51 protein-coding genes, 1 tRNA gene and 1 pseudogene (1 of these 53 cut by a window edge) are annotated in these 57,259 nt (G+C 62.5%); 29 read left to right on the top strand and 24 right to left on the bottom strand.

The genetic code is table 11. The annotated features are described in order from the left end of the window. The 9 genes from BG57_RS15545 to kdpE form a co-directional block, all read left to right on the top strand. On the top strand, positions 1 to 143 hold the final stretch of the coding sequence (locus tag BG57_RS15545; protein ID WP_229753851.1) for a response regulator transcription factor. 244 nt of this gene lie to the left of the window's left edge; the window shows 143 of its 387 coding nt (coding positions 245-387); the start codon falls outside the window, past its left edge; the stop codon is at positions 141 to 143. 99 nt (positions 144 to 242) lie between these two features. Beyond that, on the top strand, positions 243 to 1,721 hold the full coding sequence (locus BG57_RS15540; protein WP_479389481.1) for a sensor histidine kinase: 1,479 nt from the start codon (positions 243 to 245) through the stop codon (positions 1,719 to 1,721). Beyond that, positions 1,702 to 2,346: a response regulator transcription factor gene (locus BG57_RS15535; RefSeq protein ID WP_035965957.1), complete on the top strand. Its 645-nt coding sequence runs from the start codon at positions 1,702 to 1,704 to the stop codon at positions 2,344 to 2,346. The genes BG57_RS15540 and BG57_RS15535 overlap by 20 nt, the downstream gene beginning before the upstream one ends. Before the next feature lie 537 nt (positions 2,347 to 2,883). Next, complete coding sequence (gene kdpF / locus BG57_RS15530) at positions 2,884 to 2,979, top strand: K(+)-transporting ATPase subunit F (protein WP_035965954.1); 96 nt, start codon at positions 2,884 to 2,886, stop codon at positions 2,977 to 2,979. Further along, positions 2,976 to 4,784, top strand: a complete 1,809-nt coding sequence (gene kdpA / locus BG57_RS15525; RefSeq protein ID WP_035965949.1) for a potassium-transporting ATPase subunit KdpA — start codon at positions 2,976 to 2,978, stop codon at positions 4,782 to 4,784. Before kdpF ends, kdpA begins: the two co-directional genes overlap by 4 nt. An 85-nt stretch (positions 4,785 to 4,869) precedes the next feature. After that, on the top strand, positions 4,870 to 6,954 hold the full coding sequence (gene kdpB / locus BG57_RS15520) for a potassium-transporting ATPase subunit KdpB (RefSeq protein ID WP_035966098.1): 2,085 nt from the start codon (positions 4,870 to 4,872) through the stop codon (positions 6,952 to 6,954). A gap of 31 nt (positions 6,955 to 6,985) precedes the next feature. Continuing rightward, positions 6,986 to 7,561, top strand: coding sequence for a potassium-transporting ATPase subunit KdpC (gene kdpC, locus BG57_RS15515; RefSeq protein ID WP_035965947.1), 576 nt, complete (start codon positions 6,986 to 6,988; stop codon positions 7,559 to 7,561). Between the two features lie 29 nt (positions 7,562 to 7,590). Then, the gene (locus BG57_RS15510) at positions 7,591 to 10,383 is read left to right on the top strand and encodes a sensor histidine kinase (protein ID WP_035966097.1); all 2,793 of its coding nucleotides are present in this window, start codon (positions 7,591 to 7,593) and stop codon (positions 10,381 to 10,383) included. 82 nt (positions 10,384 to 10,465) lie between these two features. Then, a complete protein-coding gene (gene kdpE, locus BG57_RS15505) occupies positions 10,466 to 11,164 on the top strand; it encodes a two-component system response regulator KdpE (RefSeq protein WP_035965944.1) in 699 nt (232 codons plus the stop codon). 70 nt (positions 11,165 to 11,234) lie between these two features. Here kdpE and BG57_RS15500 read toward each other — a convergent pair whose 3' ends face one another. Continuing rightward, positions 11,235 to 12,515: an MFS transporter gene (locus tag BG57_RS15500; RefSeq protein WP_035965942.1), complete on the bottom strand. Its 1,281-nt coding sequence runs from the start codon at positions 12,513 to 12,515 to the stop codon at positions 11,235 to 11,237. 291 nt (positions 12,516 to 12,806) lie between these two features. Here BG57_RS15500 and BG57_RS15495 point away from each other — a divergent pair, with 291 nt between their 5' ends. After that, positions 12,807 to 13,484 (top strand): HAD family hydrolase, encoded by a 678-nt coding sequence (locus BG57_RS15495; RefSeq protein WP_052005844.1) that lies wholly within the window; start codon positions 12,807 to 12,809, stop codon positions 13,482 to 13,484. A gap of 233 nt (positions 13,485 to 13,717) precedes the next feature. Here BG57_RS15495 and BG57_RS15485 read toward each other — a convergent pair whose 3' ends face one another. The 6 genes from BG57_RS15485 to catA form a co-directional block, all read right to left on the bottom strand. Continuing rightward, the gene (locus BG57_RS15485; protein WP_035965936.1) at positions 13,718 to 14,116 is read right to left on the bottom strand and encodes a RidA family protein; all 399 of its coding nucleotides are present in this window, start codon (positions 14,114 to 14,116) and stop codon (positions 13,718 to 13,720) included. Positions 14,117 to 14,149: 33 nt separating this feature from the next. Continuing rightward, positions 14,150 to 14,926 (bottom strand): benzoate diol dehydrogenase BenD, encoded by a 777-nt coding sequence (gene benD, locus BG57_RS15480; RefSeq protein WP_035965935.1) that lies wholly within the window; start codon positions 14,924 to 14,926, stop codon positions 14,150 to 14,152. Then, the gene (gene benC / locus BG57_RS15475; protein WP_035965932.1) at positions 14,913 to 15,944 is read right to left on the bottom strand and encodes a benzoate 1,2-dioxygenase electron transfer component BenC; all 1,032 of its coding nucleotides are present in this window, start codon (positions 15,942 to 15,944) and stop codon (positions 14,913 to 14,915) included. Before benC ends, benD begins: the two co-directional genes overlap by 14 nt. A 39-nt stretch (positions 15,945 to 15,983) precedes the next feature. Next, entirely contained in the window at positions 15,984 to 16,472 is a 489-nt protein-coding gene (gene benB / locus BG57_RS15470; protein WP_035965920.1) for a benzoate 1,2-dioxygenase small subunit, read from the bottom strand. Then, entirely contained in the window at positions 16,469 to 17,827 is a 1,359-nt protein-coding gene (locus tag BG57_RS15465; protein WP_035965918.1) for a Rieske 2Fe-2S domain-containing protein, read from the bottom strand. The genes benB and BG57_RS15465 overlap by 4 nt, the downstream gene beginning before the upstream one ends. A 91-nt stretch (positions 17,828 to 17,918) precedes the next feature. After that, complete coding sequence (gene catA / locus BG57_RS15460; RefSeq protein WP_035965915.1) at positions 17,919 to 18,854, bottom strand: catechol 1,2-dioxygenase; 936 nt, start codon at positions 18,852 to 18,854, stop codon at positions 17,919 to 17,921. Between the two features lie 173 nt (positions 18,855 to 19,027). Between catA and BG57_RS15455 the strand changes: the two genes are divergently transcribed. The 4 genes from BG57_RS15455 to BG57_RS15440 all read left to right on the top strand — a co-directional run bounded on the left by BG57_RS15455 (position 19,028) and on the right by BG57_RS15440 (position 22,737). Then, a complete protein-coding gene (locus BG57_RS15455) occupies positions 19,028 to 19,951 on the top strand; it encodes a LysR family transcriptional regulator (RefSeq protein ID WP_035965912.1) in 924 nt (307 codons plus the stop codon). A gap of 105 nt (positions 19,952 to 20,056) precedes the next feature. After that, positions 20,057 to 21,184 carry a muconate/chloromuconate family cycloisomerase gene (locus BG57_RS15450; RefSeq protein ID WP_035965911.1) on the top strand — a complete coding sequence of 376 codons (1,128 nt, stop codon included), beginning with the start codon at positions 20,057 to 20,059 and terminating at the stop codon, positions 21,182 to 21,184. 51 nt (positions 21,185 to 21,235) lie between these two features. Continuing rightward, positions 21,236 to 21,514 (top strand): muconolactone Delta-isomerase, encoded by a 279-nt coding sequence (gene catC / locus BG57_RS15445; protein ID WP_035965908.1) that lies wholly within the window; start codon positions 21,236 to 21,238, stop codon positions 21,512 to 21,514. Between the two features lie 17 nt (positions 21,515 to 21,531). Beyond that, entirely contained in the window at positions 21,532 to 22,737 is a 1,206-nt protein-coding gene (locus tag BG57_RS15440) for a benzoate/H(+) symporter BenE family transporter (protein ID WP_035965906.1), read from the top strand. A 21-nt stretch (positions 22,738 to 22,758) separates the two neighbouring features. On the opposite strand, the gene BG57_RS15435 is transcribed toward BG57_RS15440, so the two are convergent. Continuing rightward, positions 22,759 to 23,934, bottom strand: coding sequence for an acyl-CoA dehydrogenase family protein (locus tag BG57_RS15435; RefSeq protein ID WP_035965904.1), 1,176 nt, complete (start codon positions 23,932 to 23,934; stop codon positions 22,759 to 22,761). Positions 23,935 to 24,513: 579 nt separating this feature from the next. On the opposite strand from BG57_RS15435, the gene BG57_RS15430 reads away from it, so the two are divergent. Continuing rightward, positions 24,514 to 25,572, top strand: coding sequence for an LLM class flavin-dependent oxidoreductase (locus BG57_RS15430; RefSeq protein WP_035965902.1), 1,059 nt, complete (start codon positions 24,514 to 24,516; stop codon positions 25,570 to 25,572). Positions 25,573 to 25,617: 45 nt separating this feature from the next. Here BG57_RS15430 and BG57_RS15425 read toward each other — a convergent pair whose 3' ends face one another. The 4 genes from BG57_RS15425 to BG57_RS15410 are packed head-to-tail and all read right to left on the bottom strand — an operon-like array spanning position 25,618 to position 29,482. Further along, positions 25,618 to 26,853, bottom strand: coding sequence for an acyl-CoA dehydrogenase family protein (locus BG57_RS15425; RefSeq protein WP_035965900.1), 1,236 nt, complete (start codon positions 26,851 to 26,853; stop codon positions 25,618 to 25,620). A 19-nt stretch (positions 26,854 to 26,872) separates the two neighbouring features. Then, positions 26,873 to 27,877, bottom strand: coding sequence for an NrtA/SsuA/CpmA family ABC transporter substrate-binding protein (locus tag BG57_RS15420; RefSeq protein WP_035965898.1), 1,005 nt, complete (start codon positions 27,875 to 27,877; stop codon positions 26,873 to 26,875). Between the two features lie 34 nt (positions 27,878 to 27,911). Beyond that, positions 27,912 to 28,634: an ABC transporter ATP-binding protein gene (locus tag BG57_RS15415; RefSeq protein ID WP_035966094.1), complete on the bottom strand. Its 723-nt coding sequence runs from the start codon at positions 28,632 to 28,634 to the stop codon at positions 27,912 to 27,914. A gap of 8 nt (positions 28,635 to 28,642) precedes the next feature. Next, on the bottom strand, positions 28,643 to 29,482 hold the full coding sequence (locus BG57_RS15410; protein ID WP_035965896.1) for an ABC transporter permease subunit: 840 nt from the start codon (positions 29,480 to 29,482) through the stop codon (positions 28,643 to 28,645). 356 nt (positions 29,483 to 29,838) lie between these two features. On the opposite strand from BG57_RS15410, the gene BG57_RS15405 reads away from it, so the two are divergent. Next, entirely contained in the window at positions 29,839 to 30,327 is a 489-nt protein-coding gene (locus BG57_RS15405; RefSeq protein WP_035965893.1) for a response regulator, read from the top strand. Here BG57_RS15405 and BG57_RS15400 read toward each other — a convergent pair. Beyond that, the gene (locus tag BG57_RS15400) at positions 30,324 to 31,952 is read right to left on the bottom strand and encodes a PAS domain-containing sensor histidine kinase (protein WP_035965890.1); all 1,629 of its coding nucleotides are present in this window, start codon (positions 31,950 to 31,952) and stop codon (positions 30,324 to 30,326) included. The genes BG57_RS15405 and BG57_RS15400 overlap by 4 nt on opposite strands. A 511-nt stretch (positions 31,953 to 32,463) precedes the next feature. Here BG57_RS15400 and BG57_RS32255 point away from each other — a divergent pair. Continuing rightward, positions 32,464 to 33,822, top strand: coding sequence for a PAS domain-containing protein (locus tag BG57_RS32255; RefSeq protein ID WP_052005836.1), 1,359 nt, complete (start codon positions 32,464 to 32,466; stop codon positions 33,820 to 33,822). A 9-nt stretch (positions 33,823 to 33,831) separates the two neighbouring features. Then, entirely contained in the window at positions 33,832 to 35,208 is a 1,377-nt protein-coding gene (locus BG57_RS15390) for a hybrid sensor histidine kinase/response regulator (protein ID WP_052005835.1), read from the top strand. A gap of 953 nt (positions 35,209 to 36,161) precedes the next feature. Here BG57_RS15390 and BG57_RS15385 read toward each other — a convergent pair. Next, entirely contained in the window at positions 36,162 to 36,923 is a 762-nt protein-coding gene (locus BG57_RS15385) for an SDR family NAD(P)-dependent oxidoreductase (RefSeq protein WP_035965887.1), read from the bottom strand. A 118-nt stretch (positions 36,924 to 37,041) separates the two neighbouring features. Between BG57_RS15385 and BG57_RS15380 the strand changes: the two genes are divergently transcribed. Further along, positions 37,042 to 37,959, top strand: a complete 918-nt coding sequence (locus tag BG57_RS15380; protein ID WP_035965885.1) for a LysR family transcriptional regulator — start codon at positions 37,042 to 37,044, stop codon at positions 37,957 to 37,959. A gap of 22 nt (positions 37,960 to 37,981) precedes the next feature. Here the strand turns inward: BG57_RS15380 and BG57_RS15375 are convergent, their stop codons facing one another. Together BG57_RS15375 and BG57_RS15370 are read right to left on the bottom strand one after the other, a co-directional pair. Then, the gene (locus BG57_RS15375; protein WP_035965883.1) at positions 37,982 to 39,052 is read right to left on the bottom strand and encodes an extracellular catalytic domain type 1 short-chain-length polyhydroxyalkanoate depolymerase; all 1,071 of its coding nucleotides are present in this window, start codon (positions 39,050 to 39,052) and stop codon (positions 37,982 to 37,984) included. Positions 39,053 to 39,088: 36 nt separating this feature from the next. Continuing rightward, positions 39,089 to 39,514 carry a CopG family transcriptional regulator gene (locus BG57_RS15370; protein ID WP_035966093.1) on the bottom strand — a complete coding sequence of 142 codons (426 nt, stop codon included), beginning with the start codon at positions 39,512 to 39,514 and terminating at the stop codon, positions 39,089 to 39,091. Between the two features lie 242 nt (positions 39,515 to 39,756). On the opposite strand from BG57_RS15370, the gene BG57_RS15365 reads away from it, so the two are divergent. From BG57_RS15365 to BG57_RS15355, 3 genes are all read left to right on the top strand, one after another. Continuing rightward, positions 39,757 to 40,842 carry an alpha/beta fold hydrolase gene (locus tag BG57_RS15365; RefSeq protein ID WP_035965880.1) on the top strand — a complete coding sequence of 362 codons (1,086 nt, stop codon included), beginning with the start codon at positions 39,757 to 39,759 and terminating at the stop codon, positions 40,840 to 40,842. 195 nt (positions 40,843 to 41,037) lie between these two features. Further along, complete coding sequence (locus BG57_RS15360; RefSeq protein WP_035966092.1) at positions 41,038 to 42,012, top strand: hypothetical protein; 975 nt, start codon at positions 41,038 to 41,040, stop codon at positions 42,010 to 42,012. Continuing rightward, on the top strand, positions 42,012 to 42,197 hold the full coding sequence (locus BG57_RS15355) for a DUF3563 family protein (RefSeq protein WP_035965877.1): 186 nt from the start codon (positions 42,012 to 42,014) through the stop codon (positions 42,195 to 42,197). The genes BG57_RS15360 and BG57_RS15355 overlap by 1 nt, the downstream gene beginning before the upstream one ends. A 90-nt stretch (positions 42,198 to 42,287) precedes the next feature. On the opposite strand, the gene BG57_RS15350 is transcribed toward BG57_RS15355, so the two are convergent. After that, positions 42,288 to 45,194 carry a putative bifunctional diguanylate cyclase/phosphodiesterase gene (locus BG57_RS15350; protein WP_052005834.1) on the bottom strand — a complete coding sequence of 969 codons (2,907 nt, stop codon included), beginning with the start codon at positions 45,192 to 45,194 and terminating at the stop codon, positions 42,288 to 42,290. Positions 45,195 to 45,330: 136 nt separating this feature from the next. Then, positions 45,331 to 45,981, bottom strand: a complete 651-nt coding sequence (locus BG57_RS15345) for an N-acyl amino acid synthase FeeM domain-containing protein (protein ID WP_229753852.1) — start codon at positions 45,979 to 45,981, stop codon at positions 45,331 to 45,333. 474 nt (positions 45,982 to 46,455) lie between these two features. Here BG57_RS15345 and BG57_RS15340 point away from each other — a divergent pair, with 474 nt between their 5' ends. Then, on the top strand, positions 46,456 to 47,574 hold the full coding sequence (locus BG57_RS15340) for a porin (protein WP_229753853.1): 1,119 nt from the start codon (positions 46,456 to 46,458) through the stop codon (positions 47,572 to 47,574). Positions 47,575 to 47,584: 10 nt separating this feature from the next. After that, positions 47,585 to 47,863 carry a DUF3253 domain-containing protein gene (locus BG57_RS15335; RefSeq protein ID WP_035965873.1) on the top strand — a complete coding sequence of 93 codons (279 nt, stop codon included), beginning with the start codon at positions 47,585 to 47,587 and terminating at the stop codon, positions 47,861 to 47,863. A gap of 8 nt (positions 47,864 to 47,871) precedes the next feature. Here BG57_RS15335 and BG57_RS15330 read toward each other — a convergent pair whose 3' ends face one another. Further along, positions 47,872 to 48,381 carry a hypothetical protein gene (locus tag BG57_RS15330; protein WP_052005843.1) on the bottom strand — a complete coding sequence of 170 codons (510 nt, stop codon included), beginning with the start codon at positions 48,379 to 48,381 and terminating at the stop codon, positions 47,872 to 47,874. A gap of 249 nt (positions 48,382 to 48,630) precedes the next feature. Beyond that, positions 48,631 to 49,521, bottom strand: coding sequence for a sterol desaturase family protein (locus BG57_RS15325; protein ID WP_035965871.1), 891 nt, complete (start codon positions 49,519 to 49,521; stop codon positions 48,631 to 48,633). A gap of 231 nt (positions 49,522 to 49,752) precedes the next feature. Between BG57_RS15325 and BG57_RS15320 the strand changes: the two genes are divergently transcribed. The 3 genes and pseudogenes from BG57_RS15320 to BG57_RS15310 all read left to right on the top strand — a co-directional run bounded on the left by BG57_RS15320 (position 49,753) and on the right by BG57_RS15310 (position 51,807). Further along, positions 49,753 to 50,976 carry a PepSY-associated TM helix domain-containing protein gene (locus BG57_RS15320; protein ID WP_035965868.1) on the top strand — a complete coding sequence of 408 codons (1,224 nt, stop codon included), beginning with the start codon at positions 49,753 to 49,755 and terminating at the stop codon, positions 50,974 to 50,976. A 27-nt stretch (positions 50,977 to 51,003) separates the two neighbouring features. Next, positions 51,004 to 51,474: pseudogene (locus BG57_RS15315) on the top strand (TonB-dependent siderophore receptor); the annotation flags it as partial. A 114-nt stretch (positions 51,475 to 51,588) separates the two neighbouring features. Continuing rightward, complete coding sequence (locus BG57_RS15310; protein ID WP_035965866.1) at positions 51,589 to 51,807, top strand: hypothetical protein; 219 nt, start codon at positions 51,589 to 51,591, stop codon at positions 51,805 to 51,807. A gap of 73 nt (positions 51,808 to 51,880) precedes the next feature. Here the strand turns inward: BG57_RS15310 and BG57_RS15305 are convergent. From BG57_RS15305 to BG57_RS15290, 4 genes are all read right to left on the bottom strand, one after another. Then, positions 51,881 to 51,957: transfer RNA gene (locus BG57_RS15305), tRNA-Val, on the bottom strand. Between the two features lie 77 nt (positions 51,958 to 52,034). Then, positions 52,035 to 53,360, bottom strand: coding sequence for an SUMF1/EgtB/PvdO family nonheme iron enzyme (locus tag BG57_RS15300; RefSeq protein ID WP_035965864.1), 1,326 nt, complete (start codon positions 53,358 to 53,360; stop codon positions 52,035 to 52,037). A 171-nt stretch (positions 53,361 to 53,531) separates the two neighbouring features. Next, a complete protein-coding gene (locus tag BG57_RS15295; protein ID WP_063934938.1) occupies positions 53,532 to 54,254 on the bottom strand; it encodes a helix-turn-helix domain-containing protein in 723 nt (240 codons plus the stop codon). Positions 54,255 to 54,358: 104 nt separating this feature from the next. After that, entirely contained in the window at positions 54,359 to 54,832 is a 474-nt protein-coding gene (locus BG57_RS15290; protein ID WP_035966087.1) for a universal stress protein, read from the bottom strand. 268 nt (positions 54,833 to 55,100) lie between these two features. Between BG57_RS15290 and BG57_RS15285 the strand changes: the two genes are divergently transcribed. Together BG57_RS15285 and BG57_RS15280 are read left to right on the top strand one after the other, a co-directional pair. Next, positions 55,101 to 56,618, top strand: coding sequence for an MFS transporter (locus BG57_RS15285; protein WP_035966086.1), 1,518 nt, complete (start codon positions 55,101 to 55,103; stop codon positions 56,616 to 56,618). A 151-nt stretch (positions 56,619 to 56,769) separates the two neighbouring features. Then, positions 56,770 to 57,259: aldehyde dehydrogenase family protein (locus tag BG57_RS15280; RefSeq protein ID WP_035965861.1), on the top strand; the 490-nt coding region annotated here is incomplete at its 3' end.

Genomic DNA, 57,259 nt, shown 5'->3' with positions numbered 1-57,259 from the left:
TCACCGCGTTCGCATCGGATGCGGTGCGCAGGCAGGCGCTCGACGGCGGCGCGCTATGCTTTCTCGGCAAGCCGGTGGACGGCGCCGTCGTGTCCGAATGCCTGAGTACGTTGCAGCGAACGTTCGATCCCGGCGCCCAGTGAGCGCACGCATCCGTCAAGCCAACGCCATTTCGACTGCCCATGCATAAACCGCTTAGTCCGGCCGATTCGCGCGGCCAACCAAACGAGTCTGTCAGTCCCTTGCGCCCCGAGGTGCGAATCGCATGGGCGCTCGCCGGCGCTCTTGCTCTCACGGTTTTTCTGATCGACGCGCTCACGCCGCTCGACATCGCGATCGCCGTGTTTTACGTGGTCGTCGTGCTGCTCGTCGCGTCGTCGGGCGGGCGCACGGCAACGGTCTGCGCGGCATGGGGCTGCGTGCTCCTGACGCTCGCGGGCTTCGCCCTCTCTCACGACGACTCGGTGTCGACCGGCGCGATCGCCCGTTGCGCGGTGAGCCTGCTCGCGATCGCGACGACTTCCTATCTCGCGTTGAGGAACCAGACCGCGACGGCCGACCTGCGCGAGCAAGTCGAGGAGCGTAAGCAGGCGGAACGGGCGCTCGAACGCACCGAAGCGTTTCTGCTCGATGCGCAGCGCCTGAGCCGCACCGCGAGCATCGCCACGCGTTTGCCCGAAGGCACGATGTGGTGGTCCGACGAGGCCTATCGCATCTTCGATTACACGCGCGACGTGACGCCATCCATCGACGCGATTCTCGCGCGCACGCATCCCGACGATCTCGCGCTCGTGCGCAACGCATACGAAAACGAGAAGGGCGGTGCGCCGGTGATCGACGTCGAACATCGGCTGCGGATGCCCGACGGCGCCATCAAGCACGTGCACTACGTCGCACATGTGGTGCAGCGAAGCGGCGAGCTGGAGTATGCCGGCGCGCTGATGGATATCACCGAGACGACGCTTGCGCAGGAAGCGCTCGCGCGCTCGACGGCGGAGCTCGCGCACGTAACGCGCATCTCGATGCTCGGCGAACTGGCGGCGTCGATCGCGCATGAAACGACGCAGCCGATCGCGGCCATCGTCACATGCGGCGATGCGGCGTTGCGCTGGCTGAACCGGCCGCAGCCGGATCTCGCGGAAGCGAAGCAGTCGATCACGCAGATGATCCGCGATGCGAAACGCGCGAGCGACGTGATCCAGCGCATCCGCGCGATGGCGAAGAAACACGAGGGGCCCGCCGCGAGGTTCGCGCTGAACGGAACCGTCGAAGAGGCGCTCGAACTGGTGCGCGGCGAACTCGACCGTCACAGCGTGGCGGTGCGTGTGCAGCTTGCGGAGCCATCGCCTGCGGTATGCGGCGATCGGGTCCAGTTGCAGCAGGTGCTCATCAACGTCATCATGAACGGCACGCAGGCGATGGCTGGCCAGAACGCGCCGCGGCGCCTGCACATTGCCACGCGAATGTTCGACGATAATCATGCGCATGTGATCGTCGAGGATTCGGGTCCGGGCATCGGCGAGGAAAGCGCGGGGCGCATATTCAACGCCTTCTTCACGACCAAGGCGGATGGCATGGGCATGGGGCTTTCGATCTGCCGGTCGATCGTCGAGGCGCATGGCGGCCGCATCTGGGCGGAAGGCGCCGCGCAAGGCGGTGCGTCGTTGCAGTTCATTCTGCCCGTCGATAGGGAGACATGTGATGAGCAGCCGGCTGGATAACGCCGCGAGCAACGCGATGGTCTACGTCGTCGACGATGACGACTCCATGCGCGATGCCGTCGGCATGTTATTGCGTTCCGTGGGACTCGACGTGCGGACCTTCGCATCGGCGCAAGAGTTTCTCGCGTGCGAGATGCCGGACGTGCCGAGCTGTCTGATCCTCGACGTGCGCCTGAGAGGGCAAAGCGGGCTGGCGGTGCAGGAGCAGATCGCGGCGAGCGAACTGGGCGTGCCGATTGTTTTCATGACCGCGCACGGCGATATCGCGATGACGGTCAAGGCGATGAAGGCCGGCGCGCAGGACTTTCTCGCCAAGCCGTTTCGCGACCAGGACATGCTCGATGCCGTCGCCAACGCGCTCGCCCGCGACGAAGAACGGCGCAAGTCGCGGCGCTCCGTCGCCGATCTGCGGGTGTGCTACGGATCGCTGACGCCGCGCGAACGCGAAGTGATGGCGTTCGTCGTGGCGGGAATGATGAACAAGCAGATCGCGTCCGAAATGAACCTCAGTGAGATCACGGTCAAGATTCATCGCGGACAGGCGATGAAGAAAATGCAGGCCCGGTCGCTTGCGGATCTGGTTCGCAAGGCGGAGGCGTTGGGCGTCGGGCCGAATCAGGGTTGACGGGATGCGGGGCGTCATTGCGGGATGCAGCCCGCTGCTGTCGTCGATCAATCGCCCGGTACGCCGCGTGCTACTGTTCGCCGCCAGCGCGAAGCAGATGCACTGGCGCGTGCTCGCAATCTATGCCCTAAGACTCAGCGCAATACGTAGGCGTAAGGCGGCGCGAATAGGCCAGCAGCGGCCGCTCATAGCGCGCGAGCATAACCAATCGCCAACGCGCACGTTGCATTGACGCGCTCGCGTCACGTGCGACTTGCTGCATCGCCAGCAGATCTCAGTCCGACTCCAAACGCACCAAACATATCGCTTCCACAACGGCCATCGAGTCCGTTTACACGATTTTTATATCTCCGCTTCATCTCTTCTCAAGTCCTTTACGCCCCTTCTCGTACGCTCCAGCCTGTCTTGAACTGCTTCGAAGGAGAACACGGCAATGGACTTGCTCTACCTCGCCGGCATCGTCCTCGTCTGGGGACTGTGCGCGGCACTCACGAGCGGCTGCGAGCGATTGAGCCGCCGCACGACAGGAGGCCATCCATGAACGCGTGGATGATCTGGCTGGCAAGCGCCTCCGCGCTGCTGCTTTTCGCGTACCTCGTGTACGCGCTGCTTCGTGCGGAGGACCTCGAATGAGCACCAATGCGATAGTGCAGATGACCGTGTTCATCGTCGCGCTGATCGGCCTGGCGATTCCTCTTGGACGCTACATGGCCAGCGTGCTCGACGGATCATCGGTCGTCGTGCGCAAGTTCAGCCGCCCCTTGGAGTCGCTGTTGTATCGGCTTGCCGGCGTCGATCCCGGCGTCGAAATGTCGTGGAAACACTATGCGCTCGCCGTGATGCTGTTCAATGTGCTCGGCGCGCTGGTGCTCTACGGCATCCTGCGTCTGCAAGGCATGCTGCCGGCGAATCCGCAGGGAATGGCCGGCATGACGCCCGATGCGGCGTTCAATACCGCCGTGAGCTTCGTTACCAACACGAACTGGCAGGACTACGGCGGCGAAAGCACGCTCGGCTATCTGGCGCAGATGCTCGGGCTGACCGTGCAGAACTTCGTCTCGGCGGCCACCGGCATCGCGGTCGTGACTGCGCTGATACGCGGCTTCAAGCGTCACGGCATGCAGACCATCGGCAACTTCTGGGTCGATCTCACACGCACCACGCTCTTTATCCTCGCGCCGCTTGCGGTGATCTTCGCGCTCGTTTTCGTGAGCCAGGGGGCGATTCAGAACTTCAGGGCCTATCAGGACGTGCCGACGCTGCAAGTCACCACGTATCAGGCGCCGCAGACGGACGCCGAGGGTCACGCGATGAAGGACGCGGCGGGCAGCCCGGTGATGCAGGACATCAAGGTCGACAAGCAGACCTTGCCGATGGGCCCGGTCGCATCGCAGGAAGCCATCAAGATGCTCGGCACCAACGGCGGCGGCTTCTTCAATGCGAACTCGGCGCATCCGTTCGAGAACCCGACGCCGCTCTCCAACTTCCTGCAGATGCTCGCCATGCTGATCATCCCGGCTGCGCTATGCGTCGTGTTCGGGCGCACGGTCGGCGACGCGCGGCAAGGCTACGCGGTGCTCGCGGCGATGACCATCGCGTTCGCCGTGGCTTGCGGAAGCGAGATCGCGTCGGAGCAGGCCGGCAATCCCGTCTATGCATCGCTCAAGGTCGATACCCAGGCGTCCGCGCTGCAGGCGGGCGGCAACATGGAAGGCAAGGAGACGCGCTTCGGCATCGCGCAGTCGGGCATCTTCACGGTGGCGACGACGGCCGCTTCGTGCGGCGCGGTCAACGGCATGCACGATTCGCTCACGCCGCTCGGCGGCCTCGTGCCGATGCTGCTGATCCAGCTCGGCGAGGTGATTTTCGGCGGCGTCGGCTCGGGTCTTTACGGCATGCTCGCATTCGCCCTGCTCGCGGTGTTCGTCGCCGGACTGATGATCGGCCGCACGCCCGAGTACGTCGGCAAGAAGGTCGAGTCGTTCGAGATGAAGATGGTGTCCATCGTGATTCTGCTGACGCCGCTGCTGGTGCTGGCGGGGACGTCCATCGCCGTGCTGACGGCGGCGGGGAAGGCCGGCATCGCCAATCCCGGCGCACACGGTTTCTCCGAAGTGCTGTATGCGTTCAGCTCCGCGGCCAACAACAACGGCAGCGCGTTTGCCGGTCTCTCGGTGAACACGCCTTTCTACAACGTGCTGCTCGGCATCGCGATGTGGTTCGGACGCTTCGGCACGCTCATTCCGATTCTCGCCATCGCAGGGTCGCTCGCGGCCAAGAAGCGCCTCGCGGTCACAGCGGGCACGCTGCCCACGCATGGACCGCTGTTCGTGGTGCTGCTGCTCGGCACGCTGCTTCTGGTCGGCGCGCTGACCTACATTCCCGCGCTCGCGCTCGGACCGATCGTCGAGCACATCACGATGGTCCACGGCCACTGATTTCGAGGACAGCATGACTCAACAGACGCAAACGCCGCTGCACGCTCCCGGCCAATCGGGGCGCGTGCGGACGGCCGCTCTTTCGATGTTCGATCCGGCGCTGCTGAAGCCGGCGATCGTCGATTCGTTCCGGAAGCTCGCCCCGCGCACGCAGTTGCGCAACCCCGTCATGTTCTGCGTGTACGTGGGCAGCATCCTGACCACCGTGTTGTGGATCGCCGCGCTCGCCGGCCAGGCGGAGTCGTCCGCCGGTTTCATCCTGGCGATCGCGCTGTGGCTCTGGTTCACGGTGCTTTTCGCCAACTTCGCCGAGGCGCTCGCGGAAGGGCGCTCGAAGGCGCAGGCCGCGTCGCTGCGCAGCGCCAAGCACAACGTCATGGCGAAGAAGCTGAACGAGCCGCATCCGAAGTCGCCCATCCGCATTACGACATCGACCGACCTGGTCAAGGGCGATGTCGTGCTGGTCGAATCGGGCGACGTGATTCCCGCCGATGGCGATGTCATCGAGGGTGTCGCTTCCGTCGACGAATCCGCGATTACCGGCGAGTCTGCGCCGGTCATCCGCGAGTCGGGCGGCGACTTCTCCTCGGTGACGGGCGGCACGCGCGTGCTGTCCGACTGGATCGTCGTGCGCGTCACGGTGAATCCCGGCGAAGCGTTTCTCGACCGCATGATCGCGATGGTCGAAGGCGCGAAGCGGCAAAAGACGCCCAACGAGATCGCGCTGACGATCCTGCTGGTCGCGCTGACCCTCGTGCTGCTACTCGCGACGGCCACGCTGCTGCCGTTCTCGATGTTCTCGGTTGAGGCGGCGGGGCAAGGGCATGTCGTGACGATCACGGCGCTGGTCGCGCTGCTCGTCTGCCTCATCCCGACGACGATCGGCGGGCTGCTGTCGGCGATCGGCGTCGCGGGCATGAGCCGCATGATGCAGGCGAACGTGATCGCCACCTCGGGCCGCGCGGTGGAAGCCGCGGGCGACGTCGATGTGCTGCTGCTCGACAAGACCGGCACGATCACGCTGGGCAATCGCCAGGCGTCGGCGTTCACCGCCGCGCCGGGCGTGGACGAACGCGATCTCGCGGACGCGGCCCAGCTTGCGTCGCTCGCGGACGAAACGCCGGAAGGCCGCAGCATCGTCGTGCTGGCGAAGCAGAAGTTCGGCATTCGCGAGCGCGACATGGCGACGCTTCACGCGACGTTTCTCGCGTTCACCGCGCAGACGCGCATGAGCGGCGTCGATCTGTCGCCCGGCAAGGCGTTCTCCGGCGCGCCGGACCGCGAAATCCGCAAGGGCGCGGCCGATGCCGTGAAGAAATACGTCGAGCAGCATGGCGGGCGCTTCCCGCAGGAAGTGCAGCATGCGGTCGATGACGTGGCGCGTCGCGGCAGCACGCCGCTGGTGGTAGCCGAGCACAGCGAAGGCAAAGCGCGCGCGCTGGGTGTGATCGAACTGAAGGACATCGTGAAGGGCGGCATCCGCGAGCGTTTCGCCGAGCTGCGCAAGATGGGCATCAAGACGGTGATGGTCACCGGCGACAACGGCCTGACCGCAGCGGCCATCGCGGCGGAAGCGGGCGTGGACGGCTTTCTCGCGGAGGCCACGCCCGAGACCAAGCTCGCCACGATCCGCGCGCATCAGTCGGAAGGGCGGCTCGTCGCGATGACCGGCGACGGCACCAACGACGCCCCCGCGCTCGCACAGGCCGATGTCGCGGTGGCGATGAATACCGGCACACAGGCCGCGAAGGAAGCGGGCAACATGGTCGATCTGGATTCGAACCCGACGAAGCTGATAGAGATCGTCGAGATCGGCAAGCAGATGTTGATGACGCGCGGCGCGCTGACGACGTTCTCCATCGCCAACGACGTGGCCAAGTACTTCGCGATCATCCCGGCGGCGTTCGCGACGACCTATCCGCAATTGCGCATGCTCGACGTGATGCATCTCGCGTCGCCGTCGTCGGCGATTCTGTCGGCGGTGATCTTCAACGCGCTCATCATCGTGTTCCTGATTCCGCTTGCGCTAAAGGGCGTGAAGTATCGCGCGCTGGGGGCGGCGTCGCTGTTGCGCCGGAACCTGCTGGTCTACGGGCTGGGCGGGATCGTCCTGCCGTTCCCGTTCATCAAGCTGATCGACATGGCCATTTCGGCGCTCGGCTGGCATTGAGCCGGGCATCACTTCAAAGGATAGCGACATCATGAAAAGCCTTCTTCGTCCGGCGCTGGTACTGTTCCTCGCGCTGACAGTCGTGACCGGGCTGATTTATCCCGCAGTCGTCACCGCGATCAGCCAGGCCGCATTCGCGCATCAGGCCAACGGCAGCCTCATCGAGCGCGACGGCAAGACGGCCGGCTCGGAAATCATCGGACAGCAGTTCGACGCGCCGCGATACTTCTGGGGGCGGCTCTCGGCGACGACGCCGAATCCGTACAACGCGGGCAGTTCGGGCGGCTCCAACCTCGGCCCGACCAATCCGGCGCTCGCCAGCGAGATGAAGGCCCGCATCGATGCGCTGCGCGCCGCCGATCCCGACAACGCGACGCCGCCGCCCGTCGATCTCGTCACTTCGTCCGGCAGCGGCCTCGATCCCGACATCAGTCCGGCTGCGGCGGCGTATCAGGTGACGCGGGTGGCGAAGGCGCGCGGCATGACCGTGCCCGAGGTCGAGGCGCTCGTCGCGCAAGCCACGGCGGGACGCCAGTTCGGGATCATTGGCGAGCCACGGGTGAATGTGCTAAAGCTCAATCTTGCGCTGGATGCCGCCAGACCGTGAACGCACCTTGACCATCACAAGCCATGACGATGACCCGCCCCGATCCCGATGACTTGCTCGACAAGCTCCAGCGCGAAGAGCAAGAGCGCCGGCGCGGGCGCCTGAAACTGTTCTTCGGCGCATCGGCGGGCGTGGGCAAGACCTACGCGATGCTGCAGGCCGCGCGCCGGGCGCAGGCTGACGGGCGCGATGTCGTCGTCGGCGTGGTCGAAACGCATGGCCGCCAGGAAACGCTTGCGCTGCTCGACGGCCTCGAAACCTTGCCGCTTGCGCGCATCGACTATCGCGGAAAGGTGCTGACGGAGTTCGATCTCGACGCCGCCCTCGCGCGCAAACCGCAACTGCTGCTCGTCGACGAGCTCGCGCATACGAACGTCAAGGGCGCGCGTCACACGAAACGCTGGCAGGACGTGCAAGAACTGCTGGACGCGGGCATCGACGTGTATACGACCGTCAACGTGCAGCATCTGGAAAGCATGAACGACGTGGTCGGGCGCATCACCGGCATTCGCGTGTGGGAGACGGTGCCTGATCGCGTGTTCGATCGCGCTGACGAAGTGACGCTCGTCGATCTGCCGCCCGAGGAACTGCTGGACCGCCTGCGCAACGGCAAGGTGTATATGCCGACACAGGCCGAGAGCGCGGTGCGCAACTTCTTCCGCAAGGGCAATCTGATCGCGCTGCGCGAACTCGCCTTGCGCCGCACGGCGGACCGTGTCGATGGACAGATGCGTGAGTACCGCGCCGACCGGTCGATCGAACGAATCTGGCGCGCACGCGAACGGCTGATCGCCTGCGTGGGGCCGGGGCCGCAAAGCGCGGCGCTGGTCCGCACGGCGGCGCGTCTTGCAGCCGCGCTGAAGTCCGACTGGCTCGCGGTCTATGTCGAGACGCCCGCGCTTGAGCGGCTTTCCGACGATGCGCGCGCCCGCACGCTCGATGCCCTCAAGCTCGCCTCCGAACTCGGCGCGGAAACGGTCACGCTCGCGGGCGCCGATGCCGCCACCACGCTCATCGACTATGCGCGCATGCGCAACGTGTCGAAGCTGGTGGCGGGCGTGTCATCGACGCAAGGCTGGCGGCGCTATTTCACGCGATCCGTGAGCGAACGCATCGTCCGGCAGGCCGCGGATATCGACGTGACGCTGGTGCCGGCGGGCATCCGCGAAGGCCAGCCGCAGCCGTCGCGTTCGTTCGCCGCGCTTCAGAAGGACATGCGTTCGCCGCCGCGCGCCTATGGTTTCGCTCTCGCGATCGGTGCGGGCATTTCGCTCGTCGCAAGCGTGCTCGCCTCTCATCAGTTCGCGCTGACGAATCTGGTGATGCTCTATCTGCTGGGCGTGATATTCGCTGCGGTGCGGCTGGGGCGCGGGCCGGGCGTGTTGCTGTCGTTCGTGTCGGTCGCTGCTTTCGATTATTTCTTCGTCGCGCCGGTGATGTCGTTCACTGTGAGCGACACGCAGTACCTGCTGACCTTCGCGGTCATGCTGCTGACGTCGCTCACGATCAGCCATTTGACGTCGAGTCTGCGGCGCGAGGCGCGCGTCGCATCGCTGCGCGAACGGCGCACCGGCGCGATGTACGCGATGACCCGAGAGCTTGCCGCTGCGCTGATGACCGAGCAGATCATCGAGATCGCCATGCGGCACATCGCGGACGTCTTTCACGCGAAGACGCTCATTCTTCTTCCCGACAGCGCCGAGAAGGTCCAGCAGAAAGTAATCGACCCGGACAAAGACGTCATGCTCGATGCATCGAGCGTCGATCTGGCCGTCGCGCAATGGGTCTACGATCAGCAAAAGCCGGCCGGCTCCGGCACCGACACTTTGCCTGCCGCCGATGCGCTCTATCTTCCGCTCAGGGCGCCGTTGCGCACGCGCGGCGTCCTCGCGTTCGTGAGCGAGCGCATGTCCGATCTCGACATACCGGAGCAGCGCCGGATGCTCGAGACTTTCGCCGCGCAGATCGCGCTTGCGCTCGAACGCGTCCATTACGTGGAGATCGCGCGGGATGCGCTGGTCAGCATGGAGTCGGAACGTCTGCGGAACTCGCTGCTGTCGGCGGTTTCGCACGATCTGCGCACGCCGCTGACGTCGATAGTCGGGTTCGCGTCCGTGCTGGAAGAGCAAGGCCGGACAGGGGGCATGCAAGCGCAAAATGCTCAGGAGATCGTCCAGTCGATTCACGAGGAAGCGCTGCGCATGAGCAGCGTCGTCACGAACCTGCTCGACATGGCGCGCCTGCAGTCGGGAACGGTTCGGCTCAACCGGCAATGGTTCATGCTCGAAGAGATCATCGGCGCGGCGCTGGCCACGATGCGGCGCACGCTCGAAGGGCGGCGTATCCGCGTGAGTATCGAGCCGGAACTGCCCTGGCTGCAACTCGACGCGGTCCTGATGGACCGGCTGCTCGTAAATCTGCTGGAGAACGCGGCGAAATACACGCCGCACGGCACGGACATCGAGATCGGCGCGAGAGCGGAACAGACTGCCGACGGGCGTCAGGTGCGCGTGTGGGTCGACGATCAAGGGCCGGGCGTCCCGATGGAAACGCAGGCGCAGCTCTTCGAGAAGTTCACGCGCGGCGAGAAGGAGTCGCCGCAAACGGGCGTCGGTCTGGGCCTTGCGATCTGCCGCGCGATCGTCGGAGCGCACGGGGGCGAGATCGGCGTGGAAAATCGTGAGGCCGGAGAACAGGTGGGCGGCGCGAGGTTCTGGTTCACGCTGCCCGCGAACGCAACGCCGCCGGATGTCGCGGAGGAACAGCCGTTGACTGGAGCCGCGACCGGGCAACAGGCGATGCCGCGCTCGCAGGTCCCGTAAAAAGCGGCACGCATTAGCGCGATTGCCCCGCTTGCGATTACGCCTCACCATTGAGTCACCGCGTCAACTTTCCGAGCGCCCGATGTCCGAATCCCCGAATACTGCGATCCTGATCGAAGACGAAAAGCAGATCCGCCGCTTCGTGCGCGTGTCGCTCGAAGCACATGGCATGACGGTCCACGAGGCGGAAACCGGGCAGCAAGGTCTGGTCGAAGCGGCAACGCGCAAGCCGGATATCGTGATAGTGGATCTCGGCCTGCCGGACATGGACGGCATCGACGTGATCCGCGAACTGCGCACATGGACCGCTGTGCCGGTCATCGTATTGTCGGCGCGCACGCAGGAAGATCAGAAAGTCGCCGCACTCGATGCCGGCGCAGACGATTACCTGACGAAGCCCTTCGGCGTATCGGAATTGATGGCGCGTATCCGTGCTCACTTGCGCCGGCGCGATCAGGCGGGCGCTAGGGAATCGGCGGCGGTGACGTTCGGCGATGTCACCGTCGAACTCGCGATGCGCCGCGTCACCAGGGCGGGCAACAGCGTGCATCTGACGCCGATCGAATATCGCCTGCTTGCCACGCTCGTGCGTCATGCGGGCCGCGTGTTGACGCACCGGCAACTGCTGCTGGAGGTCTGGGGGCCATCGCATGTGGAGAGTCCGCACTATCTGCGCATCTACATGGCTCACTTGCGCCAGAAACTCGAGCGCGATGGCGCTCAGCCGGAGCACATCGTGACGGAAACGGGAGTGGGATACCGGCTGGTCGGCGCGGTGTGAGGGATGCCGGCGCAAAACGACAGACTAGCCGGGCGACGCTCGATCGCGCCCGCCCGGACAGAGCTTTCGTTCACTGCATCGCGAGTTTCCTGATATGCATCAGCGCAAACAAGCTGACAATGGCCGCCGCGATGAGATAGAAACTCGGCGCAAGCTGATTTCCCGTCAAGCCGATGAGCGACGTGATGATGAACGGAGCGAAGCCGCCGAACACCGTGACCGACACGTTGTAACCGACGGACATGCCAGTCGTGCGGTTCTTCGTCGGGAACAGGTCGCTCAGCAACGCGGGCAGCGCACCGAAATAGGCGGCGTTGGCGACCCCGAAGAAAATCTGGACCCCGACTAACGCTCCGAATGTCGGGTGGTCGTGCAGCAGTCGAAACACGGGATACGCGCAGACGAGGAAGAACACGCCTGCCACCATCATGATTCGTGTCCTGCCGATACGGTCGGACAGGTGGCCGAAGAACGGCGCGCCGATCATCTGGATGACGCCCGTGGCGATGGTGGCTGTGAACGCAGCGGATGCCGGCAAGCCCAGTTGCTTCACCGCATACGTGGGCATGTACAGGATCAGGTACGTCGCTACGGTGCCCAGAACCACCGCTCCAATCGCCAATATGAGGCGCTGCCTTTGATCCGTGAAGGTATCGGCCAGCGGCGTTTTCGCCGTTCCTGTGCTGACGAACTCGGGCGTTTCGTCGATGTTCCGCCTGATGTAGTACGCAACGGGGCCGATGAACAGCCCGAAGAGAAACGGCAATCGCCATCCCCAGCTCAGGACTTGCTCGGGCGTGAGCGCCGTGGTGAGCCACGTTCCCGCCAAAGCTGCAAGCAGCGTAGTGAGTCCCTGACTGGCCGCTTGCCAGCTTGCAAAGAATCCACGGCGTTGACCACCGTGTTCGGCAAGAAATGCAGTCGCGCTGCCGAACTCGCCGCCGGCGGAGAAGCCTTGAATCATGCGAGCGAAGACGATTCCGACTGGCGCGAGGATGCCGATCGTCGCGTATGTCGGCATGACTGCGATAAGCAGGGTGCCAATCATCATCAAGAGAATCGACAGCGTCAATGCGGCTTTTCTGCCCGCCTTGTCCGCGTAGACGCCCAGCACGACCGCGCCGAGCGGGCGCATGAAGAACGAGACGCCGAACGTGCCTAGCGTTAGCAGCAAGGAGACAGTCTCGCTGCCGGCGGGGAAAAAGAGCTTGGATATCGTGACGGCAAAGAATCCGTAAATGACCAGGTCGAACCACTCGAGCGCATTGCCGATCGATGCAGCCACGATGATTCGCCACGCACGATGGCTCGGTGCGGTCTTTTCGAGCGAGAAGCCCGGTATATCGGTCATTCAGTCTCTCCTCTTTGCTATTGTGATGTGAACAGACGTGGCGCGCTCCGTGAGCGGAATCGTCACCGACGTTCAGGCGCATTATCGACTGGAAATAATCTTCAGGAACGGATTCGTTGCCGATAGTGAGGCGCGCGGCGTGATAGGCTCCACTGTCTTTCGGACACCGCAAACGGACCATTCGCGCGTCTGGCGATGCCGTCAGCGCCCTCGTCACGTTCGACTACGCATATACCCACGCGCTTGACGCATACGCGCCTGCAGCGCACGCACGACAAGGATAATCACGCTTTGATCAAGGCAATTCTGTGGGACATGGATGGCACGCTCATCGAGAGCGAGTCACTGCATCTGGCCACGCTCGTCGAGGCGCTGGCGCAACACGGGGTGGAAGCGGGCGATGAACTGCATCCGCTCGTCTTCGGCAAGACCGGCCGCGAAGTGCATGCGCTCGTGCGTGAACGCTTCGGGCTGTCGGTCGACTTCAGCGAATGGTCGGCGTTCCGTGCGCGGGCGTATCTGAACGGCGCGCCACGGCTCGTGCCTCGTCCCGGCGCGCTCGAGGTGTATCGCAAGGCGAAGGCGGCGGGCATGACGCAGGCGATCGTATCGAATGCGTCGCGCATGTTGCTCGAAGCGAACCTGCGCTCGCTGGGCATCGAAGATCCTTCGCTCATCACGGTGAGCGTCAATGACGTGCGTCACGGCAAGCCGAGTCCGGAGCCGTACGAACGCGCTGCGTGGCTGCTGCGTCTCGCGCCCGAAGAGGTCGTTGCTGTCGAAGATAGCCCGACCGGTGCGGGCGGCGCGATCGCGGCCAACATGCGGGTAATCGGCTGGCCCGTCGATGACGTTGCCGCCGCGCTCTTTCCGCCCGAAGCGCACATCGTGCGTTCGCCGGACGAACTGGCGGCGGAGCTTGGTTTGAACGCAATCCCGCTGTCGAAGTTACCGGAGATGGACAGGTAACCGAACTATCGCGAGCCTTCTCCCCCATAGCGGAAGGGTGCCTGCGATGAATCATCGACGATCTGACGCGGACTTCGCAGGAGTCGCGGCGCGCGTGAGTTTCGTCACGTCGGCGCAGCGTCTCCACGCGCGCCACGTGGTGTGTTCGATCTGCATGTATCGCAACAACATGGCGAGTCTCTTATTGGCGACGCGCACCGGCTCCCGGTCGTTGAACAGGCGATAACCCGCCATCATTCAGCGATGACAGCGACGGCCTTTATTTCCACGATGTAACCGGCAGCACCGCCCAGCATATGCGCGCCCACTGCCGTCCATGCAGGCAGTGGATGTGTATTCAGGTATCGGTCACGGACTTCCGTGAAGAGCGGAAGATCGCGCATGTCGGTGTGAAAAGTGGTGACCTCGACGATGTCGCCGAGCGTCGCGCCGGCCGCTTCGAGCACGGTCTTCAGGTTCTCGAGGGCTTGCACGATTTGCGCTTCGCGTTCTTCCACCAGTTTCATGTTTCCGTCTCGGCCGATCTGACCGGAAACGTACACCGTGCTGCCGACTTTCACCGCCGGAGCGTAGCGAATCTTGTCGTACACCGCTTCCATTCCTGCGGGGACAATGGCTTTGCGTTCGTTCATCGTGGCGTCTCCCTTTGAATTCTCTGTCATGCTTCAGCCGTTGTCACCACCTGCAACCGGCAGCACCGCGCCTGTGATGTAACCCGCTTCGTCGGATGCGAGAAAGAGGATCGGTGCGACTTGTTCGTCGAGCGTGCCGTAGCGTTTGAAGAACGTCGACTGCGTGACCTGCTCAATCGCTTCGCTCATCCAGACCTTCTCTTGCGCGCTGTCTCCTGCCGCATTGCGAGGCACGCGCCGGGGAGGCGCTTCGGTTCCACCCGGCGCCGCCGCAACGACGCGGATGTTGTGCTCGCCATACTCCATCGCGAGGGCTTGCGTCATTGCGTTGACACCGCCCTTCGCCGACGAGTAAGGCACGCGACGAATGCCACGCGTCGCATTCGACGATACATTCACGATCGTTCCGTGACCTTGCGCGAGCATGTGCGGCAACACCGCGTGGCACGCATAGAGCGTCGGCATGAGCGAGCGGCGGATTTCCGCATCGATCTGGGCCGGTTCGAATTCGGCATAAGGCCGCATGCGGATCGCACCGCCCACGCCATTGACCAGAATGTCGATGCGGCCAAACCGCTGTATGGCGAATGCCATCGCCGAGGCTGCGCCTTCGTAGGTCTCCATATCCGCGACGAAGCCGGCCGTGTCCGCACCCATCGCTTCAGCCGCGACTTCCGCAACGAAGTCCGCGCGATCGACAAAGAGAACCTTCGCGCCTTCGGATGCCGCACGCAGCGCCACGCCCTGGCCGATGCCCTGTGCCGCGCCGGTGACGACCATCACCTTGCCTTCGAATCTATGCGTGTTCATGGGCCACCGCTGCGACGTTGGGAGTGAATTTCTCGTAGTGAAAGCTGTTCGGCGCGACACCGTTATCGTCGAAATGCTTGCGCACTGCGTCGACCATCGGCGGAGGGCCGCACAGATAGACATCGACATCGCCATCGTTCAGGCATTCTGCGGGCATGTGCTGCGTGACCCAGCCTTTGCGCGGATGACTGGATTCGGCTTCGGCAACCACGGTCGTGAACGTGAAGTTCGGCAGCTTCCCGGTGTAGGCCTGAATGGCTTCGACCAGCACGAGGTCGAGGTCTCGCGTCACGCCATAGATGAGATGAACCTTCTGTTGCGAGTTCGTGCGTGCCAGCACTTCCAGCATCGAGAGGAACGGCGCCAGACCGGTGCCGCCTGCGAGAAACAATAAAGGCCGTTCGACGGGACGCAGATAGAAGATGCCGATAGGTCCGGTCAAGTCCACCTTGTTGCCCGGTTGCGCGGATTCGAGCCACGTGCTCATCACGCCGCCCGGAATCTTCTTGATCAGAAAGCTGATTTTCGATTCCCCCGGCGCGGACGAAAACGAATACGAACGATGCTGCCCGCTGCCTGGCACGTCGATATTCACATACTGGCCAGCGAGGAAAACGGGAGGCACGCTGTCCACATCGAGTTCGAGAACTACGGCGGCATCGTTATGCTGCTCGACCTTCGTGACCGTTGCCGCGAACTTGTTGTGCTCGGTCTTGCAAGAGGTCGACGACGCCGGGACCGCGATGACGCAATCGCTTTGCGGCACCATCTGGCACGTCAGCACGAGACCGCTGTCTTTCTCGTCGTCGGAGAGCGCGTCTTCGATATAGTCCTCGCCGAGATCGTAATTGCCGCTTTCAGCACGGCACTTGCATGTGCCGCATACGCCGTCGGAGCAATCCATCGGCAGATTGATCCTGGCGCGAAAGGCGGCGTCGAGAACCTTTTCGCCGGCCTTGCATTCGACAAAGCGCGTCACGCCGTCTTCAAAATTCAGTGCGATGTTATAGCTGGACATATTGCCTCCTACTTCCTTGTCTCGTTCCTGCGAAGCGCATCAGACGTGATAGACGTCGAGCACCTGGCGGATATAGTCGTTCTTCAGCGCGATCTTCTTGCTCGAAATGAGCAGGCGGTCGTCGATCTTGCGGAAGGTGACGTAAGCGGTGCCGAAGAACTGGTCCGTGATTTTGTAGCGATGACTGAGCGTGTTGAAGTTGTACCGGACCTCGACTTCATTGTCGCGTTGGGCCAGCACTTCGACATTCGTCACGTTATGACTGGTCCGTGGCTCCGGCATCGACGCGCCGCTGCGCTCGGTCTTGATGCGGAACACGCGATCTTCGAGTCCGCCGCGATCCGCGTAGAACATCAATGAGATCTGGCTATGCGGGTCGTCGGTCAGCTTGTCGTCGTCGTCCCACGCGGGCATCCAGTACGTGACGTCTTCGGTATAACAGGCGAGCCATTCGTCCCACTGGCGATCGTCGAGAAAGCGCGCTTCCTGATACAGCGCATTGCAGACCTTCTGATAGTCGATGCTCATGCTGTCGTCTCCGACTGTTCCTTTTGCAGGGCGTCGCGCATCACCCGCATCCAGTAATCGTGCTGAACCACGAAGAGGCCTTCGTCCTCGCTGCGCTCGCCCGAGATGAGCGGATTCAAGCCCATGCCCGTCGCGTTCGCGTCGGGACCATGCACCCACAGCGGCGCGCCGCGCGACATGTCGTTCCACATCGATGTCGTGTTCGCGTAACCGGCCTGGCACGCGCGGAATTCTTCGAGATCGTCGCTCGTGCCCATGCCCGAGACGTTGAAGAAGTCTTCGTATTGACGAATGCGGATTGCGCGGCTCTCTGCGCTTTCGCCCTTCGGCGCGAAACAGAAGATACTGACTTCCGTTTTATCGACGCTGATGGGACGGACCACGCGAATCTGCGTGCTGAACTGATCCATCAGGAACACGTTCGGATACAGGCAGAGATTGCGCGTCTGATTGACGATGTATTTCGCCTTGTCTTCGCCGACGCGTGCCGCGATTTCGTCGCGATGCTGATAGACCGGCCGTACTTCCGGATTCATCGTGTTGGTCCAGAGCAGGATATGGCCATGCTCGAAGCCATACACGCCAGCAACCGACTTGCTCCAGCCGTTTGCATCGACTGCCTTGGTGCCTTCGACCTTGCGGCGTCCCATCGTCGCGGAATAATTCCAGTGCACGGTGCTGACGTGATAACCGTCGCATCCGTTCTCCATCTGCATCTTCCAGTTGCCGTCGTAGATGTAGGAGGAATTGCCGCGCAGCACTTCGAGACCATCGGGCGCTTGCGACACGATCTGATCGATGATGACCTTCGTTTCGCCCAGATAGTCCTCCAGAGGAATCACATCGTCGCTCAGGCTGCCGAACAGGAAGCCGCGATAGTTCTGGAATCGCGCGACCTTCTTCAAGTCGTGCGAGCCTTGCTTGTTGAATTGCACCGGGTATTCAGTGGTTTTCTCGTCCTTCACTTTGAGCAGCTTGCCGGCGTTCGAGAAGGTCCAGCCGTGAAATGGGCATGTGAAGCTGCCCTTGTTGCCGTGCTTGCGGCGGCAGAGCATCGCGCCTTTGTGAGCGCAGGCGTTGATGACCGCGTGCAGTTCACCGGTCTTGTCACGCGTAATGACAATAGGCTGGCGGCCGATCCACGTGGTGTAGTAATCGTTGTTGTTCGGGACCTGGCTTTCGTGCGCGAGATACACCCAATTGCTCTCGAAGATGTGCTTCAGCTCGAGTTCGTACAAGTCGGGGTTCGTGAAGATGTCGCGGCGGCAGCGGAAAACACCGTTTTCCTTGTCGTCCTGCACCGCGTTGGCGAGCAGGTCGTCGAGCTGTCGTGCTTTATCGAGTGTTGCGGACATGAGTCGTCTCCCTATGCGGGCTTCATCGAGAAGCCCATTGCATCGGTTTGAATAGTCGTGCGGGGGTGCTGCGATATGGCGCGATGTTGCGTCAGGCTGCGGCGGCGACGCGAGTGCGATTGACTAACTGGTTGTCCTTGCCCTGCACCAGCGGAGTCAACGCGATGTCGAACACAATTTCCTTATACGCATCGGCCTTGAGTCCAAGGGCTGCGCCGCCGGTCTTCTCCGCCACGTGCGGCACGAGTTCTTCGCGAGTGGCGTAAGCGAAGTCATCCCAGATCAGCGGATCGCCTTCGATGTTGATTTGCGTCGTCAGCTTGCGAGTCTTGTCGCTCGTTACGAAGAAGTGCACGTGCGCCGGACGATTGCCGTGACGCGCCATCGCATCGAGCAGTTGCTGCGTCGCGCCTTGCGGCGGGCAGCCGTAACCAACGGGCATCAAGGTGCGGAATTCGTATGTGCCGTCCGCGCCGGTTTTCACGGCCCCGCGAAGATTGAAGTCATCCTGCGCGCCGGTCGGATCGAAGTGAGAGTAGAAGCCCTTCGAGTTGGCGTGCCAGCATTCGACGACCGCACCGGCAAGCGGCTTTCCATCCGGACCCGTCACCGTCCCACGGATAATCAACGGGCCTGCATCTTCATCGGCGTTGATATCGATTCTGGAAACGCCATCACGAACCGGCGCGCCCGCGACATACAGCGGGCCTTCGATCGTGCGCGGCGTGCCGCCGTGAATGTCGGCTTCGCGATCCTCCGCGTCCATGCGGATGTCGAGATACTTTTCGAGGCCAAGGCCGGCTGCGAGCAGCGCGGCCTCGCCATCTTTGCCGAGCTTGTTGAAGTAATTCACGCCCGCCCAGATTTCATCGGGCGTCATGTCGAGGTCGTCGATGGCTTTGAAAAGATCGCTCAGCAGGCGATGCGTGATCTGCTTGACTCGGACGTTGCCGTCCTGACTTCCCAAATTCGCAGCGGCCTTCAACAGGTCCTGAACTTCCTTCGAGTCGAATACCTTGGCACTCATGTCTGCTCCTGTGTCTCTGTCTTTTGCTGGGGTTAACCCTCGTTTCAAGCCGATGCCCGTATGCTCATAAGGTATAGTCGGGGCGTGAAACAAAGCGTGAATGCAGAATAATGGACGGCAAACAGCATGGTCCAACACTGATTTAGTATCGGGCTATATCCCGGAGGTATCGTATGGAGCTGCGGCATCTTCGTTACTTCGTGGCGGTGGCCGAAGAGCGGAACTTCACGCGCGCCGCGCAGCGGCTACACATCGCCCAGCCGCCGCTCAGCCGGCAGATACAGCAGTTGGAAGAGATTCTGGGCGTGCAACTGTTCGAAAGAAACTCGCGCCCGCTGAAACTCACTGAGACTGGCAAATTCTTCTACGCTCACGCGGTCCAGTTACTGGCGCAGACTTCCGAACTCGAATCGATGACACGGCGAGTCGGCAATATCGAGCGCAGCATGTCAGTGGGTTTCGTCGCATCGACGCTTTATGGCCTGTTGCCGAAAATCATTCGCCGCTTTCGCGACGAGAACCCGACAGTCGAACTCAGTCTCCACGAGCTATCGACGATGGATCAAATGAGAGCCCTCAAAGATGGGCGGATCGATGTCGGCTTTGGCCGCCTTCGTCTCGAAGACGCGAATATCCGCCGCGTGGTCCTGAGAGAAGAGAAGATGATCGTCGCGTTTCCCGTGGGCCATCCGCTTGCGCTTTCGAAGCCGGTCTGCGCGCTGCGCGATGTGATCAACGAGACGCTCATCGTCTATCCGAAGACGCCGCGCCCGAGTTACGCCGATCAGGTGCTCGCCGCATTCAAGGACCGGGGACTGGAGCCGCGCAAGGTGTACGAGGTGCGCGAAATCCAGATTGCATTGGGGCTCGTGGCGGCGGGCGAGGGCATTTCCATTGTGCCGAGCAGCGTCTATGGCCTGAAGCGCGATGACGTCAGCTACCGGGAACTCGACGACCCGACGCTGGTATCGCCGATCATCATGAGCATGCGGGCGATGGACGAGTCGCGCGACATCAGGGAAATGCTCGAACTGATCTATCGGCTCTACGACGAAGCGCAGATTCCCCATGTAGCGCCCGCCGAGAAAGGGCAGTGAGTTCGTCATACCTCCGGGGTATCGCATTAGACGTCGATGGTCTTGGACAGGCGGAGATTGCCCGGGCAATACTTGAGTGACTCCTTCCACTCCGCCATTTCAGGTATGAACGCTCAAATCACGTCTGTCGAAGCGATTCTGGTCGACCTTCCGACCATTCGCGCACACAAGCTCTCCATGACGACGATGCAGCAGCAAACGATGGTCGTCATCCGTCTGCGATCGAGCGATGGCATCGAAGGCATCGGCGAAGCTACGACCATCGGTGGCCTGTCTTACGGAGAAGAAAGTCCCGAAGGCATCAAGCTCACGATCGACACTTATCTCGCGCCGGCGCTGATCGGACAGGACCCGACCAACATCAACGCGGCGATGCTCACGCTCAACAAGGTCGCACGCGGCAACCGGTTCGCCAAATCAGGACTCGAGACCGCATTGCTCGACGCACAGGGAAAGCGCCTTGGCGTGCCCGTATCGGCGCTGCTCGGCGGTGCGGTGCGCAAGACGCTCCGGGTGCTTTGGACGCTCGCGAGCGGAGACACCGCCCGCGATATTGAGGAAGCCGAAATGCTTCTGAACGAACGCCGCCACAATACGTTCAAGTTGAAGATAGGCCGTCGAAGCGTGCGCGACGACGTCGCTCACGTGTCGAAAATAAAAGCGGCGCTGGGCGATCGCGCGAGGGTCACGGTGGATGTGAATCAGGCTTGGAACGAAGTGGAGGCGGCTCTGGGTATCCAGGCGCTGGAGGCAGCGGGTATCGACCTCATCGAGCAGCCCACGCCGCGTGAGAATCGCGGTGCGCTTGCGCGGCTTGCAGCGCGCTTCATCGTTCCGATCATGGCCGACGAGGGCGTCACCGGTCCCGAGGATGCGCTCGACCTCGTGCGCGACGCCTGTGCCGATGTCTTCGCGCTGAAGATCGCAAAGTCCGGCGGCATCTACGGCATGATGCGCACGGCCGCCATCGCCGATGCGGCGGGTGTAGCGCTCTATGGCGGGACGATGCTCGAAGGCAGCATCGGTTCGATCGCTTCGGCACATGGTTTCAGCGCGCTTCCGCAGTTGGCGTGGGGCACGGAGTTGTTCGGCCCGCTACTGCTAAAGGATGACATCGTGACGAATCGTCCGCAGTATCGCGACTTCGATCTTCATGTTCCGCAAGGTCCGGGGCTCGGATTGCAGATCGACGAAGACAAGCTCGCCTTTTACCGACGTGACAACAAGGCGTGAGCGACCGTGTCGTTCAACATGCAGTGTGAGTGTTACCCTTGAGGAGAAGACATGCTTTATCTCGTAAGAATGGACGTCCGCCTGCCGCACGACATGCCGCCCGCACAGGCAGAAGAAATCAAGTCGCGTGAAAAAGCCTATTCGCAAGAGTTGCAGCGGGCAGGGAAGTGGCAGCAGTTGCATCGCGTCGTTGGCGAGTATGCGAATTACAGCGTGTTCGACGTCGATTCGCATGACGAGCTGCACACCATGCTGTCGGCTTTGCCGCTGTTTCCCTACATGACGATGCAGGTAACGCCGCTCGCTCATCATCCGTCGTCTATTCGCTGAAGGCACTGAATCATTCCATGAGTCAGAACAAGAACGGCACGCTGGATTCCGTCAATCAGAAAGGCTTATGGTCGATATCCGCGGTCACGGCGGGGCTGCTCGCTGTCGTCATTTCTTATGCCGGCCCGCTCGCGATTTTCTTTCAGGCGGCGCATGCCGCGCATGTCGGCAATGACGTAGTGGCCTCGTGGGTATGGTCGATTTCGATGGGCGCGGCGGTATCGGGATTGACGCTGAGCTGGTGGCTGAAACAGCCGGTCATCACGGCATGGTCCGCGCCCGGATGCGCGTTGCTCGTAACGCTTTTTCCGGGGATGCCCGTCAGCGATGCGATCGGCGCGTACATCGTGGCCGGTGCATGTATCCTCGTGCTCGGTCTCTCGGGCCTGTTCGATCAGATCACGAAGCGGATTCCAAAAGGCATTGCCTGCGGGATGATGGCGGGCATTCTCTTTCAGTTCGGCACCAACCTGTTCAAGTCGGTGGACATTCATCCGTGGCTCGCGCTCGGGATGTTCGGCAGCTATCTCGTGTTTCGGCGCTTGGCCGCGCGTTACTGCCTGATTCTCGTGCTTGCTTTCGGTTGTGCGCTCGCTGCGGCGCTTGGCTTGACCCATTTCGATACCGTGAGCCTTCAAGTGACTCATCCGGTGTTCACGCTGCCTACCTTCAACTGGCAATCGACGATCAGCCTGGCGCTGCCGCTCGTCATCGTGAGTCTGACGGGCCAGTTTCTTCCCGGCTTCGCGATTCTGCGCGTCTCCGGATATGAAACGCCGAGCCGGCCGGTACTCGTCGGAACCGGCCTCGCGTCGATTCTGGTCGCCTTCACGGGCGGCGTGACGATCGTCATCGCGGCGATCACCGCGGCGCTATGCACGGGTCCCGATGCACATCGCGACCCGCAGCGCCGATATATAGCGGGCATCGCAAACGGCTTGTTTTATCTGATCGGCGGAACCTTCGCGGGAACGGTCGTCATGCTGTTCGCCGCGCTTCCGAACGCTTTCGTGGCCGTTCTCGCAGGACTGGCTCTGTTGGGCGCCATCGCGACGAATATCGCGGGCATCGTCCACGATGAGGCGCACCGCGAAGCCGCGTTCATCACGTTTATTGCGACTGCCTCCAACATGAGTTTTCTCGGTCTCGGTTCCGCGTTCTGGGGAATCGTCCTGGGAACGGTCGCGCATCTCGTGCTGAGAAGAAACGCTGCTACGCGTTAGTGAACGTTAGCCGCCGAATCCTCACGAATAAAACGACGGCTTCGGCGCTCGCCCGTTGAGCGCCCAGTCGCCCAGTTCGCGAACCTTGTAGTCGATCGGATCATGCAGCGTATGCACGCGCACGTTGCGCCAGAAGCGATCGAGACGCAGCGCCGCCGTGGTCGAACGCGCCCCGGTCACATCGAACATGCGGCTCGCGACTTCCAGCCCCGCACGCGCCGCCGCGACCTTCGACGTCGCCACTGCAATGGCCACTTCGCCGCGTTCGCTCTCCGTCAGCGCAAGACCGCGTTGCCATGCCTCGTCGAACGCTTGCATCGCGCGTTCGGCGAGCAGCCGGGCGCCCTCCAGCGCGACCCAGAAGTCGCCGTAATGCGCAATCACATACGGATCTTCCGAGGGCCGCTCCGCCTGCGACGCGATCCACGGCCGCGCCTGCGCGAGCGTCGCTTCGCGCGCCGCCTGCAATGCGCCTTCGCCGATGCCCACGTAAATGTGGCTCAGAATCGCCTGTGCGAGCAGCGGTCTCAGGCACGCGAACGGACTCGACAGCGGGCCGGGATCGTTCAGCAATTCATCCGGCGCGATGCCGACGCGCTCGAAGATCACCGTGCCGCTGTCGGTCTGACGCTGGCCCATGTTGTCCCAGTCGTCGAGCACGGTGATGCCCGCGCGATTCGTCGGCGTCACGCCGATGAGCAGCTTGCCGTCGCTGTCGAATGCGGAGGCGAGCAGTTGATCGGAGTCGCGGGCGCCGGAACAAAAGCTCTTGCGGCCATCGAAGAGATAGCCGTTCGTTTCACCGGGAAGCGCACGCGTGCTCTTGTCGAGCGGATTGAGCGCATTGCCCCAGAACCAGCCCTGATTTACCGTCTCGGACAGCCAGTGGCGAATCTGCGTATCGCGGCCGAAGAGGCGGATCGTCGCGAGTTGCAGATGATGAAACGCGAACAGATGCGCGAGCGAACTGTCGACTTGCGCCATGCGCCTCACGATATCGAGCGTCGTCGACCATAAAGCGCCGTCGCCGCCGTATTGCGCCGGAATCGACAGGCGAAGCAGGCCGCTCTTGCGCAGCAGGTCCCGCTCGTGAAACGCGGTGCCGCCGGATTTGTCGCGCGCGGCGGCGGTTTGAGCCCATTCGCGCAAAAGCGCGTCGAGCGGCTCGGTCCACGGGGCGTTCTCGGTGCGGCTCATTGCGGTACCTCCTGATCTTGATGGGTCATCCGGCGTCGTGTGCGGGGCACGCGGTGCGTGACTGCAAGGGTATAAGACGCGCACGCCGAAATCCATAGATTGATAGCGGAATCTCATGGGGAATCGCCGCTGTTTTAAGTGGACGCGGGGTCGCCACGTTAGTCCGCGCGAGCCGCAGATTCCGCTCAGTGCGTTTTTATTTCCCAGCCAATACGTTGAAGCGGTTTCGAAGCTCCCAAAAGAAAGCCGTGCCGGTATGACGTGAACCGGGCCGCGCACCTTCGCCAAAGGGCTTCTCTCGCAGCGTGCCTTGTTCGCACGAGGTCTTATGAATGCCGCGCGTCTTTAAGGCGCGACCGTGCCCGTGAGTTCGAAGCAGACGTTGCACCGTAACGCCGCGCTCGCATCGGCTGAAAGAACCAGTTGCTTGCATGACTTCATACGCGGTGAGGCACAAGAGTCTGCGCTATCGCCTAATGCTCAAACCTCAATTGGTTATCGTTAGAAATTGGATGGAACGAAGCGCGGCTGACGTTAGCATGTGCTTCTTTCCAACTCGTCCTCCGGTTCAATCAAGCGATGTCCAATTCTCTCCGCTTCGGTGTCTGGGCGCTTGTGCATGGCAGCCGTGCGGCGCTGCAAGATCCCGAGGAACCTTACGACGCATCCTGGGCGCGCAACAAGGCGCTCGTGCTCGAAGCCGAGCGCCTCGGTTACGACTCGGTGCTCGTCGCGCAACACACGATCAATCCGCACGACCCCTCGCTCGATCAGCTCGAAGCGTGGACCGCATCGGCGGCGCTCGCGGCGCTCACGTCGCGTATCGAAATCATCGCGGCCATCAAACCTTATCTCTATCACCCCGTGGTGCTGGCGAAGATGGCGCAGCAGATCGAGCACATCAGCGGCGGCCGCTTCGCGATCAACCTCGTCAATGCGTGGAACCGGCCGGAGCTGGAACGCGCTGGTATCGGCTTCGCCGAGCACGATGAACGCTATGCCTATGGCCGCGAGTGGATCGCGGTTGTCGATGCCCTGTTGCGCGGCGAAGCCGTGAAGCATCGCGGAGACAACTTCCGTATCGACGATTATCAGTTGCGCCCGGCGGACCCGTTTCGTGCGCGTCCACGCATTTATGTCGGCGGCGAATCGGAGCCCGCGCGTTCCCTCGTGGCGGCGCATGGCGACGTGTGGTTCATCAACGGCCAGCCACACGATGATGTAGCGAGCCTCATCGCCGATGTATCCGCACGCAAGCGTCCGGACGGGCGTGAGCCGTTGCGCTTCGGGCTATCGGCATTCGTGATCGCGCGGGACACGGAAGAGGAGGCACAGGCTCATCTTCAGCATCTCTTTGCGCTCGCGGAACTGGACAAGCCGCTGCGCGAGCGCCAAAAGGCCAATACCGATCCGAACGCGGTGATGCATAAAACGTTCGCACGATCGGCGCGCGTCGGATCGAACGGCGGCACGGCTGCCGATCTCGTCGGCGATTACGATACCGTCGCGCGGCGCATCGTCGACTTCCATCGCGCGGGCATCGAACTGTTCATGCTGCAATTCCAGCCATTCGAGGCCGACATGGCCCGCTTCGCGCATGAAGTCATGCCGCGCGTGCGCCGCCTGTTGAACGCGTGATTGCGACGCGCCTCCGCTATGGTTCAGCAGAGGGGCGTCTCATCGTCAAAAGAACGCGCCCGTAGGCGGCAATTGCCCGGTCAGCAGGTTCTGCCCGAGCAGGCGTTCCTTGTAAAGCCTCGGGTTGTGCGACGCGATCACCTTGATATTGCGCCAGTGCCGGTCCAGCGCACCGATGCGCGACACGACCGAGCCCGAGCCGAGATCGATCAGCCAGCTTGCAATCTGCGGCGCGAGATCGTCGATGACGACCTTCGCTTCCGATGCCGCGAGCGTGGCGGCAAGCGTCGCGTCGTAATCATCGGGCGTACCGTGAGCGTCCCATGCGCGCTGTAGCGCATCGACCGCGCGGTCCGCAGTCGCCTCGACGCTCGCTGCATAGGCGCGAATGCGGCCAAGTAGCGATTGCAGAACCGGTTCGTCCGTGGGATGCGCCGCTTCGCCGTGATAGAAGTTGCGTCCCCGCGTGCGCAATACATCGACCGCGTCCAGCGCCACGCGACGCACGATGCCCGCAATGCAGTTGGTGAGATACACCTGATGGAAAGTGAATCCCCAGGGCGCGGCTTCGTCGGACTTCGGCGGATCGGCCGGATAGAGATGCGCGGCGGGAATCGTCACATCGCGAAAGCGCGCGGTTCCCGAGCCTGTCAGTCGTTGACCGAAGCCTTGCCAGTCATCGTCGTCGCTGACGCCGGGGCCGCGTTCCAGCACGTATTGCACCGTTCGGCCCGCGCGGCTTTCCACTGCCACGCCGATGAACGCATCGTTATAGAGATTGCCCGTCGCATAGACCTTGTCGCCGGAGCCGACATAGACATCGCGCGATGCGTCCCATTCGAGCCTGCTCAAGACCTTCGTCGGTCGCGCGCCGGCCGCCGTCACGTCGCTGTCGACGAAACTCAGTCCAAGTGTCTTGCGCTGTCCGGTCAGTTCCAGCACGCGCGCATGGAACGGATGATCGCGGCGTCGTAGCGCGGCTTCGACCTGCCACAGATGATTGCGAAACGCATGCGCGATGTTGGAGTCCGCCGCGGCGACATCACGCGCGACGGCGAACATGTCGCGCAGCGATGCGCCGTGGCCGCCGGTATCGGACGAAAGACGCAGCGCGCCGAAGCCGAGCGCCTTGAGCCTGGCGATCTCCTCATGCGGCAGACGATGCGCGCGTTCACGTTCGGCGGCCGTCGCGGCGATATCGTCGATGACTTGTGCGAAGCCGAGCGTTGCCGACACGGCGGACACGAGCTTCGGCCCCGCGAAGTGCGTGCGTTCGGTCATGATCGTTGGTCTCCTCGCATCACACTTTGATGCTGTAGTCCGCGACCCGGATGCGCGAATTGATGATCTTGCGTTCTGCGAGCCAGTCGGCGGCGCGCTGAAACTGCGCGATGAAAGCGGCGTCGTCGGGCTCGTGAAACTGATTGACGCGCTTGAGGCTCGTCAGATACTCACGAACTTGATCCGGATACTTGCCCTCGCGCTGCACGAGCAATTCGGCGTCGGCGGAATGCGCGGACTGCCATGCGCCTTCGACGTAATAGGCGTCGATCACCGCTCGGACCAGCTCCGAATTCTCTTCGGTGAACTTACGACGCGACACGAGCGAGCTGTAGTCGATGAGAAACTCCAGATCGCGGCCTTCGTTGAAGATGTCCTTCGCATCGTTGGAGAAGCGCGAGATGTCGACGCCCGGCGACCACATCGACCACGCGTCGACCTTGCCTTGTGCAAATGCAGGCGCGGCATCGGGCGGATTGAGGTAGACGAACTGCACCTTGTCCCGGTCGATGCGATGCTTTTCCAGCGCCGCGATCAGCAGAAATTCGCCGAGGCCCGAGCGGTTGACGGCGACCTTGCGGCCCGCCAGATCGGCGACGCTATTAATGCCGCTCGACTTCTTCGCGATGATGGCCGTCGAGCGCGGCGAGTAGATATCGAATGCGTTGAAAACGATGGGCGAACCGGCGAGCATGGCGGCAAGCGCGGGCGTCGTCGATCCCCAGAAGCCGAAGTCGGCGCTGCCGCCGACCACGGCCTGAATCGAGGGTGCGTGGTTCGGGAACGGGCCGACCCATTCGACCTTGATGCCTTTAGCCGCGAGCGTTTTCTCGAATACGCCGCGTTGTTTGGCGATGTCCGGCAGGCTGCCATAACCCCAGCCGATACGCACGGTATCGGTGTTGCGCGTGAGCTTGCGCGGCTCGGCCGCGTACGCCGGGAAAAAACTGCTGGCGGCCGCGCCGGCCAGCAAGCCACCCGCCGCGCGCAATAACTGGCGGCGGGTCATTGAAGAATCGTTCATCCTTTCGGGTCCTTCTGGTCTTATGGGAAATCGGTCAGTGACGTTGCACGCCCAGTTCCGCGAGCAGCGTGGGCCGCAGCGCGAGAGGCGCGTAGTCTTCGGTGTCGAACGACGCCGCGATGCGTCCGGCGCGCATGACGAGGATGCGGTCGGCGAGGGCGAGTGCTTCGTCGACATCGTGCGTGACGATCAGCACACCCGGCTGATGAAGCGCGACGAGTTCTTTCACGAGCCCATGCATCTTGATGCGCGTGAGCGCATCGAGTGCGGCGAAGGGTTCGTCGAGCAGCAATAACGCGGGGTCGTGGATGAGCGCCCGCGCGAGCGCCACGCGCTGCGCCTGACCGCCCGACAGATTGCGCGGCCAGTCGTCCTCGCGGCCGGCGAGCCCGACTTCGGCGAGCGCACGGGCCGCGCCGTCACGGCCAATCGTGTGTTCGTGACCGAGCGCCACGTTCTCCCACAACGTCGCCCACGGCAGCAGGCGCGGCTCCTGAAACACGACGGAAGGCCGCTCGGGCGCGTGGATCTTGCCCGCGTCGGGCGTATCGAGCCGTGCGAGCGCGCGCAGCAGCGTGGTCTTTCCGCAACCGCTCTCGCCCAGCAGCGCGACGAACTCCCCTTTGCGGATATCGAGGTCGAGCGAATCGATAACGATGCGGCTGCCATAGCGCCGTTGCAGCCCGCGCACGGACACGGCGAGCGCCGATGGCTCGATGCGGTCGCGGGTCCGTGCCGCCGTCGCGGTAGGTTCGATGCTTTGCGTCACTTGCGCGCTCCTTTGTCGTAGTTCGCGTGCCAGGAGAGCAAGCGGCTTTCGAGCATGCGAACGAGTGCGTCCGCGACGACGCCGATGATCGCGTAAATGATGATGGTGAGCAGGATGACGTTGGTGTTGAGGAACTCACGCGCGTCCATCGCGAGAAAGCCGATGCCTCGCGTTGTCGCCAGCGTCTCGGCGATGACCAGCGCGAGCCACGCATGTGCGAGCGCATAGCGCACGCCGGTGAGAATCGAGGGCATGGCGCCGGGAATGACGATTCGCCGCACGACGCCGGCCCGGCTCATGCCGATCACGCGGGCAAGTTCCATCAGCTTCGGATCGATCTGCCGGATGCCCAGCATCGTGTTGATGTAGATGGGAAAGAGGACCGCGAGCGCAACGAGAAAAATCTTCGCGACTTCGCCGACGCCGAACCACACGATGACGAGCGGAAGCATCGCGAGAAAAGGAACGGCGCGGATCATCTGGATGGGGCGGTCGAGCAGCGCCTGCGCAAACGGCGAGAAGCCGACGAGGACGCCCAGCGCCAGCCCGATGCTTCCGCCGATGATGAAGCCTCCTGCAGCCCGCAACAGCGAGACGCCGAGATGAATGAATAGCTCGCCGTTTTGCGTCATGTTCGCGGCGGTCGCGAAGACGCTGCTCGGTGCGGGAAGCACTTGCGGCGCGATCAGTCCGAGCCGGGCGGCGGCTTCCCATAGCAGCACGACGATCGCGGGAACCGTCCAAGATAGCCATCGATAGAGCACGTGCTTCGAAACGCCCATGCGAGGAGGCGGCGTCGACGCATAGGTGTTGCGCGAGGAAGTCAGGTCGGCCATGTCGGTTTGAATTCAGCGATCGTTCGGACTCGATGCGCCGGTCTGCGAATGCTTTTGCGAAGCAACGCTGCCGGATTGTCGATAGAGAAAGCGAGTCATTAGAAGCCGGCATGCACTCGCGTAACAAACGATTTATTGTTGAATGCTTTTCAGGCCGGGGGTGGCAAGCAATCGTCCGGGCTTGATTCGGTCATCTCGCGGCCCATTCGCGGCCCGTTTCTTGCTGCTTAGCGCCGCGCTGCGGCAGATACATCACGGGAGCTACAATTCAGCCATCGCAGCCGGAGCGTTCGGCAAACACGGCAGAAGCGCACACATAGCTGAATCAGCAAAGACCAGAGAAAGGGAGAAGTTGAATGGCGGGGGAAGAGTTGAAAGCGGTCTTGCTTGTCGAAGACAGTGAGAACGACATCGAGTTGACGCTTCTCTCGCTACAAAGGGCAGGCCTGGAAAATCCCGTCGATGTCGTCCGCGACGGTGTAGAGGCGCTCGAATATCTGCGTTGCGAAAAGAAGTGGAGCGGCCGCCCCGACGTGCATCCGGCCGTCATTCTGCTCGACAAGAAACTGCCGAGGCTCGATGGTCACGACGTGCTTGCCGCCGTGCGCGCAGACGCGCAGTTGCAGCACATCCCGATCGTGATGCTTACGTCATCCAGACAGGAAACCGATCTTCTGACGAGTTACGATCTTGGCGTGAATGCGTATGTCGTGAAGCCGGTCGAGTTCACGGATTTCATGGACGCCATCAAGGACATCGGCGCGTTCTGGCTTGTGTTGAACAAGCATCGCGCACGGCAGCCAGGCACTACGTCCGCGACGCGGCCCGCGAGCGACGACGCCTAATCACTCAGCGGCAAGGTCACGACGAACGTCGTGCCGCACCCGATGCCCGCGCTGTGTACGTCGATGCGCCCATGCTGGCGTTCGACGAGCGTCTTGACGAGCCACAAGCCCAATCCCAGGCCGCCGACGCGCCCCGACGAACTCGGCTTCAACTGCTCGAAGCGATCGAATACCTTGTCGATCGCATCGGCTGAAATACCGCAGCCCGAATCGCTGACGGTGAGTACGGCATGTCCGTTCTCGGACGACACGGATACGTCGATCACGCCCGTATCCGTGAACTTGATCGCGTTGGTGACGAGATTCCAGACGATCTGCTTGACGCGCGCGGCATCGCCCTGAATGGTGCACGGGTCTAGCCGGGCGCTCGTCAAGTGCAGCTTCTTGTGATCGGCCTGCAAGCGAAGATCGTTGACGAGATCCATCACGAGCCGATCCAGCGCGAGCGGCGCGAACTCGATAGACAGCTTGCCGGAAACGATTGCCCCGCTGTCCAGCAGATCATCGACCATCAGCGCCAACTGCTTGGCGTTGCGCTGAATGGTGGCGGTGGCGCGTGGCAAACCGGCCTTGTAGTCGGTGCGCTCCAGCAGTTCCGCCCAGTTGAGGATCACGCTGATCGGCGAGCGCAACTCGTGTGACACCGCCGTGAGGAAGTGATCCATGGCAAGCGCGTTCCTGTCGCTTTGTTCCCGTGCGAGCCGCTCATCGCCTGCGATGCGCTGTTGATCGATCTCCTGCTGCTTGCGAGCGGTGATGTCGAGCACGAAGCCGAGCATCTGCGTGGGCTGGCCGCCTTCTGCATAGCGTGCGCGGCCACCGACCATGACCCAGTGGCCCGAACCGTCCGGCCATATGACGCGATATTCCACCCGGTAATCCCGATGCGCGACGATGGACGTCTCTAGTTCCTCGCGCACGCGCTCGCGATCGGCCGGGTCGATGAGTTCATCGAACAGGCGCTCGGTCGTCAACTCCTCGTGCGGCTTCAGTCCGAGATTGATCTTGGCTTGCGTGGTGCAGGTAATGACGCCGCTCATCAAGTCCCGCTTCCATGCGCCTACTTTCGCGAAAGCGAGAACTTCGGCCAGTTGCTCGCGGCTTTCCTGAAGCTGCTTTTCTTTCTCCGCAGCGATGATCTGGCGAAGCTGGGCTTGCGATCGCAAACGCGCTTTCTCGCGCTTGTCGGCCTCGCTGCGCTGCACGCGATCGGTGACATCGCTGACGCGAATGGCGTAGTAGGAACGCCCGCTATCGGCGGGCACGATCACGCTCGCCTTGATCGTCCAGAAGCGAAGCGCGAGCTTGCCATCCTCGTTCGAAGGCCATTCGGCGCGAAAAGGCGGCGATGAACGTGTCTCGCCCGGTTTCAGATCCGCGATTGCAGCCGCAACCCACTGGTTACGGGCGGCGCGATGTGCTTCGCTTCCGTATTGATTGATCTCGTAGATCGACTTGCCGATGACTGCCTCGCGTGTATGCCCCGTCAACTGCGTATAGCTGGCGTTGACAAAACATATACGGTAGCTCTCGTCCAGGATGACGTAAGCATCGAGGATCGCTTCAAACCATGCTGCCGCGTCCGGGACATCTGTTTGAGAAAGCGATCTATTGAGGTCATCCATAGGAGCTTGAAGGAAAACGCGAGCGCGTTATTGATATTGTGCGCGTTGCAAGACGACATTCTCCCATTTTTCTGGAATCGTGTACGTTGCCGACTGTCATCCTAATCGTTGATTCACAGTGAAAGAGTGCATCGCATGAAGCGAATGACGTTCTGACCGGCACTCGCTTCACTTTCTTTCTGCGCTTGTTTCTTCTTGTTTCTGTGAGTCCGATCTATGCCGCGGGTTCCATGTCGATTAAATCGGCGGGCCGTTGAAGGTTGTCATACGGCATCCATCGGTAATGCCTGAAGATGAACAGAAATTGGACGAGTGATTGCAAACGTCTATCCAAGTGGTACGCCTGCAAGCAATGGCATTCGATTTGCTTGTCCATCGACAGCCCGGAGCGCACGTCCACGGGTAAGATATGCGCAAACTCACTGACCTTTGTAGAAGGTTCCTGAGTGAACGAAACCCGCCGAAGCGTCCAGCCGCGGAAACTCACTCGTGACTCTCGACTGCCGTAGAAATGCCCACGACCAACGACGACGCACTGGCGCTCGCGCTGCTGGAAATCAACCCGTCCGCATGCGCCATTCTTGCCCGGGATCTGTCTGTCATTGCGGGTAACCGGCACTTCGTCGAACGCTTTGGCGAGCCTGCGCCGGGGCGAGTATCGGAAGAAATTCTTTCACTTCTCTTGAAAGACGATCCTGCTTCGTCGAGGGATGAGTGGGGCGCCCGCGTGTCCGCCGTCGCAACCGAAGCTCTGCGGACGATGCAGCCTGCGATTGTGGTCGTGCCTGCATCCACCGCTTCGACGGCGGAACACGGGGCAGCCTGGACGCTGGAGTTCCGTCCGCTCCCGCAGCGCACGAATGCCGCTCGAGAACCCGCCGTGCTGCTCGTCGTAAAGCCGTCCGGCGCACATCCGGCGTTGATGGACATCGAGACCGCGCTGGCGGGATATCGCATGCTCTCAGAGGCAATGCCGATCATTCTGTGGACGGCCGGGCCTGATGGCCTGCTCGATCACATGTCGAGCGCGGCATTGCGCCATACCGCCGCGGAACAGCCGCTGCTCGGACGCTCATGGGAGACGTTGACTCACCCGAACGATCGCGAAGCGACGGTTCAACGATGGGCGGCATCCGTGCAGGACGGCACGGACTATGTCATCGATCATCGGCTTCGTCAGCCGGACGGAACGTATCGCTGGATGCGGTCGCTCGCGACGCCGCTCAGGGATAGCGAAGGCGCGCTGGTTCGCTGGCTCGGCGCGACCATCGACGTCAACGAGCCCAAGAACATCGAGCTGGAACGCTTGCGGCTCGAATCGCGATATCGCGCGCTCGTGACGGTGGCGAGCACCATCGCCTATGTGTGCGACGAAATCGGCCGCTTCGTGATTCCGCAGCCCTCGTGGGAAAGCTATACCGGGCAGCCGTGGGAAAAGCATCAGGGCCACGGATGGATTGAAATGATCCATGAAGCGGACCGCGCGCTGGCTCAGGCCGCGCTCGAGCGCGCCGTCAAGACGGATCAGCCCTATCGTGCCGACGTGCGACTGTGGCATGCGGCGTCTTCGACGTTCCGGCGGTGTCAGGTTCGCGCGGCGGGCACGCGCGGCAAGGACGGTGATATCTACGAATGGGTCGGCATGATCACCGATGTCGAAGAAACGCTACGCACCGCACAGAGCCTGCGCGAGGAACGCGAACGTCTGGACTTGTCGATCGAAGCGGCGGAGATCGGGACGTTTCATTGTCCGATTCCACTGAGCCGAATCATATGGAATCCGAAATGTAAGGAGCATTTTTGGCTCGCACCCAACGCGGATGTCGACCTGGAACTGTTCTATCAGATCGTTCATCCGGAGGACAGGTAAAAGACTCGCGTGGCCATCGAGCGGGCCGTCAACCAAGGCATTCCCTACGATATCGAATACCGCACGGTTTCTCCGGCCGGCGACGTTCGATGGATTCGCGCGAAAGGCCGCACCCACGTCGATGACGACGGCCAGCCGGTGCGATTCGACGGCATCACCATCGATATCTCACATCAGAAGAGCCTGGAAAGCGAGCGCAACCGGCTGCTGGCGAGTGAACGGCTTCTGCGCCTGGAAGCGCAGCACGCGAGCAGCCTGAAAGACACGTTTCTCGCGACCGTATCGCATGAATTGCGCACGCCGCTCAACGCGATGCAATCGTGGAGCTATCTTCTCCGTCACGAGAGCGCCAACGCGGAGCTGCGCGCACGCGGGATCGACGCGATCGACCGGAACGTGAAGTTGCAGGCTCGCCTCGTCGATGACCTGCTCGACCTGAGCCGCATCGCGGCGGGGCAGCTTCTCATCGAGATGGAGAAGGTCGATCTCGTGCCGCTGCTGGTGTCGGAAATGGACGACGTGGCGCTGGAGGCGGTGGCGAAGGAAATCAATATCGTTCATGAGCTTCCCGAATCGCTCGTGATAGAAGGCGATTCAACGCGACTCAGTCAGGTCTTCTCGAATCTGCTCGGTAATGCACTCAAATACACGAAGCCGGGTGGCCGCATACGCATCGACGCACGCAGAAAAGGGGACGCTGCCGAGATCGAGGTCGCCGACACCGGCGAAGGAATTCCGGCGTCCTTTATCGAGCGCGTGTTCGAACCGTTCGCGCAGGCTTCGAACGCGCCGGCGACGACGCGCGCGTTCGGCGGACTCGGGATCGGCCTGGCGATAGCGAAAAGCATCGTCAATCTGCATGGCGGTTCCATCACGGCGTATAGCGGCGGTGTGGGGCAGGGTAGCGTTTTCACGGTGTCGCTGCCGTCCAAGATCAACGACGATGCGCGATCCGGCGGCGTCTCGTTGCATGCTGCTTCGTCATCGGCTCGCGATGTGCTCGACAGTCTCGACATTCTGCTGGTCGAAGACGAAGCCGACGCGCGCGATGCAATGACCGCCGTGCTGGGTTCCGTTGGCGCGCAAGTGTGCGGCGCGGAATCGGCGTCGGCTGCGCGGACTTGCCTCGCGACGCGGCAGTTCGACGTGGTGCTGTCGGACATCGGGATGCCGCACGAAGATGGTTACTCGCTCATGCAATCATTGCGGCAGGCGGGGCATCGGACGCCGGCTATCGCGGTGACCGCCTTCGGCAGCGCGGACGACAAAGCGCGTGCGTTGCAGGCGGGGTTCGATCTGCATCTGTCGAAGCCCGTAGATCCCGCCCGTCTTTTCGATGCGATACGGAGCGTGATCTCCGAATCACGGATGAGCGAGCGGCAGTGATAGTTGGATCGTCGGCATGTTGCCGCAGTCGAGCCAGGCGTCGGATGGTGCGTTGGGTTCTTCGATGAGCGCAGACCGCTGCGATTGCGTGCGTTGCTGCGCGCGGCGCTTTCGAACAGGCCGCATAAACGGTGGAACGTCTGCAACAGCGAATGCTGATCCAAATCACTTGCAGCGACGCTTTCGAGCGCGCGCTACTTCTTGCGTCGGCAAATGGATCGAACATCGGCGCATTGCCGCCGAGCGCGACTTCCGGCAGCCGGTGGCCGTTAGTTCTCCATTGACTGAGAGCGCCTATTGCGCTGCCGAAATGCGACCGTGATGGCTTCGGCGCCGGTTCGTGCTCACGAGCCGCCAACGCGGAACTCGACGCGCGTGGATCAGGCTCGCCCCGCCGAGCGGCACTGCCCGCGAACGGAGCAAACATTTAAAAGTGATAAAAATGAAAGAGTCGACGAGGCGCGTCAAATCGCCGATTTTGCGGCCGAGGTCGATGCAGCTTGACTCTGCAGGCTTCAAGGCCTAACAAGATGCGACAATCGACTCGCTCAAAAAAATGATAAAAATGAAAGTGAAACAGCCAGACGCGCTCTCGATCAGCTATACTGTCGTTTATGTTCTGCGGATATCGGCGGAACGTTTGCTCTCTCAGGTTCTGGCACGGCCCTCGGAATGGCCAGAACTTTCAGGCCGGCTCAATGAGCCGGCTTTTTTTTGCCTGCTGCTCGTGCATCCCGTTTAGTCGCCGTTGCAAATCATCGACCGTAATAACGATATTGCGAAAAACGATGCGACGTTGGAACCGGTTCCAGGCTATCCTGCCCGCGCAGCGCTGGAAACAACCGTGTTTCGGCCAGCTAGAACCTGAGAGAGAGCCGAGGATCACAAGCCAACGGCCAGCGCTGCATCTTTCGAAGGCAGCCGCACGCGCCGCTGCCTTCGTGCTGTGATGCTCAGACTTGCGCCTGACCGCCGTCGACGAACAGTTCCGCGCCGTTCACGAAGCTCGCATCGTCGGACGCGAGGAACAGCGCAGCCGATGCGATTTCGTTCGGATCGCCGACGCGCCCCATCGGAATGCGCGACGCCAGATAGTCCAGCAAGCCTTGCTGCTGCGTCTCGTCCGGGCCTGCGAGTTCGACGAGTCCGGGCGTCTTCGTCGCACCGGGGCTGATGGTGTTCACACGGATGCCGCGGTCCTTCAGATCGAGAATCCAGCTTCGGGCGAAGTTGCGGATCGCAGCCTTCGAAGCCGAATAGACGCTGAACGCCGCCGTCCCTTCGATGGTCGTCGTCGACCCCGCGAGGATCACGGATGCGCCCTTCGACAGCAGCGGCAGCGCCTTCTGCACGGTAAAGAGCGTGCCCTTCACGTTGCGGTCGAAGGTGTCGTGATAATGCGCCTCGGTGATCTCGCCGAGCGGCAGCATGCTCCCGCCGCCTGCATTGGCGAAGAGCACATCGAGCCGGCCCTTTTCCCCGCGAATCTGCTCATAAAGTGCGTCCAGTTGATCGAGCTTCGACGAATCGACGCGCACGCCGGTCGCTGAGCCGATCGCGTTAATGGCCGCGACCGCTGCATCGAGTTCGGCTGCGCGACGGCCCGTGATGTACACATGCGCGCCTTCCGCTGCGAACCGCTTGGCGGTTGCGAGGCCGATGCCGCTGGTGGCCCCGGTGACGAGTGCGATCTTGCCTTCGAGCTTGCGTGCCATGGTGTTGCTCCTTGTGTGTCCGGTTGAAGTGTCATGTCGTGAAGCGATGTGAGAAGGATATCGACGGCCACGTCCTTTCGAAATAGAATCGTCTGCAAACCATCGTTGCAGAAATGAAATGACGAAGCTACCGGATTTCGAGGGCCTGGCGATGTTCGCCAAGGTGGCCGAAGAGGGCTCGTTCGCAGCGGCTGCCCGCGCGATGGGCGTCTCCGTCGCGACGGTATCGCGCGGCGTGGCGAGGCTGGAAGATCGGCTGGGCGCGAGGCTGTTCAATCGAACATCGCGGCAACTGGCGCTGACCGAGTTCGGCGGGACTATCGCGGAGAAGGCCGGCGACATTTATCGGCAGGCCGAGGAAGCGGAGAGCGTCGCACGCGAGATGTCGGTACAGCCGCGCGGATTGGTTCGTCTCGCCGTGCCGATGTCGTTCGGCTTGCGCTGGGTTGCGCCGCTGATGCCCGCGTTCTTCCGGGCGTATCCGGAAGTCTCGGTCGACTTGCATTTGTCCGATGCGACGGTCGACATCGTCGCGCAAGGTTTCGATGCGGCGCTGCGGATTGCCGCCTTGCCGGATTCGTCGCTGGTGGCGAGGCGCTTGTGCCCGGTGTCGCAACTCGTCGTCGCGTCGCCGGACTATCTGGAGCGATACGGCCGCCCGGCGCATCCGCGCGACCTCGCGGGCCGGCCGTGCCTTTCCTACGCTTATCGCGCGGGCAACCCAGTGTGGCGCTTCACGAACGATGCCGGCGAAGAAGAGCCGGTTACGCCGACGGGACCGTTGCGCGTCACGAACGCCGATGCGCTTCTGCCGATGCTGCTCGATGGACTCGCCATTGCCGAGCTGCCCGAGTTCATCGCGGGCGAATATCTCGCCGATGGCCGTCTCGAAACGATTCTGACCGATTGGCGGCTGACGCGAGGCGGCCTGTACTTCGTCACGCCATCGGCGAGGGCGCGTCCGGCGAAGGTGACGGCGCTCGGCGATTTCTTCGCGGCGCATCTTTCCGAGCCTGCGTGGCTGCCGCACCGCTGACCACTGACCACGCCGATCACGCTCAGTGCTGCCGAGGATGCGCCAGAAAGAATCGCAGCATGGCGGCGCTGGCATCGGGACCGGTGGGATCGGTATAGGAGCCGCGTGAACTGCCGCCTGACCACGCATGCGGCGCGCCGTGTATCGTCCAGAACTCCGCCCGCGTGCCTTCAGGCGACACCAGCTTGCGCACCGTGTACTTGCGCGCACTCACGATGTCGCTTGCGGGCGCGGCGGACGCGGCCGTGTCGACGCTGAAGCCGCGCAGGATCGCATCGGCGTTTGCATGATGGACGGTGCTATCCGCATCGCCGTGGAAGACGATGAGCGGACAGCGCGACGGCTGCGTCATCTTCGCGTGCCCGGGACGCTGGCCGCCGCGCATCGCTGCGAGCGCGGACGGAAGATCGTGCGCCGATCCGGCAGCCAGTCCCGAATGCACGCCTGCCGCAGCGTACAACTCCGGATAGGTCTGCGCGAGTATCGCCGCCATCGCGCCTCCCGCCGATAACCCCGCGACATACACACGCTTTGGGTCCACGCTATGACTCGCCATGACTTCACGCGTGATGCCCGCGATCAAGGATGGCTCGCCGCGCTCGCGCGCCTGATCGGCGGGTTTGAACCAGTTCCAGCACTTCGACGGATTCGCCCCTTGCGGCTGGATCGGATAGACGACGATGCAGCCGTGCTCGTCCGCGAGTGTGTTCATTTGCGTGCCGGCCGCGAAATCGTCGGCGTCCTGCGTGCAGCCGTGCAGCATGACGATGAGCGGCACCGGCTCGCCGCGATATCCGCTCGGCACGTAGAGCTTGTAATCGCGCTGCCCGGCGGCATTCGCGTAGCTTTTCCGGCTGAAATGTCCGCGATCCTCGACTGCAGTATCCGTTTCAGTCCGCGTCTTGTGAAAGCGGCCGAAGGGCGTCGTATCGACCTTCGCCCGTTCGGGACGTTGCGCTTGCGGCGGCTCCACGTGCGTGGATTCGCCGCTTAACGCGCGCCGGATGAGATCGGTGGCGGCGGCGGGGTCGTGTTCCTTGAAGCGTGCGAACGCTTCTTTCATCGAGTCCAGAAAGCCTTCATTGAGTTTCATTGTGAGGTCCGTTGTTTGTTGGCGTGCATGGCGGCGCTAGCGGATTCGACCCGCGAGCGCAGCTTTGACAGCCGCTGGTGCGTGCAATGCGCCGCGCACCAGAATGGAATCGATCGTGGCCAGCGCGAGCTCGGGCGTCACGTCGGCGGCAATGCTGGCAAGTCCCAGCACTTGAATCTTGAGTCGCTCGTTCGCGGCGCGGATCGCTTCGAGATCGCGCTTTGAGAAGTACTGAAGGCCCAGCACCAGTTCGCGCCGCGTCACCGTTTCCCGAACGACGACCGCGTGAACCGACAACTGGTTGCGAATGGCCGTGCGAATGAGGTCCGTCCGGTTCGAGTAAAAGCCTTCTTCGACGAGCAAGTCGATCTGGCCCAAGTCCACCGGGCCGAGATTGATCGTAATTTTTTCCGTTTCGCCGCCGCGTGAGCGTGACGATTCGGGCGTATCCGTCTTTTCCATATTCCGGTTTTTCCATCCGCTCACCATCCAATGGGATGGTTATAGGCTTATAAATCGTCGATGTCAATCGAATTTGCGTTGCGCGCCTCGATGCTGGCGGGCAGATAGAGCGACTGCGGCACCTAACTCGACGACACCCGGAACCTTGACTTTCCCCGCCTTTGCGCGCGAGCATGACTGACTCGTGCGATCCGTTTAACACCGGCCGAATTACTACGTACTCCATACATCATTGCCTCGCGATGAAGCAGTGCTCCTCCCCGCCGCGGCAACAGATACGTCTATGCATGGCGAGCGATGGCGCGCGCATCGCTTACGCGACGTGCGGTTCCGGGCCGCCGCTCATCAAGGCGGCGAACTGGCTGAGCCATCTCGAGCTGGACTTCTCTAGCCCGGTGTGGAGCCATCTGATGCTGGAGCTGTGCCAGCATCACACGTTGATTCGCTACGATCAGCGCGGCTGCGGCCTCTCTGATAGAGACGTCGCCGATATCTCCTTCGATGCGTGGCTGCGCGATCTGGAAACCGTCGTCGACGCATGCGGCATCGAGCGTTTTCCATTGCTCGGCATATCGCAGGGCGCATCGATCGCCGTCGCGTATGCGGTGGCGCATCCAGAGCGCGTGACTCATCTCGTGTTGCACGGCGGCTATGCGAGGGGACGCCTCAAGCGCACGAACGATCCCGCCCTGCACGAGGAAGCGGAAATGCTCGTGCGTCTCGCTGAGATAGGCTGGGGCAAGAGCAATCCCGCGTTCCGCCAGTTCTTCACCACGCAGTTCATACCGGGCGGCAGTCCGGAACAGCATCGCTGGTTCAATGAGCTGGAACGCATGACCACGACGCCGCGCAACGCGGCGCGCATCATGCGCGTCTTCAACGAGATCGACGTGTTCGATCTGTTGCCCAAGGTGGAATGCCCAGTACTGGTGCTTCACGCAAGCGGCGATGCGCGCGTCCCGTTCGACGAAAGCCGCCTGATCGCAGGGATGATTCCCGGTGCGCGCTTCGTCCCGCTCGAAAGCGACAATCATCTCGTGCTCGAAGCCGAACCCGCCTGGCAGCGATGGCGCGATGAAGTGCGCGGTTTTCTTCCGGCGTTGACCGCGCCCGATCCCGCTTTTGCGATGCTGACGCCGCGCGAGCGGGACATCGTCAAATTGCTTGCGGGCGGCCGCGACAATGCGCAGATTGCCGCGCGGCTCGCATTGAGCGAAAAGACCGTGCGCAATCATCTCACCAGCATTTTCTCGAAGCTCGAAGTCGATAGCCGCGGACAGGCGATCGTGCTTGCGCGCCGCGCGGGCTTCGACGACGTTTCTTCGTAGACCCGACCTGGCCGGGACACGTGTCCCGCTTTCCCGCGTACTGCGCGCCTCATCCCGGCATCGACCGGGACGCGGGACTCATGTTTTCGCGCATGCGTCTGCCCAGAATGATCTCCAGACGGTGGCGCAACGCTTTCTTCCTTCTTCCGCCGAACCGTCCTTTATCTTCCGACAGACAGTTCACGGAGTATGTTCATGAAAGCCTTTAGTCCTCAAGCCGCCCAGCAACGCTATATGAAATGCATCGAAGCATCGCGCCGCATTCGCTGGGACATCGACCGGGACGTATTACGCGGCCGTCAATTCGACCCGTTGCACAAGTTCATGCCCGAAGGACTGAGCGAAACGGAACGCCTGCCGTTTCTCGATGACGCCGAGCGCCGCCTGATGTCGCAGATTCAGGGCCGCACCTACACGAACATGTTCGGGCTGATCGAGCGTTTCATCGGCGCGAAGATGATCGAACTCGGCCGTGAACACGCGCTCGCCAATCAGACCGCGTTCGAGGCGATCGTGCGATTCACCGATGAAGAGCTGAAACATCAGGAACTGTTCCGCCGTGTCGATGCCTTGGCTGCCGCCGTCATGCCCCACGGCTATCGCTTCACTGCCAGCGCCGATGACGTCGCCGCGCTCGTGCTGACGAAGTCGACGTGGTCGATTCTTGCGCTGACCTGCTGCATCGAAATTGTCACGCAAGTGCATTACCGGCAGAGCATGGAAAGCGACAGCAACATGTCGCCGCTTTTCAAGGACATCTTTCTGTTTCACTGGCAGGAGGAGTCGCAGCACGCGATCATCGACGAACTCGAATGGCTGCGTGAAGACGCGCGCATCGACGAAGCCGCGCGTGATGAGGCCGTCGGCGATCTGATCGATCTGGTCTGCGCAATCGACGGCCTGCTGCAGACTCAGGCAGCAGCCGATGCCCATTGCTTCCTCTCGATGCTCGACCGCGCGTTGTCCGACGATGAAGAAGCCCGCGTCTGCGCCGGCGTGCTGGATGCGTATCGCTGGCAATACATCATCTCGGGCGTCGAGGCGCCGCGCTTCGCCGAGGTGCTGACGGGCATGGTAAGTGACGCACAAGGGCAACGGCTTGCCGCGGCGCTCGAACCGCTGCACGCCCGGACGCTCATTTGCGGCACGGATGTCTTCGCGCAATCGTGATGGCGCAAGCCGGATCACACGACCAGACGGTGAATACCATGATCATGTTCTTGATTTATCTGCTGAACGCCTGGCTCGACGCGATCGAGCGCAAGCGGTGCGATGCCTACGTCTCCGAAGCGACGGATCTTGCCGACGTTGAAAGGCGCATACGAAAGCTCGAAGCAGGGGACGTGCTTCCTTGATTCTTCGAAGCAAGCCTTTCGACGACGCATGCGCCACGCCGGACACAGAAGCCGGCGGCGCATGCATTGACCGCGGGGGCCATCACGCGCTCATACCGTTTCCGCTTGCAGATAGCGTTTGACTTCAGGGTTCGTCACGAAGCTCGCAGCGGACGAGGCCACCAGTATGTCGCGGGCTTCTTGCGGCTTCGCAATGGCGAAGCCCTGTACATAGTCGACGCCCAGTTCCTTCAGCGCATCGAGCGTTTGCAAATCCTCGACCCATTCGGCGATGCTGCGCATGCCGAGATTGCGCGCGAGATTGATGATCGCTTCGACGATCGCGATATCGGCGGGATGGTTGCACATCGTGCGCACGAACTCGCCATCGATCTTGAGCGCATCGGCCGACAGCTTCTTCAGATAGCGCAACGATGTCTGACCCGCGCCGAAATCGTCGATGGCGATTTTCGCGCCCATGTCGTGCACGCGTGCGATGAAACGCTCCGTATGCTCGAGGTCGTGCAGCGCGACGCTCTCGGTGATCTCGATGCACAGGTAATGCACGATGTCCTCGTAGCGCGAGAACAGCGCGAAGAGTTCGTCGAGGAAGTGCTCGTCGTTGAGCGAGCCGCCGCTCAGGTTCACGCACACGAAGCGCGTTCTTGAGAGCGATGCGCGGTTCTCGCTCAACCAGGCGAGCGTCGTCGCGAGTACCCAGCGGTCGATCTGTACGATCGTGCCCGAGTCCTCGGCGGCGGCAATCAGCTTGCCGGCAGTCGCGACCGCGCCATCCGCGGTGCGCAGGCGCAACAGCATTTCGAAATCGAGCGATTCTCCCGGCGCCTGCATCGACATGATCGGTTGCATGACGAGGAAGAGTCCGTCTGGCAGGCGGCTTTCTCCGAGCGCTTCGATGAGGCTGATTTCGGCGGCGCGTTCCTCGAAGGCGGGCGCACCCTTGCGCAATGCGACGAGCCGTGCGTTGCCGCCGCGCTTCGCGGCGCGGCATGCGCGGTCCGCGTAGGCGAGAGCGTCCTGGCCGTATTCACCCTGCGAGCATTCGACGACGCCGATCGATCCCCTGACCTGGAAGGCGCGTGTATCGACGAGGAAGGGTGCCGCGTTCAACGCGGTGACGAGTTCCTTGCAGCGCGCGATCGCGTCGTCGATCTCCATGTCGGCAAGCACGCACACGAACTCGTCGCCACCGATGCGCCCGATCGGCACATGCGAGCCAAGGCGCTCGACCAGACGCGCGGCGACATGCCGAAGGATCTCATCGCCCGTGCTGTGGCCGAACAGATCGTTGAACACCTTGAAGCGGTCGAGGTCGAGATACGCGAGCGCCCATGCGTCGCTCTGTTCGCATTGACGGGCGATGGCGTGTTCGATGCCGCGCCGGTTCAACAGCCCGGTGAGCGGGTCGTGTTCGGCGAGGAAGTGCAGGCGCTCGACGGCTTTCGAGCGGTCCGTGACGTCTTCCAGCGAGCCTTCGATGAAGCCCTTCGCGCGAATGGCTCGCAGCGAGTAGCGGCGTCCGTCGGTTGTCGTGCCGGGCGCGCCCTCGATTTCAATCGACGCCGATTCATCGCCTTCCAGCAGTTCGTTCAACGCGCGCTCGGCGCCTTGCGCGAAGTAGTCGGCCCAGCGATGCGAACCGTCCTGCGCATGCGGCAAGCCGAGCATCGCGTGCAGCGCGGGATTGGCGCGCACGAAGCAATGCTCCTCGTTCAACGTGAAGAGGCCGATGGGCGTGACATCGTAGGTATTGCGCAGCTCGATCTGCATCTGACGGCGGCGTTCGCGCTCTTCGCGCATGCGTTCAGCGATTGCGAACGCGCACAGCATGCTCGACGACAGCGCCGTCAAGACGGGACTATGCGCGCCTGCGAGGCCCTTGAAGCCGAACGCCGCCTCCAGCACTTCCGACAGCGTCGCGAAGAGCACGATGCCCATCGACGCGACATACCACAACACCGTGCGCGATCTCGCCTTGAAGACGAGCTGCGCGAGAAAATACGTGAGCACCACGATGCAGAAGCTCGCGCTCGCCCACAGCACAGGAATGAAGTGGGCGTAGCTCAGCATGAAAGCAGCGACCATCAGAATGCAGCCGCCGTATCGGACTGCGTGCAGAGTCCAGCGCAGGCCGATTGCTTTCAGTTCGCGGCGGAACAGTTCGACGAAGAGCGTCGCAGTCAGGATGTAGTACGACGCGAACGTGAATTCGCGCAGAAACTCGATATGGCCCGGCGGAATGAGGCGGCCCATCCATTCGGTATCGAAACCCATTGCGTTGGCCGTCAAGCGCAGATTGCCAACGAGCCATGCGGCAAAAATGACGTACGTCCATTCGTGATTGATGATCGCCGTCACGAACACGAAGATCGCAAGCGTGAGCAGGCCGCCCGTGATCAGCGATGCGCCCTGTTGAAAATCGAGTGTGGTTTCTTCGAGCTTGTCGCGGCTCAGTGCGGTCGCGGTGATGTACGCGGGTCCGGAGAATGTGCCGCGGCAAAGAATGGGGGTGTCGCGCGTTTGCGCACTGAGTTTCAGCGCAAAGCCCGCCTTGTTGAAGCGGATGTCGCCGTGCGTGCCGTAGCGGTCGCCGGCGCCGAGAAGGGCAGGGGCAGGGGCCGTGCTCCAGCAGGATATCGTTTGCGCGTGCCGCGACGGAAGGTCGATGAACGCGGGTACGCTGGTATTGTTTGCGGGCGCTTCGAGCAGAAACCAGAACGGCGTTTGCGCGAGATGGGTGCTGAAACGCGCAGTGGGCGCGATGGACGAGCTATCGCGCAGGCGGGCGATGGCATCGGCGGGCCGCAGCGTCGCGGCCGGATCGGCGATCACGTGGAAGCGAAGCGGAACGGTGCCCGTCGTGTCGAACTGACGCGGCGCCCAGAACATGACCGCGATGGTGCCGAGCGCAATCACGAACGGCGCTACGTATACGGAGAACCGCAGGAACGCCCAACTCGTCAGCCGGTCCCGAAACGTCCACTTATCGCTTGTCATTTAGTGCCCTTTCCTCCTTGACTACCGCTTTCATCTCGTGGATCGAGATGCTACGACAATCGACAGCGGCCACGCGAGTGCGTCGCCGCCGACGATCATCGGTACGCTCGTTATGCACGGGCGTACGTTTGCTACGTTACGCTTCGCTCAGCGATTGCAGCCCGCTGTATTCCACGCCATCCGCTTGATCCGGCCTCGACGCGACGGTGACATCGATGTCGACATGATTCGTTTCGAAGAAGAAGCCGTAGAACGAGTGATTGACCGCAGCCCAACGCTGGCGGACCAGCGCGACCGGCTTCGCCATCACCCGATGCGGCATGCCGCCGACGTGCGTCATCGGCAGGAATTCGTTCTGGCCATACACGTCGTTGAACAGCATCGCCTCGTACTCCCGGTCGAGCGGTGAACGCGCGGTAATCAGCATCCAGTCGATATCGTTCTCAACGCAATACATGTAATACGCCTTGCACAGCGCCACCTTGACCATCCGGCCGATTGCGCCGCGTGCGACGCCGAGCCGCGTCGCCTCGGCAAGTCGCGCCTGATTCAGCCAGTCGGGCAGGCGGACGGATTGCTCAACCGCCAGCGGTCCGAACACGTTCGTCTGAATCCGCATCGTACCGAGCGGACCTCCGTCCAGCCGCGATTGCGCTAGCAGCACGACCGTGCCGGGCGCGGCATCGAGCGCCTCGACGTCCATCGTTTCTGCGAATTCCGGCAGGTGACGCCCATAGGCGGCCCGGCGCATTTCGACGGCTTTCGAGAGTTCTGCCTGATCACTCACGATCTTTATCGTAAACGGCAATCTTTCCGTTTTCTTGACTGTGCTTGGCGCCAAGTCTTGTTCGAGCGACGTGAAGCCCAGATGTTGCGTGAGAAGTGCTGAGTCGATGCGGTCCATTTTTTATCCCGTGGATTAAAGAAAGAAAAAAGTGCGCCGCTTTAGGGAATAAGGTTGGCCCCTAAACGCGACGACCAAGATTCTCACGAACGTACGGGACGTGATGTGTCCCGGCCGGCAAGCCGGGAGTGTCGTGTCGACGGAGCGAGTAGCTTTTACATGAGTATTTACGAGTTCCTTTTTTCCTTAGCGAGAGCAGGCAAAAGTCAAGGCGTTTCTTACCGATACGACACGAAGTCGCTAGCGTTCGTGCGTTGCTGGTAGTCTGCGGCCTTCGTATTCAAGACGCCGGATCTCTGACACTGGACCGGCTGCAACTCAATCCGCTATGCACATAGGCAGATAATGAACCTGAGTTTGAAACGGGACCCGCGATCACTGGCCGTCCTTCTGGCAGGCCTCGGGCTTTACGGCGCGAGCGCGTGCGCTCAGTCGTCAGTGACGCTTTATGGACTCGTGGACACGGCGCTGCGCTACACGACTCATGCCGACACGTCCGGCAATGACCGCCTGCAACTTTCGAACGGCGGCCTGAGCGAAAGTCACTGGGGCCTGCTTGGTTCCGAGGACATTGGCGACGGCAACAGCGTCGTTTTTCAATTGGAGAATCGTTTTTTCCCGAATAGCGGGACGAATGACCCGGCTTATCCTTTTTTTAATACGGCTTTCGTCGGCCTCCGGTCGTCGACTTTCGGACGGCTGACGCTCGGGCGGCAAGTCAATCCGCTTGCGACGGCCGTCCTGCGCACCTATGTCACCAATGCCTGGCTGCCGACGGTTTATGTTTTCCGGCCGGAGGTCGGCATGGCGCAGGGCGTCTGGACCAGCAACATGGCCAAATACACGGCGCGCTGGCAAGACGTCACGATGGAACTCTCGTATGCGTTCGGCGGCGTTGCCGGGGCATATGGCGCGGGGAGCCAGATTGGTGCATCGGTATCCTACGTGCCGGGCTGGCCGTTGCGGCTGGCTGCGGGCTATCTCGACACGCGCGACGCCGTGAACAGTTCAGCCCACATGAAGTCATGGACAGCGGGCGGAGCCTATACGTTCGGCAACACATTGGTGAACGCGGGATGGGCGGTGAATCGCGAGGACGGTGGGTATGTAGGCAACGCGCCGAACGGCCCCTATACGCCCGCGCTGTTGACGGCGCTGGGATTCACGCAATTTTCATCGCGGCAAATGTTTTTTGGCGGGGTAACGCAGTTGATTGGCACGCGCACACACGTGTCAGCCAACTTCTGGCGCACGCTTCAGGATGGCAAGAACGCAAGCGGAGACGGCAACGCGACGCAGTTCCAGGTGGTGGCCGATCACGGCATATCGCGCCGCACCGACGTCTATGTCGAAGCCGATTACTCGCTCTATCGAGGCGGCCTGATCGGTGCGCAATTACAGGGCGTCAGCGGATTGAGCGCAGCGAACGGATCGACCCAACTGTCCGTGATGACCGGCCTTCGGCATAGCTTCTGAGCATCGAGCGATGACTTCATCGGACCAGGATATCGAGCGTTGCGTTTTTGAATTGCTCGGCCGGCGCGCGGCAACTGCATCCATTTGCCCTTCGGATGTCGCGCGCGAACTCATTCCCGACGATGAAAGCGAATGGCGCAAGCTGATGCCCGTAATACGGCAAGTCGCCGCGCGGCTGGCGCGAGAGGGACGCATTCTGATCACGCAAGGCGCGGTGACGTTGTCGCCGGAGTCGATCGATCGCGGTCCGATCCGCTTGCGGCGCGGCCCTCGATTTCCTACGACTTGATGGCTCGCTCAACCACCCGCTATCCGATAGCTTCCCGTCTTCTTTCCGACGAAGTTGAAGGTTCCCTTGTCGGCGGGCAGTGGCTGAACCTGCTGCCAGTCGAGTTGCCCTTCGATGCCTTTGTATTTACCCGTCCCTGAGCCAAGGACCGCTTTTCCTGCAATGGTGCCCGCCTTGTGACTGAACGTCTCGACGAACTTGTCGCCGTCCTTGTCGGTGAAGACGCAGAATCCGTTCGCCTCGCCGCCGCTGAATCCGGATTCCACACAGCGCGCAATCACGTTCTGCATCAAGGGCGTCTTGACGTTATTGGTGAAGGCCATCGTCGCTTCATACAAGTAGACGACGTCCTCGCCGCCGGCCGGTATCGCGCTGATGTCGCGTCCGAGAGCCGTGAAAGTCACATCGATAGGGCCTTGCTTCGGGATCGTCTGCGCCGATACGGCGCTTGCCGCAAAGAGCACGATTGTCGAAGCTCTCACCAGTTTCTTACTTAAAAGGCACGTCTTGCCTTGCATGACGACACCTCCGAACATTAACCCCGACAAATTGCTGCGTTATGCTTATCGATCGTTCGGTTTCCTTAACGGGAAGATAAAGCAAAGTCGCCGATGCATACGGTTATAGGGCTTTCAAAGCGAAAGGTCCAGTCATCGGAGAATGATTAGGATGTTTGATGAATGTTCGTTCCACGATTGTGGAATAAGAGCCAAAAGGGCAAAGGCGAAACACTCGTTCCGCCTTTGCCCGAACACAACGTCGCAGACTCAGGTTGCCTTGGCACGCTTCTGCAACTCCGCAGTCGTCTCTCCGCCGCCATTGGGCAGCCAGCCCGGCGGGCGCAACACGAAGCTGACTGCATCGGACACGCTCTTAGCGTTCACCACGTCTTTTGCGAGGCTCGTCCAGTGCTCCGTCTCAACGACGATTGGATTGCGCGATGTAGTCGGCGTGGTCAGTCCATAGCGGCAGGGTTCATCGGCGCGTTCTTCGACATACGTGCCGAACAGTCGATCGAAGACGATCAATACGCCGCCGAAATTCGCATCCAGATAAGCCGCATTCGACGCATGATGCACGCGATGCGATGAAGGCGTGTTGAGCACGTATTCGAGCCAGCCGAGTTTCGGAATCCACGTGGCGTGCAGCCAGAACTGATACAGCAGGTTGATCGACAACGCGGCGAGCACCACTTCCGGCTTGACGCCGAACCATACGAGCGGCGTGAAGAACATCGCGGCGCCCGTGATCTTGTTCGTCCAGCCGAGCCGGTACGCGGAAGAGAGCGTCAACTGGTTGGGCGAGTGATGCACTGCATGCGTCGCCCAGAAGAAACGCATGGTGTGCGAAGCGCGGTGATACCAGTAGTAACAGAACTCCATGCCGATGAAGAGCATCAGCACGGTCAGCGGCGTGTTGCCCGTCACCGTGTGAATGCGATGCTCCCACGCGAACGCGAACACCGGCGTCGCGAGTGAAAGCGGCAAAAACGCAAGCAGCTTGCGGCCGACGAGATCGGCGAGGGAGATCCAGACTTCGTGCCAGTCGAATGCGCGCGCGGTGCCCTTGTGAACGCGGCTGAGAATCAGCGCTTCGAGCATCGACGCTCCGAGCACGATGATGAGCACGTACATCGATAACTTTCCGATCATTTCCATGATGTCGCCATGAGTGGGTTGCGGATGAACGCAACTGTAGTGATGGCGCCCGTTAAAAACCACGCAGCATTTGTTTCGCGAGATGTCGCGGTGTGGGCGTCGACGCGCCGAACCTGACGAAAGGCTTGTCCCCGTCGCCCGTCCTGTATAACATTGCGAATAATTCCTATTTACTAACGGGCGTCGAATGACTGCAGCCGCGCGCAAATTTCCTTTGAAGGCAGTGTCAGCATGAGGCCGGTGCTCGTCCGGCTGCACCGCTGGTTTGGCGTCGCGACCGCGCTGTTCCTTTTCGTGTCGGGGCTGACCGGGGCGATCATCGCGTGGGATCACGAGATCGACGCGATGCTCAATCCGTCGTTCTTCCAGGCGCGCACCGACGGCGCGCCGCTGGCGCCGCTCGAGCTAGCGCGGCGCGTCGAAGCAGCCGATCCGCGCGTCGAGGTCACGTATCTGCCGCTCGGCGTCGAGCCGGGGCATGCCGCGCAGATCATGGTCTGGCCGCGCACGAATCCGTCGACGGGCGCCCCGTATGCGGTCGACTACAACCAGATCGCCGTCGATCCTGCCACCGGCGAAGTGCAGGCGCGGCGCATGTGGGGCGCGGTGTCGCTCGCGCGCATCGATCTGATGCCGTTCCTCTACAAGCTGCATTACACGCTGCATTTGCCGGTGCTCGGCGGCTTCGATACCGGTACGTGGCTGCTCGGCATCGTCGGCATCATCTGGTTTTTCGACAGCGGCATCGCGTTCGTGCTGTCGTTCCCGAGCGTGAAGGCGTGGCGCAAGTCGCTTGCGTTCCGCTTCCGTCGCGGCGGCTATGCGCTGACCTTCGATCTTCATCGCTCGGGCGGCGTGTGGATCTGGGCGCTGCTGCTGATGATGGCGCTCACGTCCGTTTCGATGAATCTCGCTGATCCGGTCGTGCGGCCCATCGTGTCCGCGTTCTCGAAGCTGTCGCCGTCATTCCTCGAAAACGCTGATCTGGTGCGCCCCGCGCCAACGAGCCAGCCTCCCGCGACACGCGCGCAGATCATTGAAACGGCGGCCCGCGATGCGAAGCGCGAGAACATCTCCGAGCCGATGGGTGCGCTCTACTACGCCCCTGCGATGCAGGCGTACGGCGTCGGCTTCTTCGCGCCCGGTCACGATCACGGCGATGGCGGTCTCGGCAACGCGTGGCTGTACTACAACGGTCACACGGGGATGCTCGCGGGTTCGTCGATCCCGGGCCGCGGTTCGGCCGGCGACATCTTCATGCAGGCGCAGTTTCCGCTGCATTCGGGGCGCATCGTCGGGCTGACGGGTCGGATTCTGATCAGCGCGGTCGGCGTGGCAGTGGCCATTCTGAGCGCGACGGGCCTCATCATCTGGATGCGCAAGCGGGCGGCGCGCCGGCACTCGGCCGCCGCGGCGGACGCTCGCGCGGCGCGAGGGCGGTCGTTGTCGTCGTGACGCGCAGGGCTGAACGCGACAGCGCGAGACGGAAGCTCGGCGGAAGCGGGCGTGCGCGGGCATTTCAATACCGGCCCCGTGTCGCATTTCGTGACGGCGGGCGCGTCGATCGTGCGCGTCGATTCGATGTCGGCTTATACGTTCGCCTGCGCGTTCCCGACGAGTCTCTATGACACGCCGCAGGTGCCGTATCCGGCGACCACGCTGTCCGCCGGCAATCTCGCCGATCCGGGCACGACGGCGCTCAATCTGATGCGCAGCGCGTCGGTGTCGGACACGCTCGGCCTTCTGAACGATCGCGTGCTGTTCACCGTCGGCGCGCGTTATCAGGAATTGCACACGAACACCTTCGATTACACCGGCAAGCAGACGCGCGCCTATAACGATTCGATCACGACGCCGTTGTTCGGGCTCGTCGTCAAGCCGTGGCAGAACATGGCGTTCTTCGCGAATCGCAGCGAGGCGCTGGCTATCGGCGATTCCGCGCCGAACACGGCGTGTCTCGAACCGGCGGCGTGCTTTTTTTGGCCTCGTGACCGCGCTACGCCGCATCGGCGAGCGGTATAAACTTAGATGTATATGACTCGCGCACGATGCGCCCACACCGTCATCATGGAACCGACCTCGAGTAAAGAACCGTCCCGCAGGCGCTTGTCGGCGCGCTCGCTCAATGTCCTCTCGGCGCTGGTCGGCATCGGCACGCTGGCGCTTGGCATCGGCTGGCTGATCTACAACTGGACGGTGAATCTGGAAGTGCCGTACTTCGCGATTCCGCTCGTGCTGACCGTGCCCGTGATCGCCGCCGTGGCGTTCCGGAACATGTGGGATTAGGGAAGTACGAAAGAGGGACCAGAAAAGCAAATCGCCGCGATGAACGCGGTGATTTGTTTTACAGCATATGCGTTGGTAGGCTCGATTGGACTCGAACCAACGACCCCCACCATGTCAAGGTGGTGCTCTAACCAGCTGAGCTACGAGCCTGTTGAGCCGCGGATTATAGAGACCCCCGACCGGATATACAAGCCCGTGCACGAAGAATCTTCAGACGGCTCACGCACTCACACGCTCACGCAGCGAAAGCCCGCATACACGTACTGGTAATGCCCCTGGAACCAGTTGCGGAAGCTCGGCCGGAGCATGCACGCTGCCGTGCGCGGTGAGCCGCCCTTGATGATGAAATGCTTGCCGTCGAAGAAGTTCGCCGAATAGCCGAGATAGAACGGGAAGGGCTTGAAGCCATCCAGCGGGCCGAATGTCGTCGATGTCCATTCCCAGCCGTTGCCGAACTGCCCCTCGACGCCGAACGCGCTGCGGTTCTCGGGATGCGCCTGCACCGGAGTCGGGTCCCAGCGGCGGAAATCGAAGTTGCCTTCCGCGACGTGCGGCGCGCCCGTCGCCGCGCGTTGCCACTGCGCTTCGGTCGGCAGCGTCTTGCCCGCCCAGCGCGCATAGGCGCTGGCCTCCGCATGGCTCACGTACACCGGCCAGTCGAGCGGAAGCGGCATCTCTTCGAACATCGTGCGCAGCTTCCAGCCGGCATCGGCTTCGTCCGCGCCGGCTGCTTTGTCGTCGGCCTCGTCGCCCGGAATCCAGAAGGCCGGATGCGCAATGCGATGCCGTTCCTTCCACGCCCAGTCGGCGTCGTTCCAGAAGTCGCGATTCCAGTAGCCGCCTGCATCGATGAAGCGCAGGTAATCGCGGTTCGTGACCATGTAGCGGTCGATATCGAACGCCGGCACGTCCACGTGCATTTCATCGAACTCGTTGTCCCAGCCGAATCGCCCGCTCGCGCGGGAAAGACCCAGCGTGACCGTGCCTTCGGGAACGTGCACCGTCTCGTGTACGAGCGGGCGGTCCGAGGTCCGCTCGGATGCCGCGTTCGCCGGTGCAATTTTTCTGTCGACCGGCAATTGATGCAGCATATAGGCAAGCGTTTCGGCATGCATCAGCCGATGCTCGATCGCGACTTCGAGCAGCTTCACGGGCGGTTCGTCGGCGGACGCAGGTTCGGCGACGAGCCTCGTCGGATCGAAGCGCGCGTCGATGTCCGCGCGCACTCGCATCTTGTAGGCCTGTACATCGTCGAGGGAGGGCCAGTCGCCCGGCTGATCGGTCGGCAGGCCGCCATCGACGGGATCGATGCCGAATGCGAAAAGCTGATCGTAGGCGGGATCGGCGTTCGGCAGGTCGAAGAGGCGCTTGTCGAACAGATTGCGGTCGAAAGCCTCCAGATGGCCGATATAAAAGACGATGCGATGCCGTTCAGCGATCGGCCGATCGTAGAGATGCTCGCGCCTGACGATGTCGAAAAGTTCGTCCGTCACGCGGCGCGCTTCGGCGAGCCGCTCCAGCAAGAGATGACGCAGGGATGGTTCGCGATTCATTTCGCTCGGTCTCCGGTGCAAGCCGCAAGCATTGCATAGGATTCGAGCAAGCGCCAAAACGCCTGCCCGGTTGCATGAAAGAGCTAGTGTGTAGCGAAGTCCGTGCCACGCGCGCCGAACGCGGCGTTTGTTCGGGCGCGCCGAACAAACCGCCGCGCGCTCGCGCGATTGTCAGATGCCGCGCAGTCCGTCGAAATCGCGGATGCGGATGGATTTGCCCTGCGCCTCGATGAGCCCGAGCTTGTCGAAGCGCGACAGCGTGCGGCTTACCGTTTCGAGCGTCATGCCGAGATAGCTGCCGATGTCGTCGCGCGTCATGCGCATGGTGAACTCGGCGGTGGCGTATCCGCGCCGCGCGAGCCGCGCCGACATGTCGAGCAGCAGGCGCGCGACGCGCTCGTCGGCGCGCAGCATGCCGAGCCGCACGACGTGTTCGGCTTCGCGGTTGATCGCCTGGCTCATCATGCGATGCATGCGCCGTTGCAGCGAATCCGTCTCGCGGCACATGCGCTCGAAGAGCGCGTACGGCACGACGCAGACGGAGCTGTCTTCCAGCGCGACGGCGTCGCACGTGTGGCGGCCATCGCCGATGCCGTCAAGGCCGAGCGCATCGCCCGCCAGCAGCAGGCCGGTCATGCGCTCGCGTCCGCCGTCGCGGCTGCCGTCATTCGTGACGACGGTCTTGAGCGAACCGGAGCGCACCGCGTAGAGCGAATCGAACGTGTCACCGGTGCGGAAGAGCGCATCGCCGCGACGGATCTTGCGCGTCACGGAGATGATGTGTTCCAGCTTGGTGACGTCCCGGGCGCAAAGGCCTTCGGGCATGCACAGATGGCGCATTGCGCAGCTGGAACAGTGCGCCGCTTGCCGCCGGGGAAGGATCGGATCAGACATGGCGAGCTCGGATTCTTGATGGATGACAAATTGATTGTCCCATAGCCCGCCTGCCCGACCGTGCGGAAAAATGCCGCGCCTCCGCTGCTTGCACAATCTTTACATCATGCGGTAGAGGCGTCGTCCGAATTCGTTGCCGCCGAGGGAATCAAGAGCACCGGCAAGCTGGCTTGCCGCAGGCAACGCTCCGCAACGCTGCCGAGAATCATCCTTTTGAAGCCCTTGCGGCCATGCGTGCCCATCACGAGCAGATCGGCGTTGAATGCGCGCGCGGCGCGAATGATGAGCGAAGCGACATCGTCGCTGACGGTGGCTTCGACGGTTACGACGTCGCCCGCGACGCCGCGCGCCTTCATCGCTTCGGCGGCTTCCCGCGCCACCGTCGCGCCCTGTTCGGTCAGGCCCTTCTGCAGCACGGACGGATCGTAGCCGGGCACGTCCATGTACAGCGGCCCGCTCTCGACGACGTAGTACGGCTGGACGACGGCCTGATGCGTGACGGCGAGGTCGAGCGCGGCGTCGAAGGCGTGCTGGGACGTGCGGCTGCCATCGATGGCGACGATGATGCGTTTGAACATGGCGTGTTCCTCGTGCAATGAAGTGTCGGGCGCAGCGCCGCCGGTGCCTGGCGCGGGCGCTTGCCTCGCGGCGATGCGCGCTTTGCAGCATAACGCGCAGCCGTTGCCGCGAGACCGCGCAATTTTGCGATGAGTCGATCTGTCGCAAGCGACGCCGTACAATCCTTGATTCCACCGACTCAGCGCCCGCTTAACACGCCGCATGACCGACGACCGCACCACCGAACCCCAGCCGCACGCACTCGCGTTCCGAACCGCCCTTTACGCGATGCTCGGCATCGGGCTCGTCAACATGCTGGTGGCGCTGGACCAGACGGTGGTGAGCACGGCGCTGCCGTCGATCGTCGCGGAACTGCACGGCTTCGAGTATTACGCGTGGATCGCGAGCGCCTACCTGCTGGCATCCGTCGTCACCGTGCCGGTGTTCGGGCGGCTCGGCGATTATTTCGGCCGCAAGCGGTTCGTCATCGCGGCGGTCGTCACGTTCACGCTTGCCTCGGTTTTGTGCGGACTCGCGCCGAACATGCTGTTTCTGGCGTTGTCGCGCGGACTGCAGGGCGTGGGCGGCGGAATGATGGTCGGCACCGCGTTCGCCGCGATCCCCGATCTCTTTCCCGATCCGCGCACGCGCGTGCGATGGCAGGTCGTGCTCGCGGCGGCGTACGGCATCGGTACGGCGGCCGGGCCGTCGCTCGGCGGATGGATGAGCCAGCACTGGGGCTGGCGTTCGACGTTCCTGATCAACCTGCCGGTGGGCGCGGCGGCGCTGTACTTCATCTGGTCGCATCTGCCGAACCTGCACCGGCCGCGCGAAGGCGCCGTAAAAATCGACTGGACCGGCGCCGTGCTCGTCGCGCTCGTGCTGGGCGGCTTTCAGGCGCTGATCGAATCTGTGCCGAAGTCGGGGCTGTCGGGCGGCAACATCGCGCTCGGTTGCGCGGTGATCGTCGGCGCGGCGGCGCTCCTCGTCTGCGAGCGGCGCGCAACGCATCCGATCATCCCGCTGGATATCTTCCGCGATCCGCATCTCGTCACGCTGTTCACGCTGTCCTTCATGGCGGGCTTCGTGATGTTCTCGCTGATCTTCTTCGCGCCGCTGCTGCTGCAGGGCGGCTTCGGGCTTTCGCCGCAGGAAGCGGGGCTGCTCGCCACGCCGATTGCCGCGTGCATCGCGCTCGGCAGCTTCATCAATACGCGGATCGTCATCCATTTGCGCAAGCCGACGATGATCCTGTCGATCGGCTTCTCGCTGCTGGTGCTGGCGTCGGTCGGGCTGTCGTTTGCGCGCGTGTCGACGCCGCACCTGTGGATCGAATTGCCGATGGCCGCCGTCGGCATCGGGCTCGGCTTCGTGCTGAACAACATGAACGTATTCGGGCAGGAGATCGCGGGGCGCGAGCGCTTCGGCATCACGACGGCGCTGCTGCAATCGACGCGCATGGTCGGCGGCATGCTCGGCACGAGCATCGTCGGGACGATCGTCGCGCATCATTACGCGAGCGTCGTCGAGCGCACCATCAGCGTGCTCGGCGCGACGGCATCGGCGCAATGGCAGCCGCGTTTCGTCGATCCGCGCATTCTCGTCGACGAAGCATTGCGCGATACGCTGCTGCGCGATCTGGGCTCGGCCGGGCTCGACGCGCCCGCGCTCTTCGACGCTGCCCGCGATGCGCTCGTGCAGTCCGTGCATATCGGCACGATGCTGACGGCGGTCGCGGCGCTCGTCGCGGTGTTGCTGGTGCGGCGGATCGGACATATAACGTTCCGGAAGGCCGGCAAGGGCTGACGCCGCGGTGACCGTGCGACGGAACGCATTGGCCGTCCGCGAGTCACTTTGCCAGGCGCGCACCGATCCGGCACACGCGATGCGTGGCCGCATGCCGCATCCCTTGCCGCCCGCTCAGGCACGGGCAGCATCACCAGCACGGAGGTTCACCATGATCATTACCGGAGAAATGCTGATCGGCGCATCGGCCGTGCGGGGCGCCGAAGTTACGCTCCGCGCGTTCGACCCCGCTCGCAACGTCGACCTCGAACCCGTTTTCGGCGGTGGCGGCGCGGCGGAAGTCGACCGCGCGTGTAACCTCGCCGACGCCGCGTTCGATCCGTATCGCCACGCGCCGCTCGAAACGCGCGCGCAGTTTCTCGAGGCGATCGCGGACAACATCATCCTACTGGGCGATGTGCTGATCGAACGCGCGCAGGCGGAATCCGCGTTGCCGAAAGCGCGGCTCGAAGGCGAACGCGCCCGCACGGTCGCGCAGTTGCGGCTCTTTGCGTCGCTGGTGCGCGAAGGGCGCTGGCTTTCCGCGACGCTCGATTCCGCCCAGCCGGATCGCAAGCCGCTGCCCCGTCCTGATCTGCGTTTGCAGAAGATTCCGCTCGGCCCCGTCGCGGTGTTCGGCGCGAGCAACTTCCCGCTGGCGT

It is taken from the genome of Caballeronia grimmiae (assembly GCF_000698555.1).
GTDB classification, from domain to species: domain Bacteria; phylum Pseudomonadota; class Gammaproteobacteria; order Burkholderiales; family Burkholderiaceae; genus Caballeronia; species Caballeronia grimmiae.
The sequence above is the reverse complement of the archived record's forward strand: the minus strand, read 5'-3'. Positions and strand labels throughout refer to the sequence as shown.

Excerpts from the sequence above, each read along its gene's own strand:
- BG57_RS32255 (WP_052005836.1), top strand. The coding sequence starts at position 32,464 with ATGCCCACGACCAACGACGACGCACTGGCGCTCGCGCTGCTGGAAATC.
- BG57_RS15350 (WP_052005834.1), bottom strand. The coding sequence starts at position 45,194 with ATGACAAGCGATAAGTGGACGTTTCGGGACCGGCTGACGAGTTGGGCG.
- BG57_RS15285 (WP_035966086.1), top strand. The coding sequence starts at position 55,101 with ATGCTCGGCATCGGGCTCGTCAACATGCTGGTGGCGCTGGACCAGACG.
- BG57_RS15360 (WP_035966092.1), top strand. The coding sequence starts at position 41,038 with ATGAAAGCCTTTAGTCCTCAAGCCGCCCAGCAACGCTATATGAAATGC.
- BG57_RS15425 (WP_035965900.1), bottom strand. The coding sequence starts at position 26,853 with ATGACCGAACGCACGCACTTCGCGGGGCCGAAGCTCGTGTCCGCCGTG.
- BG57_RS15355 (WP_035965877.1), top strand. The coding sequence starts at position 42,012 with ATGGCGCAAGCCGGATCACACGACCAGACGGTGAATACCATGATCATG.
- BG57_RS15335 (WP_035965873.1), top strand. The coding sequence starts at position 47,585 with ATGACTTCATCGGACCAGGATATCGAGCGTTGCGTTTTTGAATTGCTC.
- BG57_RS15410 (WP_035965896.1), bottom strand. The coding sequence starts at position 29,482 with ATGGCCGACCTGACTTCCTCGCGCAACACCTATGCGTCGACGCCGCCT.
- BG57_RS15370 (WP_035966093.1), bottom strand. The coding sequence starts at position 39,514 with ATGGAAAAGACGGATACGCCCGAATCGTCACGCTCACGCGGCGGCGAA.
- BG57_RS15365 (WP_035965880.1), top strand. The coding sequence starts at position 39,757 with ATGAAGCAGTGCTCCTCCCCGCCGCGGCAACAGATACGTCTATGCATG.
- BG57_RS15465 (WP_035965918.1), bottom strand. The coding sequence starts at position 17,827 with ATGTCCGCAACACTCGATAAAGCACGACAGCTCGACGACCTGCTCGCC.
- kdpF (WP_035965954.1), top strand. The coding sequence starts at position 2,884 with ATGAACGCGTGGATGATCTGGCTGGCAAGCGCCTCCGCGCTGCTGCTT.
- kdpC (WP_035965947.1), top strand. The coding sequence starts at position 6,986 with ATGAAAAGCCTTCTTCGTCCGGCGCTGGTACTGTTCCTCGCGCTGACA.
- BG57_RS15430 (WP_035965902.1), top strand. The coding sequence starts at position 24,514 with ATGTCCAATTCTCTCCGCTTCGGTGTCTGGGCGCTTGTGCATGGCAGC.
- BG57_RS15435 (WP_035965904.1), bottom strand. The coding sequence starts at position 23,934 with ATGAGCCGCACCGAGAACGCCCCGTGGACCGAGCCGCTCGACGCGCTT.
- BG57_RS15450 (WP_035965911.1), top strand. The coding sequence starts at position 20,057 with ATGAACGCTCAAATCACGTCTGTCGAAGCGATTCTGGTCGACCTTCCG.
- BG57_RS15455 (WP_035965912.1), top strand. The coding sequence starts at position 19,028 with ATGGAGCTGCGGCATCTTCGTTACTTCGTGGCGGTGGCCGAAGAGCGG.
- BG57_RS15440 (WP_035965906.1), top strand. The coding sequence starts at position 21,532 with ATGAGTCAGAACAAGAACGGCACGCTGGATTCCGTCAATCAGAAAGGC.
- benC (WP_035965932.1), bottom strand. The coding sequence starts at position 15,944 with ATGTCCAGCTATAACATCGCACTGAATTTTGAAGACGGCGTGACGCGC.
- kdpE (WP_035965944.1), top strand. The coding sequence starts at position 10,466 with ATGTCCGAATCCCCGAATACTGCGATCCTGATCGAAGACGAAAAGCAG.
- BG57_RS15500 (WP_035965942.1), bottom strand. The coding sequence starts at position 12,515 with ATGACCGATATACCGGGCTTCTCGCTCGAAAAGACCGCACCGAGCCAT.
- BG57_RS15405 (WP_035965893.1), top strand. The coding sequence starts at position 29,839 with ATGGCGGGGGAAGAGTTGAAAGCGGTCTTGCTTGTCGAAGACAGTGAG.
- BG57_RS15485 (WP_035965936.1), bottom strand. The coding sequence starts at position 14,116 with ATGAACGAACGCAAAGCCATTGTCCCCGCAGGAATGGAAGCGGTGTAC.
- BG57_RS15295 (WP_063934938.1), bottom strand. The coding sequence starts at position 54,254 with ATGTCTGATCCGATCCTTCCCCGGCGGCAAGCGGCGCACTGTTCCAGC.
- BG57_RS15375 (WP_035965883.1), bottom strand. The coding sequence starts at position 39,052 with ATGAAACTCAATGAAGGCTTTCTGGACTCGATGAAAGAAGCGTTCGCA.
- benD (WP_035965935.1), bottom strand. The coding sequence starts at position 14,926 with ATGAACACGCATAGATTCGAAGGCAAGGTGATGGTCGTCACCGGCGCG.
- BG57_RS15300 (WP_035965864.1), bottom strand. The coding sequence starts at position 53,360 with ATGAATCGCGAACCATCCCTGCGTCATCTCTTGCTGGAGCGGCTCGCC.
- BG57_RS15290 (WP_035966087.1), bottom strand. The coding sequence starts at position 54,832 with ATGTTCAAACGCATCATCGTCGCCATCGATGGCAGCCGCACGTCCCAG.
- BG57_RS15325 (WP_035965871.1), bottom strand. The coding sequence starts at position 49,521 with ATGGAAATGATCGGAAAGTTATCGATGTACGTGCTCATCATCGTGCTC.
- BG57_RS15510 (WP_035966097.1), top strand. The coding sequence starts at position 7,591 with ATGACCCGCCCCGATCCCGATGACTTGCTCGACAAGCTCCAGCGCGAA.
- BG57_RS15330 (WP_052005843.1), bottom strand. The coding sequence starts at position 48,381 with ATGCAAGGCAAGACGTGCCTTTTAAGTAAGAAACTGGTGAGAGCTTCG.
- BG57_RS15400 (WP_035965890.1), bottom strand. The coding sequence starts at position 31,952 with ATGGATGACCTCAATAGATCGCTTTCTCAAACAGATGTCCCGGACGCG.
- BG57_RS15320 (WP_035965868.1), top strand. The coding sequence starts at position 49,753 with ATGAGGCCGGTGCTCGTCCGGCTGCACCGCTGGTTTGGCGTCGCGACC.
- benB (WP_035965920.1), bottom strand. The coding sequence starts at position 16,472 with ATGAGCATCGACTATCAGAAGGTCTGCAATGCGCTGTATCAGGAAGCG.
- BG57_RS15380 (WP_035965885.1), top strand. The coding sequence starts at position 37,042 with ATGACGAAGCTACCGGATTTCGAGGGCCTGGCGATGTTCGCCAAGGTG.
- catA (WP_035965915.1), bottom strand. The coding sequence starts at position 18,854 with ATGAGTGCCAAGGTATTCGACTCGAAGGAAGTTCAGGACCTGTTGAAG.
- BG57_RS15385 (WP_035965887.1), bottom strand. The coding sequence starts at position 36,923 with ATGGCACGCAAGCTCGAAGGCAAGATCGCACTCGTCACCGGGGCCACC.
- kdpA (WP_035965949.1), top strand. The coding sequence starts at position 2,976 with ATGAGCACCAATGCGATAGTGCAGATGACCGTGTTCATCGTCGCGCTG.
- BG57_RS15310 (WP_035965866.1), top strand. The coding sequence starts at position 51,589 with ATGGAACCGACCTCGAGTAAAGAACCGTCCCGCAGGCGCTTGTCGGCG.
- BG57_RS15420 (WP_035965898.1), bottom strand. The coding sequence starts at position 27,877 with ATGAACGATTCTTCAATGACCCGCCGCCAGTTATTGCGCGCGGCGGGT.
- catC (WP_035965908.1), top strand. The coding sequence starts at position 21,236 with ATGCTTTATCTCGTAAGAATGGACGTCCGCCTGCCGCACGACATGCCG.
- kdpB (WP_035966098.1), top strand. The coding sequence starts at position 4,870 with ATGTTCGATCCGGCGCTGCTGAAGCCGGCGATCGTCGATTCGTTCCGG.
- BG57_RS15535 (WP_035965957.1), top strand. The coding sequence starts at position 1,702 with ATGAGCAGCCGGCTGGATAACGCCGCGAGCAACGCGATGGTCTACGTC.